45 protein-coding genes and 9 pseudogenes (1 of these 54 running past the window's edge) are annotated in these 57671 nt (G+C 60.3%); 23 read left to right on the forward strand and 31 right to left on the reverse strand.

The window, feature by feature from the left end; genetic code table 11:
* Positions 1–141: 141 nt before the first annotated feature.
* From P3T23_RS15175 to P3T23_RS15215, 9 genes and pseudogenes are all read right to left on the reverse strand, one after another.
* Positions 142–426, reverse strand: coding sequence for a site-specific integrase (locus tag P3T23_RS15175; protein ID WP_429316993.1), 285 nt, complete (start codon positions 424–426; stop codon positions 142–144).
* Positions 427–482: 56 nt separating this feature from the next.
* The gene (locus P3T23_RS15180; protein WP_429316994.1) at positions 483–725 is read right to left on the reverse strand and encodes a hypothetical protein; all 243 of its coding nucleotides are present in this window, start codon (positions 723–725) and stop codon (positions 483–485) included.
* Between the two features lie 485 nt (positions 726–1210).
* Entirely contained in the window at positions 1211–2080 is an 870-nt protein-coding gene (locus tag P3T23_RS15185; protein ID WP_429316995.1) for an SHOCT domain-containing protein, read from the reverse strand.
* Between the two features lie 177 nt (positions 2081–2257).
* Positions 2258–2482 (reverse strand): annotated as a pseudogene (locus tag P3T23_RS15190) (IS110 family transposase); the annotation flags it as partial.
* A gap of 352 nt (positions 2483–2834) precedes the next feature.
* The gene (locus tag P3T23_RS15195; RefSeq protein WP_429316996.1) at positions 2835–3311 is read right to left on the reverse strand and encodes a DUF3331 domain-containing protein; all 477 of its coding nucleotides are present in this window, start codon (positions 3309–3311) and stop codon (positions 2835–2837) included.
* A 79-nt stretch (positions 3312–3390) separates the two neighbouring features.
* Positions 3391–3927 carry an ankyrin repeat domain-containing protein gene (locus P3T23_RS15200; protein ID WP_429316997.1) on the reverse strand — a complete coding sequence of 179 codons (537 nt, stop codon included), beginning with the start codon at positions 3925–3927 and terminating at the stop codon, positions 3391–3393.
* A 53-nt stretch (positions 3928–3980) separates the two neighbouring features.
* Positions 3981–4178 (reverse strand): annotated as a pseudogene (locus P3T23_RS15205) (MOSC domain-containing protein); the annotation flags it as partial.
* Between the two features lie 51 nt (positions 4179–4229).
* Positions 4230–4406, reverse strand: a pseudogene (locus P3T23_RS15210) (polyhydroxyalkanoate depolymerase); the annotation flags it as partial.
* A gap of 1678 nt (positions 4407–6084) precedes the next feature.
* The gene (locus P3T23_RS15215; protein ID WP_429316998.1) at positions 6085–6870 is read right to left on the reverse strand and encodes an IclR family transcriptional regulator; all 786 of its coding nucleotides are present in this window, start codon (positions 6868–6870) and stop codon (positions 6085–6087) included.
* A gap of 151 nt (positions 6871–7021) precedes the next feature.
* Here P3T23_RS15215 and P3T23_RS15220 point away from each other — a divergent pair, with 151 nt between their 5' ends.
* The 5 genes from P3T23_RS15220 (at position 7022) to P3T23_RS15240 (ending at position 12681) form a co-directional block, all read left to right on the forward strand.
* On the forward strand, positions 7022–8293 hold the full coding sequence (locus tag P3T23_RS15220; protein WP_429316999.1) for a Rieske 2Fe-2S domain-containing protein: 1272 nt from the start codon (positions 7022–7024) through the stop codon (positions 8291–8293).
* An 85-nt stretch (positions 8294–8378) separates the two neighbouring features.
* Complete coding sequence (locus P3T23_RS15225) at positions 8379–9161, forward strand: SDR family NAD(P)-dependent oxidoreductase (RefSeq protein ID WP_429317000.1); 783 nt, start codon at positions 8379–8381, stop codon at positions 9159–9161.
* 12 nt (positions 9162–9173) lie between these two features.
* Entirely contained in the window at positions 9174–10139 is a 966-nt protein-coding gene (locus P3T23_RS15230; protein WP_429317001.1) for a PDR/VanB family oxidoreductase, read from the forward strand.
* 90 nt (positions 10140–10229) lie between these two features.
* Positions 10230–11480 (forward strand): MFS transporter, encoded by a 1251-nt coding sequence (locus P3T23_RS15235; protein WP_429317002.1) that lies wholly within the window; start codon positions 10230–10232, stop codon positions 11478–11480.
* A 97-nt stretch (positions 11481–11577) separates the two neighbouring features.
* Positions 11578–12681 (forward strand): porin, encoded by a 1104-nt coding sequence (locus P3T23_RS15240; RefSeq protein ID WP_429317003.1) that lies wholly within the window; start codon positions 11578–11580, stop codon positions 12679–12681.
* Between the two features lie 655 nt (positions 12682–13336).
* Here the strand turns inward: P3T23_RS15240 and P3T23_RS15245 are convergent.
* From P3T23_RS15245 to P3T23_RS15265, 5 genes and pseudogenes are all read right to left on the reverse strand, one after another.
* Positions 13337–13819 (reverse strand): annotated as a pseudogene (locus tag P3T23_RS15245) (tyrosine-type recombinase/integrase); the annotation flags it as partial.
* A gap of 278 nt (positions 13820–14097) precedes the next feature.
* Positions 14098–15111: a hypothetical protein gene (locus P3T23_RS15250; RefSeq protein WP_429317004.1), complete on the reverse strand. Its 1014-nt coding sequence runs from the start codon at positions 15109–15111 to the stop codon at positions 14098–14100.
* A gap of 305 nt (positions 15112–15416) precedes the next feature.
* Positions 15417–16871 carry a DUF2252 domain-containing protein gene (locus P3T23_RS15255; RefSeq protein WP_429317005.1) on the reverse strand — a complete coding sequence of 485 codons (1455 nt, stop codon included), beginning with the start codon at positions 16869–16871 and terminating at the stop codon, positions 15417–15419.
* Positions 16872–16927: 56 nt separating this feature from the next.
* A complete protein-coding gene (locus P3T23_RS15260) occupies positions 16928–18661 on the reverse strand; it encodes a SulP family inorganic anion transporter (protein ID WP_429317006.1) in 1734 nt (577 codons plus the stop codon).
* The gene (locus tag P3T23_RS15265) at positions 18658–19065 is read right to left on the reverse strand and encodes an NAD(P)-binding protein (protein WP_429317238.1); all 408 of its coding nucleotides are present in this window, start codon (positions 19063–19065) and stop codon (positions 18658–18660) included. The genes P3T23_RS15260 and P3T23_RS15265 overlap by 4 nt, the downstream gene beginning before the upstream one ends.
* On the opposite strand from P3T23_RS15265, the gene P3T23_RS15270 reads away from it, so the two are divergent.
* Positions 18946–19473, forward strand: coding sequence for a hypothetical protein (locus P3T23_RS15270; protein ID WP_429317248.1), 528 nt, complete (start codon positions 18946–18948; stop codon positions 19471–19473). The genes P3T23_RS15265 and P3T23_RS15270 overlap by 120 nt on opposite strands.
* A gap of 311 nt (positions 19474–19784) precedes the next feature.
* Here P3T23_RS15270 and tnpA read toward each other — a convergent pair.
* A pseudogene (tnpA, locus tag P3T23_RS15275) lies at positions 19785–20215 on the reverse strand (IS200/IS605 family transposase).
* Between the two features lie 343 nt (positions 20216–20558).
* Between tnpA and P3T23_RS15280 the strand changes: the two are divergent.
* Positions 20559–20900: pseudogene (locus P3T23_RS15280) on the forward strand (IS4 family transposase); the annotation flags it as partial.
* Positions 20901–20957: 57 nt separating this feature from the next.
* On the opposite strand, the gene P3T23_RS15285 reads toward P3T23_RS15280, so the two are convergent.
* The 7 genes and pseudogenes from P3T23_RS15285 to budA form a co-directional block, all read right to left on the reverse strand.
* Positions 20958–21860 carry a polyphosphate kinase 2 family protein gene (locus P3T23_RS15285; RefSeq protein WP_429317007.1) on the reverse strand — a complete coding sequence of 301 codons (903 nt, stop codon included), beginning with the start codon at positions 21858–21860 and terminating at the stop codon, positions 20958–20960.
* Positions 21861–21878: 18 nt separating this feature from the next.
* Positions 21879–22340, reverse strand: a pseudogene (locus tag P3T23_RS15290) (nitric oxide dioxygenase); the annotation flags it as partial.
* A gap of 34 nt (positions 22341–22374) precedes the next feature.
* Positions 22375–22575: a BON domain-containing protein gene (locus tag P3T23_RS15295; protein WP_429317008.1), complete on the reverse strand. Its 201-nt coding sequence runs from the start codon at positions 22573–22575 to the stop codon at positions 22375–22377.
* 118 nt (positions 22576–22693) lie between these two features.
* Positions 22694–23047, reverse strand: a pseudogene (locus tag P3T23_RS15300) (CBS domain-containing protein); the annotation flags it as partial.
* A 193-nt stretch (positions 23048–23240) separates the two neighbouring features.
* Entirely contained in the window at positions 23241–23594 is a 354-nt protein-coding gene (locus P3T23_RS15305) for a putative quinol monooxygenase (RefSeq protein WP_429317009.1), read from the reverse strand.
* A gap of 495 nt (positions 23595–24089) precedes the next feature.
* Positions 24090–25766, reverse strand: a complete 1677-nt coding sequence (gene alsS, locus P3T23_RS15310) for an acetolactate synthase AlsS (RefSeq protein WP_429317010.1) — start codon at positions 25764–25766, stop codon at positions 24090–24092.
* Positions 25767–25776: 10 nt separating this feature from the next.
* Positions 25777–26607 (reverse strand): acetolactate decarboxylase, encoded by an 831-nt coding sequence (gene budA, locus P3T23_RS15315; RefSeq protein ID WP_429317011.1) that lies wholly within the window; start codon positions 26605–26607, stop codon positions 25777–25779.
* Positions 26608–26999: 392 nt separating this feature from the next.
* On the opposite strand from budA, the pseudogene P3T23_RS15320 reads away from it, so the two are divergent.
* Both P3T23_RS15320 and P3T23_RS15325 read left to right on the forward strand, forming a co-directional pair.
* Positions 27000–27287, forward strand: a pseudogene (locus P3T23_RS15320) (organic hydroperoxide resistance protein); the annotation flags it as partial.
* 60 nt (positions 27288–27347) lie between these two features.
* The gene (locus tag P3T23_RS15325) at positions 27348–28046 is read left to right on the forward strand and encodes an IS6 family transposase (RefSeq protein ID WP_429317012.1); all 699 of its coding nucleotides are present in this window, start codon (positions 27348–27350) and stop codon (positions 28044–28046) included.
* Between the two features lie 62 nt (positions 28047–28108).
* Here P3T23_RS15325 and P3T23_RS15330 read toward each other — a convergent pair whose 3' ends face one another.
* Positions 28109–30124: a sigma-54-dependent Fis family transcriptional regulator gene (locus tag P3T23_RS15330; protein WP_429317013.1), complete on the reverse strand. Its 2016-nt coding sequence runs from the start codon at positions 30122–30124 to the stop codon at positions 28109–28111.
* 451 nt (positions 30125–30575) lie between these two features.
* Here P3T23_RS15330 and P3T23_RS15335 point away from each other — a divergent pair, with 451 nt between their 5' ends.
* From P3T23_RS15335 to P3T23_RS15345, 3 genes are all read left to right on the forward strand, one after another.
* Positions 30576–31217, forward strand: a complete 642-nt coding sequence (locus P3T23_RS15335) for a hypothetical protein (protein ID WP_429317014.1) — start codon at positions 30576–30578, stop codon at positions 31215–31217.
* A gap of 138 nt (positions 31218–31355) precedes the next feature.
* Positions 31356–36938, forward strand: coding sequence for an AAA family ATPase (locus P3T23_RS15340; RefSeq protein WP_429317015.1), 5583 nt, complete (start codon positions 31356–31358; stop codon positions 36936–36938).
* A 272-nt stretch (positions 36939–37210) separates the two neighbouring features.
* The gene (locus tag P3T23_RS15345) at positions 37211–37849 is read left to right on the forward strand and encodes a response regulator transcription factor (RefSeq protein WP_429317016.1); all 639 of its coding nucleotides are present in this window, start codon (positions 37211–37213) and stop codon (positions 37847–37849) included.
* 77 nt (positions 37850–37926) lie between these two features.
* Here P3T23_RS15345 and P3T23_RS15350 read toward each other — a convergent pair whose 3' ends face one another.
* A complete protein-coding gene (locus P3T23_RS15350; RefSeq protein ID WP_429317017.1) occupies positions 37927–38121 on the reverse strand; it encodes a phospholipase effector Tle1 domain-containing protein in 195 nt (64 codons plus the stop codon).
* 1558 nt (positions 38122–39679) lie between these two features.
* Here P3T23_RS15350 and P3T23_RS15355 point away from each other — a divergent pair.
* From P3T23_RS15355 to P3T23_RS15370, 4 genes are all read left to right on the forward strand, one after another.
* A complete protein-coding gene (locus P3T23_RS15355) occupies positions 39680–40690 on the forward strand; it encodes a LysR family transcriptional regulator (protein ID WP_429317018.1) in 1011 nt (336 codons plus the stop codon).
* A gap of 255 nt (positions 40691–40945) precedes the next feature.
* Positions 40946–41734, forward strand: a complete 789-nt coding sequence (locus tag P3T23_RS15360; RefSeq protein WP_429317019.1) for an SDR family NAD(P)-dependent oxidoreductase — start codon at positions 40946–40948, stop codon at positions 41732–41734.
* Positions 41735–42409: 675 nt separating this feature from the next.
* Entirely contained in the window at positions 42410–42673 is a 264-nt protein-coding gene (locus P3T23_RS15365; RefSeq protein ID WP_429317020.1) for a hypothetical protein, read from the forward strand.
* Between the two features lie 10 nt (positions 42674–42683).
* On the forward strand, positions 42684–43013 hold the full coding sequence (locus tag P3T23_RS15370; RefSeq protein ID WP_429317021.1) for a nuclear transport factor 2 family protein: 330 nt from the start codon (positions 42684–42686) through the stop codon (positions 43011–43013).
* A 222-nt stretch (positions 43014–43235) separates the two neighbouring features.
* On the opposite strand, the gene folE is transcribed toward P3T23_RS15370, so the two are convergent.
* On the reverse strand, positions 43236–43868 hold the full coding sequence (folE, locus tag P3T23_RS15375; RefSeq protein ID WP_429317022.1) for a GTP cyclohydrolase I FolE: 633 nt from the start codon (positions 43866–43868) through the stop codon (positions 43236–43238).
* Between the two features lie 251 nt (positions 43869–44119).
* Between folE and P3T23_RS15380 the strand changes: the two genes are divergently transcribed.
* Entirely contained in the window at positions 44120–45121 is a 1002-nt protein-coding gene (locus P3T23_RS15380) for an NAD(P)H-dependent flavin oxidoreductase (protein WP_429317023.1), read from the forward strand.
* A gap of 45 nt (positions 45122–45166) precedes the next feature.
* Positions 45167–45559 (forward strand): carboxymuconolactone decarboxylase family protein, encoded by a 393-nt coding sequence (locus tag P3T23_RS15385; RefSeq protein ID WP_429317024.1) that lies wholly within the window; start codon positions 45167–45169, stop codon positions 45557–45559.
* A 61-nt stretch (positions 45560–45620) separates the two neighbouring features.
* Here the strand turns inward: P3T23_RS15385 and bktB are convergent, their stop codons facing one another.
* Positions 45621–46802 carry a beta-ketothiolase BktB gene (bktB, locus tag P3T23_RS15390; protein WP_429317025.1) on the reverse strand — a complete coding sequence of 394 codons (1182 nt, stop codon included), beginning with the start codon at positions 46800–46802 and terminating at the stop codon, positions 45621–45623.
* A 361-nt stretch (positions 46803–47163) separates the two neighbouring features.
* Between bktB and P3T23_RS15395 the strand changes: the two genes are divergently transcribed.
* From P3T23_RS15395 to P3T23_RS15405, 3 genes are all read left to right on the forward strand, one after another.
* The gene (locus P3T23_RS15395) at positions 47164–49077 is read left to right on the forward strand and encodes an AMP-binding protein (RefSeq protein WP_429317026.1); all 1914 of its coding nucleotides are present in this window, start codon (positions 47164–47166) and stop codon (positions 49075–49077) included.
* A gap of 26 nt (positions 49078–49103) precedes the next feature.
* Entirely contained in the window at positions 49104–50315 is a 1212-nt protein-coding gene (locus P3T23_RS15400; protein ID WP_429317027.1) for an acyl-CoA dehydrogenase family protein, read from the forward strand.
* Positions 50316–50399: 84 nt separating this feature from the next.
* Positions 50400–51560 (forward strand): acyl-CoA dehydrogenase family protein, encoded by a 1161-nt coding sequence (locus P3T23_RS15405; protein ID WP_429317028.1) that lies wholly within the window; start codon positions 50400–50402, stop codon positions 51558–51560.
* Between the two features lie 159 nt (positions 51561–51719).
* Here the strand turns inward: P3T23_RS15405 and P3T23_RS15410 are convergent, their stop codons facing one another.
* The 5 genes from P3T23_RS15410 to P3T23_RS15430 are packed head-to-tail and all read right to left on the reverse strand — an operon-like array spanning position 51720 to position 56297.
* Positions 51720–52496, reverse strand: coding sequence for an enoyl-CoA hydratase-related protein (locus tag P3T23_RS15410; protein ID WP_429317029.1), 777 nt, complete (start codon positions 52494–52496; stop codon positions 51720–51722).
* 42 nt (positions 52497–52538) lie between these two features.
* Entirely contained in the window at positions 52539–53303 is a 765-nt protein-coding gene (locus P3T23_RS15415) for an SDR family oxidoreductase (RefSeq protein WP_429317030.1), read from the reverse strand.
* 43 nt (positions 53304–53346) lie between these two features.
* A complete protein-coding gene (locus P3T23_RS15420) occupies positions 53347–54600 on the reverse strand; it encodes a CaiB/BaiF CoA transferase family protein (RefSeq protein ID WP_429317031.1) in 1254 nt (417 codons plus the stop codon).
* Positions 54601–54602: 2 nt separating this feature from the next.
* A complete protein-coding gene (locus P3T23_RS15425) occupies positions 54603–55079 on the reverse strand; it encodes a MaoC family dehydratase (RefSeq protein WP_429317032.1) in 477 nt (158 codons plus the stop codon).
* A gap of 54 nt (positions 55080–55133) precedes the next feature.
* A complete protein-coding gene (locus P3T23_RS15430; protein ID WP_429317033.1) occupies positions 55134–56297 on the reverse strand; it encodes an acyl-CoA dehydrogenase family protein in 1164 nt (387 codons plus the stop codon).
* Between the two features lie 393 nt (positions 56298–56690).
* Between P3T23_RS15430 and P3T23_RS15435 the strand changes: the two genes are divergently transcribed.
* Positions 56691–57056, forward strand: coding sequence for a Zn-ribbon domain-containing OB-fold protein (locus tag P3T23_RS15435; protein WP_429317034.1), 366 nt, complete (start codon positions 56691–56693; stop codon positions 57054–57056).
* 60 nt (positions 57057–57116) lie between these two features.
* Positions 57117–57671, forward strand: partial view of a thiolase gene (locus tag P3T23_RS15440; RefSeq protein WP_429317035.1) — the 5' portion only. Its footprint extends 597 nt past the window's final position; 555 of the gene's 1152 nt are visible here — the first part of the coding sequence; it begins with the start codon at positions 57117–57119; its stop codon lies off the right edge, out of view.

Raw genomic sequence — 57671 nt, forward strand, 5'->3', positions numbered from 1 at the left:
GCGACGACAACTATGAACCCATGATCACGACAATTACCCCCGTCGACCGGACAACATAGTTGTCGACGACCGGACAAGACAGTTGACGCTATCCACATCCCGTTTCTACCGGCGATTGTCAGTTCCTGGCCGCTTGGTGCCTCATGCGATCTGGCGATCCTGGCTTGTGTACTCAAACAGTAACGACAATGCGGCAAGCTTGCGCTGGATCGTCGCGCTCGACAGCGCGCGGGCCTCGAGCACCTTGCGCCACGCCAGCAAGTGGGCGCGCGTGACGATGCGGAACTCGTCCGGCTGCCGGATCCCGGCGAAATCCACGCAGTCCCGCAGGTCGATCCGGTGCGCACGGCGGGTGCGCGGGTTGTCGAGATTGGCGAACCACTCCGCTTCCGCCGGCACCGCGGCGTGCTGATGGAATTCTGCCACCGTCAGGGTTCGCGACGCGCCCGCGCCTCCTGTGCTGCGACCGGCCGGAGGGGGTGTCAGGAGACATCGGCGCCCTGCGTGCGGATCGCGGCGATCAGCTCCGCCGGCGTGATTTCGTAACGGACCTCGCGGTGGAGGCCGGGCCTGCGCGAGTCGGTGTCGACCAGCAGCACGCTCCTGCCGTCGGGCGTGGCTTCGAGGCGGACGATGCGCCGGATCATCTCCGCGACCGGATCGGTCTCGGGGAGCAGCTGCAGCGCGCCCTGCGCGCCGGCGATCGGGGACAGCGGGGAAGACATCGGGCGGGTTCTCCTGAAAGGGCTCACCGGCAATACCTGCAAAAGCTCACCGTTCGAGCGTGGCACCGTACTCTTGATAACCGCTTTATCAATAGTAGTGGGGACACAAAAAGCGCGGCGAACCAGTCGACAGAAACCGGTTCGCCGCGCTTTTCTGGATGCGTCCGGCCGTTTATTGAACCAGCCTGCTCATGAGGGGGCGTCTCAGGATCCGGAAATTTACGCACGTCAAGCGTCCGCGCACTGCGGTTCGAATGGCGCTGATCGGACCCTGAGCAGCCGTTGAGACGAGAACTGTCGCGTATGGCCGTTGTTTGGCTTGAGCGGCCGCTCCCCTCGCACTGCGTGCTTCAGTAGCAAACGGCCCCCTTTGGCCGCGATATCGCCTTAGGGCCCACCAGGTGGAGAGGGCGACGGGGGAGAGGTGTGGGCGTTTCAGCCAGGTAGAAATCGTGCCCCGGCTGCGCTGCGCGATGACGGGACGCTCACAAACGGCTCAGCAGCTCCGTCTTCTTGGCGGCGAACTCCTCATCGCTGAGAATCCCCTTCGCGTGCAGTTGGGCGAGCTTCTCTATGGTGGCGAACACGTCTGCCTCGCGGGCGACAGACTGAGTGCTGACGGGCTCCTCCTGCACCGGCGGCGACGCCGGCTGCGGAACCCCACCGACCGAGGCAACCGGCAGGCTGGCGACAGCAACCAGGCCGTGCTGGCTCGCGAATGTGAGGGACGCGCCGCGGGACTGCTGCTGTGAGAAGCCGCTGATCTGGTGATCGAGCGTATCGTAAGTCGTCACCTTGCCGTTCACTTCGATCGCCAGGCGCCGGGGCTGTGCGAAGTAGGCATAGCGGACGTCGTTCTGCGCGCCGGTGCTGTTGGGCCGCCCCAGATCAGCGGGCCACCAGTCGCCAGAGGTGCCGGGCGCGGGCGGAACGAACAGACTCACCGGTTCGACCGGTCCGGCTGCAGTCTGCTGCTGGGTGCTGCCACCGTAACCAGCGCCCTGCTGTTGTTGCTGGCCACCACCGTAGTTGCCCTGCTGCTGGGTACCTTGGCTCTGCGACTGGAAGTTGCCGCTGCGAATAAGGTCGGGCTGGTTTGCCATCAGGCGGGAAAGCTCGAAACAGAGCCCATCGACCCGGCCTTTCAGGTAGTTGTTAAACATGTCGGAGACCATGGTCATTCCCCCCTGCATCCACTGGCCGGAGCCACCAAATTCGGGGTGATTGAACTGGGCCATGCTGCCGTTACCGTGGATCACAGACTCCAGCATGCTCATCACGGCATCCGTGCTGAACCCATGTCGCTGGGCTACTTCTTCGATCAATTGCTGGCCGGCTGGGGTGAGTTTTCGCATTTAATCCACTCATGTTTCTTCCGACACCGGGTTATATAAACCGCAGCGCCGCTTGTTCCGTGCCAGACGGGGTATTTCAGCGAGGATTGCGAAAATTAGGCAACGTGGCTGGGGAACAGTTCCGTGCACCGGCGCCATCGCAGCAGCGAATTTCGAAATATTCGCAGGCCACCTGGTCTGTTCATCGAGGTACTTGAAATGGGCATGCAGGCGCTCGAGGATCGCGACCAGACGCGGCGGGAGCAAATGCACGGCGAGCGTCGCCGGCAGACGCGTGATGACGGTTTTACCGCATTACCGACCGGCAGGCCGATACCGAATTCAAGCAGAAATCCGCGCACCTGGTTGACGGTCTTCGTACGATCAAGCACGAGCGATTCACGCTCGATGCAGTACAGAAAGACACCACGTCGCCTGCATCGAAGGGGAAATAGTCATCCATCTGTTGAATTCGTTAGTAAAGTTTTTCTGGCTGCGTCGTTCGCGGCGAAGCGCGAATAGCCCGGCCATATTAGACGAAAAGGCATCAAGCGCACCTGCAAACGCAGCAAGCGCTCCCATGCACGGGTGACCGGTCGGGTCCGCCGGCCTGACCTACTATTAACCGCGGTCGCGCGGGTGCGGCATTTGGAGCGTGAATGGCACGTGTGCCGGCACTCCAGTGGGACCATCCGCCCGTAGGCCGAACTACACAATTTCTACGGCCGCTCTGGAGATCCGGAAGTGTAGCGCGCAAATGAGGTCTTTCTACGGGTCAGATATATCCATCCGCAGACATCGTTTTCTTCGCTTCATCGATTTCTGTAGCAAGAATCATTGCGAGTGCGTTACCACCACTGTTCAGAGGGCGGCGCGGTCGAAAGATTGCGTCACCGCGGGCCACGGGCTTGCCACTGAGTGCGCATGTGCCCGCGGCGGTCGCGTTGGCGCGCGTCCATGTTTGTTCGCCATAGCGGCAGCCGGTCGGACTGCTCCATTCGATCAGTACGGTTCGATCGGAAAGACATTCGAGCAGGCGCACGGATGCGTCTTGCGATCCGGTTGCCGGGCGCCGTTCGCGACAGGTCGCCGGCACGCTGACGGCTTCACTGCGCGGGCAATGTAGCAGGGCGCGAGCGATGATTTGCCAACGCGTGTCCTGTCTTTGGGTTTCCGCTACTGCCAGATCTTTCGGTTCAACGGCAAGCATTATCAAACTCACACAGAAATGATCGGGGTACCGTTCGCGCATGGGCGTGTCCGGCCATCCGTAAGATTCAGCTGCGTCGGTGCGGCTCGCTGGCCGAAGCGCTCAGGATCAGCGGGCCGAGCTACGTTGACTTCAATTCCTGCAATAGCGCCAGCGCGTTAGAGGCGCCCATCCGCTGTGCCGCATCGGCCGCGCCGACGCCCGATGTATCAGTCGCGTCGAGATTGGCGCCGCGGCCGACGAGATATTGGACGATCGCGGTGCGGTCGAACATCGCCGCGATCATTAGCGCGGTACGCCCGTCGGGCGATGCGCCTTCGATATCGGCACCGTATGCGAGCAGCAGCTTGATCATCGGCAGATCGCCCTTAAACGCGGCGCCCGCGACCGGGGTCTGCCCATTGGCGTTGCGCAGATCCGGGTCGGCGCGATGCTGCAGCAGCACGCGCACCGTTTCCAGATGCCCGTGATACGCGGCGAGCATCAGCAGACTGTCGCCGCGATGATTGCGCAGATTCGGCGTCAGGCCGTTGCCCAGCAGCACATTGAGCGCTTCAAAGTCGCCGGAACGCGCGAGATCGAATACAGCGTTCGCGAATTCCATCGCTTCGTCGTCGAGCTCGGCAGCTGATGAGGCGTTGCGGACGGTGGCTTGCATATTCGTACTCCTCTATATGGTAGTGCCGGACGCGGTGGCCGTTTCGTCACCGATCAGATTAATTCAAGGCTGTCGTTCACATGCACCGTGCCCGCTTTCACCGGCTCCGAGTAGACGCCAATCGTGCCGCCGTTATTTTTGTAAATAGCCTTAAGGATAGAGAGATCCTTGGGCAGATCGCCCTGCGCAAGTGTTGTCATGACGCATCGTTGAGTCCGCTGTTTGATTTCGAGCACGACCGCGCCGATGGCCCGCCAGCGGTTTGACTACGCCGCCAGCGGTTCAGCCCGCTCCCTCACGGCTTTCCGTGCATTGTTGCCCAGCCGGTAGAGCAATTCGTAACTTGCGGAAAGACGGGTGGCGCCTGGGACATAGGCAAGAGGGCCGGCCGGATTTGCAAGGGATTTCGACGCGGCCTGGGCCCAGGCGGTCAGCGGACTGAGCAGAGCCCGCTGGAATTCGTGCAGTTGATAGAGCATGGGTGCTCCCGGATAAGTGCTTGTTCGCATGAGGGCGGCGCAAAAGCGCGTAGAGCGTGACGACGTCCCGTTTAACTTGACAGCGCTTGCGCTGCTGGACGACACGGTGAAATTGAGGGACACGGACAGTCATAGGTGCGAGATGGCCATTTTTCGATGGTCCAGTGTAAGAACCTCTGCGCAACCCTCATGTCATTCTCCTCGACTCGCATTACCCGGACGAATCCAGTCTGCCTACAGACAGACGCGACGACAATCGAAAGGATGCGTCGAAAACTGCCACGCGCACGTTGTCTACTGCCACGCAATGGCCATACGATTCATTCTCCGGACCGTCAGGCGGAGTTATGGCCGAGCGCGACGAGCGCAGTCGGAGCGCGAGGGTCCGCTGGACGGAGCTTTCGCGCGAACATGCGCCAGAACCGGCGCAATCAGCATCGATTGGCTGCATCATTCACGCGCGGTCCTTTCGAACACGGCGCTGAACAGAACCGATGCACCCATTTTCGTCCGGCAAACGTGACCTCACACTGACCCTGCGATTACGATTTTGATATCTCTCGGGAGAAGAAAAATTTCATCGCGGGCTTTAAGCATTCAAGCCTCACGTGCCCATGATGACTTTGCTACATTTACCAGACCATTTGGCACAGCCTTCCGAACGCGCGAGCGTGGCTGGTCGTTGCAGATGCGCGAGGGGCACAGCGCAGCTTTGCGGCTGTGCATCAGCTCGCGGCGCGCCCTCTCGGAACCGCTCCGCAAATCGACCGCCCAATTCTTGATTTGCAGGGCCTTCCAGGGCGCTAATCGAGCATGTTTGCGGAGCGGAAAATCGCGTAATGCTTTGATTTTATGGAATATTGGTGTGGCCTCATAATCCGCCTCCGAAAGGACATCGTGGGTTCGACTCCCACCCGGCCCACCAAGCCTGGCTTGGGTTTGCGGGTTTTTGCGTTAAGTGGAGATGCTTCCCGAGCAGCGCAGACGACGGCAGAAAAATTCCATACCGGGTTCTGAAAATGCCGCTTCACCGCATGGACTCGACTTCTCGCAGCAACGGAGGCGGATTTCACATCCCCCTCGTCGCGATGACTCAGCAGCAAAGTTGCTGGCATATCCGGTGAACATTGCCACCTGTACTGGTTACATCTGTGCCAGATTTCGATGTCGTCGGCGACAGAATGGGTTGCTGGGCGTCATGTTCGACGGTGGCCGCATACCCACCACAGGATGCGATTTGTTGCGCGCGCTGTAGCGATCGGGCAGGTAGTCCGGACGGTTGCGCATGCGCTGCGAGATCTCGTAAAACCCTTCGCTGTACAGACGCTCGATTCCGAACAACTTGAGTGTTGCGACCGTGGGGCAGAAGTCGGGCCAACCAGGGCCGTTCATTCGCGCCGTTGCGCAGATATCTGGACGTCGGCTTGACCTCTGACAGCGACCATTCTTGAGCCATGTCATCGGGCGGGTCGTCGGCCATTCTGGACGTTCGCGCCCGAGTGTTATTCGTCGACTTGCAACGTCGGCTTCGGAGAAGTCGGGATGCTTACTCTCGACACTGAACTTTCGTTGGAGGTCTCGTCGGGCGAACGTTTTGGCGGCAGCAGCCATCGCATCCCTTTGCAGCCACCGACACGTCGATCGAAGCGCTCGCGCGACATCGCACAGCGTGTCCTTATTAACGGGAACCTGCCTTTACGCGAACCTGCCTTGCCTGCTGCCCCAGGGCTCGCGACAGGTTCGCTGCTTCATGTTTGAGCAGCTCGGCAAACTGCGCGATCCGCTCATCAGTGACGCGCACGCTCGGGCCGAATATGCAGATCGAACCCGCTACCTGATCTGCTCCGTTGAAGAACGGTGCGGCGACCGCGACGGCACCGTCAATCAATTCATGGCGGCTCGTTGCAAAGCCCTGTGTGCGGATTGTTTCCAGATCGGCGAGCATGCGCTCAACATCCTGTTTCGAATCGGAGATGTAGCGGCCTAGTTCTTCAGCGGGAAGCCGCATCTGGGACAGGATCGACCGGCCACTCGCGCCGAGCACGAGCTTTTCGCGGTAGCCGACGCCGCGCCGGAAACTCAGCGGCTGCGGACTTTCCATTTCTGCGACACACAACCGGTTCACGTCGTCAGGCACGAAAAGGGCCACCGTTTCTCCCGTCGCTTCCCACAGCCTGCGCAACATGGGCTGCGCAAGCTCCGCGACGCGGTGGCTCGTCATCCAGACATGCGCCAGGTGTGCGACGGCACTGCCGAGTCGAAAACGCTGTGGCTCCCCGGACGAGAAGAGAAACCCCTGTTGCTCGAGTGTGTTGAGCAACCGGTACAACGTCGGTCGGCTCAGATCCACACGGGTAAGCAGTTCCGCCACCGACAGTTCTTCGTCTCCGGGCCGGAACGCAAGAAGAATTTCCAGCGCTCTTTCTACCGCGCGCACACTTTCATGCGATTTTTTTTCTTCCATCGGAAATTTCCTGTTCTCTCTGCCTCGGGCTGATTGCGCATTGTAGTGAAACTCCTGGGTGCCGAGTGCTTGACTCCAGTCAATCTGTCCGTACAATGAAACAATATTCTCACACAGCGGACAAAACGCAAACCTGATTCGGGAGGAAAAGATGGACAGGAACATGTCAGAAACCCTGGTGCGCACAGGCCCGGGAACCGCGATGGGCAATCTGATGCGCCGCTACTGGGTGCCGGTGCTTTTGACGAGCGAGATTGCCGAGCGGGACTGCCCGCCGGTGCGAGTGCAGATCCTCGGCGAGAAACTGCTGGCGTTTCGTGACTCCGAAGGCAACCCGGCGTTGATCGACGAGTTCTGCTCGCATCGCGGCGTATCGCTGTATTTCGGTCGTAACGAGGAAAACGGCATCCGTTGCGCGTACCACGGCCTGAAATTCGATCGCAACGGGAACTGTGTCGAGGTGCCGTCCGCGCCCCAGGCGTGCAAGCACATGGGCATCACGGCCTATCCGTGCATCGAGCGCGCGGGAATCGTCTGGGCCTACATGGGGCCGAAGGACCGTCAGCCGGCGCCCCCTGATCTCGAGTGGTGCAACCTCCCCGCAAGTCATGTGTTCGTTTCCAAGCGACTCCAGGAATCGAACTATCTGCAGGCGATGGAAGGTGGGATCGATACGAGCCACGTGTCGTATGTACATCGCTACGAGGTCGATGAAGACCCGATGCATCAGGGCACCAAAGCTCTCGACTACATCAAGGCAGATGGCAATGTGATCTTCGAAATCGAGAAGACGCAATTTGGCCTGACCCTGTTCGGCCGCCGCAATGGCGAACCGGATTCGTACTACTGGCGTGTGACGCAGTGGCTGTTCCCGTGGTACACGCTGATCCCGCCGTTCGGCGACCATTCGCTGGCGGGCCACGTGTGGGTCCCGATCGACGACCACACCTGCTGGGCCTGGAGCATCAACTTCCGTCCCGACCGTCCGTTGAGCGAGCAGGAGTTGAGCGACCTCGAGGCGGGCAAAGGGATCCACTGCGAATACGAACCGGGCACGTTCCGTCCGAAGGCCAACAAGGACAACGATTACCTCATCGACCGCCAGGCGCAGAAGGAAAAGCGGGCTTATTCGGGCGTATTCGGCTTTGCCATGCAGGATGCCTCGCTGCAGGAAAGCATGGGGCCGATCCAGGACCACAGCAAGGAAAAGCTGCTGCCGACCGACCGTGCGATCGTGATGGCGCGTCGCATGCTTTACGAGGCGGCGACGGTGCTGCTCCCCGATTCCGATCCGCCCGCGATCGACGCCGATCAGCAGCGCGTGCGCGCAGCAGGCGCCTTGTTGCCACGAGATCAGAAGCCGCAGGAATGGGCTGTGATCCACCTTGCTGACGGCAAGGGGCAGCCGATCTACTCGATCTGATTTCCCGAGCCGGGCGCGTGCCCGGCTTCCTCGGTCACCGTTTGCGTATTCCGCAACAAGGAGGCCGGCGCAACGCCGGCATGAAATGCAGCAAGGTACAAGACTTCAAGGCAAGGTCGCGTTGATCACCGGTGGCGGTGGCGGAATTGGAGCCACGACGGCTCGCGTGTTTTGTGGCGAGGGTGCGGCCGTCGTGCTGGTCGATGCGAACCAGGAGGCGCTGGCGCGTGTTGCTGACGAACTGATCGGGCTGGATCCATTCGCCCGGATCAAGACGTTCGTGGCCGATGTGTCCAGCGCAGACGATGCGGTCCGCGCGGCGCAGCTTGTTGCGGATTCGTTCGGCCGGCTCGACGTGCTGGTCAACAATGCCGCTATGCGCAACTACAGCCCGCTCGCGGAGGCGACGCCGGCCGAGTGGCAGGCCATGGTGTCGGTCAATCTGATAGGCACATCGAACTACTGCAAGGCGGCGCTTCCTTTACTGCGCAAGTCGGGTTCGGCCAGCATAGTCAATGTGTCGTCCTGCTACGCCGTAACGGGTCGAAAGGGCATGGGCCTCTACGACGCGACCAAGGCCGGCATGCTGGCGATGACACGCACACTCGCATTTGAGGAAGCGGCGCATGGAGTGCGCGTGAACGCGGTTTGTCCGGGTTCCACACTCACCGATTTTCACGTCAACCGGGCGCGCGCCGCTGGCAACAGCGTCGAGGCGCTCAAAACGCAGCGGCAGGATACGTCGTTGATCGGGCGGTGGGCAGCGCCCGAAGAGATCGCCTGGCCGATTCTTTGGCTCGCGAGCGACGAAGCATCGTTCATCACCGGTACGACGCTGATGGTCGACGGTGGTCTGTCGGTTATGTAACGGACGGTCGGCATGAATAATTCCATGTTTACCGTGCGCGTTGCGCGTCGGCGTGCCGAGGCTGAAGGCATTGTCAGCTTCGAACTCGTCAGCCTGGATGGAGGCGATCTGCCCACGTTTGAGGCGGGTGCACATATCGAGGTGCACGTGCCAGTTGGTCTGATCCGACACTACTCCCTATGCAACGCACCGTCGGAGCGTCATCGGTATCAGATCGCCGTCTTGCGCGATGCGGCATCGCGTGGCGGCTCGGCGGGCATGCACGATGCCGTGCACGAGGGTGACGAGATTCAGATCAGTGCGCCACGCAATCATTTCGCGCTCGCGAAAGGCAATGTCGAACATCTGCTGTTCGCGGGAGGCATTGGCCTGACGCCGCTGCTGTGCATGGCCGAGCATCTGGGTCGCGAGGGAGCCGCGTTCAGTCTGCACTACTGCGCCAGATCACGCGCTCGCGCGGCTTTTGCGGAACGGATCGCGGGTTCTTCGTGGGCAGACCGGGCGCAGTATCACTTCGATGATGGTGAAGAAGTCCAGCACATTGACCTCAATGCGCTGCTGGTCAATCCGCAACCCGACCGGCATCTGTATGTATGCGGTCCGCAGGGTTTCATGAACGCAGTGCTCGACACAGCGCGTTCGCTGGGTTGGCCTGCTGACCGCTTGCACTACGAGTATTTTGCCGGGGCCCCGGCAGCCACCGGCGATGAGGTTTCTTTCGATGTCCGGCTGGCACGCTCGGGTCGTGTCGTGTCGGTTCCTGCCGGTCGGACCGTTGTTCAGGCGCTCGCCGAAGCCGGCGTGGACGTGCCGGTGTCGTGTGAGCAGGGCATTTGCGGGACGTGTGTTACGCGGGTACTGGATGGGGAGCCCGATCATCGCGATCTGTACCTCTCACCCATCGAGCAGGCTCGCAACGATCAGTTCCTGCCGTGCTGTTCACGCGCGAGATCGCGGATGCTCGTGCTCGATCTGTAACAGTGGGACGTATGCCAGCTTGCCTCGACAGGCTGGATCAAGAATCAGAACAACACGGCGGCCGCGTGCACGCCTTGCATCGGAGGAGTCATGGAGAAAAATCTGACGTCGTCTGGCGACGTATCCAGCGGAGTCTGGGCTGCGGGCACCTCCGCAGGCACAGAGGCGAGCAGTTACCGGTGGGTTGCACTGTTCATCGTATGGGCGGCGTTCCTGCTCAGCTACATCGACCGGGTGGCGTGGAGCACGGTTGCCGCGCCCGTGGGCGCTTCGCTTGGGCTGGACGTCGCCTTGCTCGGCGCGTTCGTAACAGCCTTCTACGCGGGCTACGTCCTTGCCAACGTGGTCGGCGGCATTCTGACCGACCTGCTTGGCGGGCGGGCGATGCTGACGCTGGCCCTGCTGCCGCTAGGCGTCTTCACCTTCTGTTTCGGCTTTACCCATACGCTGATGACTGGGATCGTGATCCAGCTTGCCATGGGTTTTGCCGCCGGCGCCGATTATTCCGCCGGCATGAAAATCATTCCCGCCTGGTTTACGCGGGACCGTGGTCGCGCCATGGGTATTTACACGACTGCCACATCACTGGCAGTGGTCATCGCCAATGCCGTGGTGCCGTCGTTTTCCGCGCAACACGGGTGGTCCAATGCTTTCCGGATGCTCGGCGTCGTTACGTTTGCTTGGGGCATTGTCGCGCTGTTGCTGTTGAAGAACCGCCCGGCAAACGATCTGTCGCCTGCGCGAAACAGCGCGAAGGAGATGCTAGGCCTGCTGCGGAACCGCAATCTGATCATCCTTGCCATCGCCGGATGCGGGGGTCTTTGGGCGACCGTGGGTTTCGGCGCGTGGGGCAATGCGTTGATGACCAGACAGTATGGCATTCCACCGGTCGTGGCGGGCTCCATCATTGCGTCGTTTGGAATTGGGGCGGTGATCGCCAAACCGACACTTGGATGGATTTCCGACCTGCCCGGAGTCTCACGCAGGCTGATGTCGATCCTCTGTCTCCTTGCTTTCATGGTCACACTGCTGGTTTTTGGTAACTGCTCGACAACAGCACAGTTTTATCTGGTGGCTCCGATACTGGGCGCGTTCTCGTTTGGCTACCTTCCCGTTCTGATGGCACAGGTCAGCGATGCGGCAGGCAAGCGCCTCGCCGGTGCCAGCGCCGGATGGACCAATGCTATCTGGCAGATGGGAAGTGCCGTATCTCCTCTTGCGGTGGGCCATGTGTATGGTAATACCCATTCGTTCATGCTCTCGCTGCTTACACTTGCCGTCGGACCACTGGTGGGCGTCGTTGCGATGTTCTTTGTCAGCAGGCACATTGCACGTGAATGAGGGTGCACTAAAGCAGAAGTGATCAACCATCGGGTCTTCTCATTCCGGTCCGATCAATTTTTGTAAATTCGCACTACTGAGTTAAATAACGAGAAATATGAAAAAGAGACTAACGGTGAAGTCAAACAGCGCGACCCGATCATTGAAGATTCTTCTCGCCTGCGGAATCGGAGGAGGCGTGAGCGTCGGTGCGCATGCACAGTCCTCAGTTACCCTCTACGGGATCGTCGATTCCGGAATTGAATATGTGAGTCATGCGGCGAAGCAAGGGTCGGGCGACTTATTCAGGCTCAACACCGGTAACCGTATCAATTCGCGCTGGGGCATTACCGGAAAGGAAGATCTCGGCGACGGCATGCGTTCGATCTTCACGCTTGAATCAGGATTTGCCACGAATAGCGGAGCGCTACAGCAAGGTGGCCGGCTGTTCGGTCGACAGGCGTTTGTCGGTCTCGAGTCGGATCGCTTTGGCACGGTGATGGCTGGACGTCAGATGACGCCGATGTACCGCTATTTCCTTCCGCTCGATCCGCTGAACTATTCGAGTTACGGGCTTTCGGCACAGGATTCCCAGTTCGTCGGGCGGGCCGATAATGCCATTGCGTACCTTGGTCATGTGGGACCGTTCGAGGCAAATTTTCTTTACAGCTTCGGCTATGACTCCACGGTGCCCGACGGCGGACAGGTTCCGGGGGCGTTCCGAATTGGCAAGCAGTATGACGTCGGAACCCGCTATCGTCAGGGACCCATCAACCTGACGTTTGCCTTTGAACAGCGGCAGGGCCAGAGTGCCGCATCGGCGAGCGATAGCGAGCGCCGGTACATGGCGGGAGGATCCTGGCAGATCGGCGACGCAACCCTCTATGGCGGTTACGAACTGGTGCTCAACACAATCGTGGCTACGCTGCAGGCCTCACCACCACAGTACATGGCATTTGGCGGGCTACGGTATAAGGTGACGCAGCAACTTCAACTTTCGGCGGCGTCCTACTATCACTCGTATCGCATGGTATCGGCGCACGCGCTGAGTTCCGGGGTCAATGCTGATTACTGGCTCTCCAAAAGGACAGCACTGTATACCGATGTGACTTACGTGATAAACAGTGCAAGGGCTGCATTGAGTGCGACGGGGTCGACGACACCCGTGGCGACAGGTGCAAATCAGCTAGCGATCGCAATCGGGATTGTGCATACGTTCTAGGTTGCCACTGTGAGCGGCGTTTGTCGCTGCGACACACGCGGCGACGGCGCGACCAGTCGGCGAGAGAACGCGTAAAGCATCTGATCTGCGCGATTTCCTCAAGCCATTTCGGTCTGAGGAGTTGAGTAGATCCAGCAGACCCGCATAACGACGCGACGTGATACCGGAGCACGGCGCAGTGCCGCTCGAAGGTTCGAAAGCAGTGTCTTGCGTAGGCGCGTCGAAAGCAGACATTGCGAATGGCCGCACTTGCTAACGCATCAATGTCCCCTTCGGCCGTTGGCCCATCAACAATTGAACGGCCGGTATATGCCGTTCAGCTGACAACATACGGGCAGTTCGGGCGAACGGCAGCTTTGACCGTGACATAACGGCAGTGAACGACCTTTCCGCCCTGGTCGGCAAGTTCCCGGCCGAAGCGGCCATTCGCCCAATGGTGTTAGCGTGTTAGCCAGGGGCGGCGACACGTCAAACCTCATAACAACGCCAAACCGCGTGCGAGCACGTCCCGATCGGCGGGGGTACAGATGCCAAGATCAAACTGGGCCCCCTGGCCGAATTCATGGTCGCTCGCATGTAGCACGGCGAGCAGCGCCCGTTGCAGACGTTGCCGTCGCACGATGGCCGCAAAGCTCTGGTTCTCTTAAGGTTTGTTCTCGATGCGCAGCGTCATCCGCTGGCTGTCGATGTCGCTGACCTTCAGCGCCACCACCTCACTCACGCGCAATCCGGCGCCATAGGCGACTGACAGCGCGGTCTGATGCTTCAGGTTCCCGGCTGCCGCGATGAGCCGCCGCACCTCGTCCGGGCTCAGTATGACGGGCAACTTGCGCGGCACACGAACGGGCTGCATCCTGGCCATCAGCTGGGGCTGGCCGAGCGTGACTTCGAAGAAGAACTTCAGCCCGCTGATCGCGGCGTTCAGCGAAACAGGCGACGTGCCGTGATCCACCAGATGCAGCTGGTAGTCCCGAAGGTCCTCGACGGTGGCGGTATCGGGCGAGCGACCGGGAAACCGGGAAAACTCGCGCACGATGCGCAGATAGTTGGCTTGCGTCCTGGGGGAAAGCTGGCGCATGCGCATGTCGTCGATCATGCGCTGGCGCAGCGGGCTGATGCCCTGTCTGGTGTGGGTCATGACTCTGCTCCCGTTGACTGACGAGGCGGATTGCCTCGCCCTTCAACATGAAAACAGAGTCGGTTTCCCCTCCATTACCGCTATCGCGGGCCGGAGCCCTTTACCGCGCGAGCGGTTTCGTTCTGCGACCCCGGGCCGTCATTCGAACCGACATTGCGCCAATGGCCGCTTCCGAGTGCGGAGCCGCCGCTCGAATAGTCACTTGGCGGAGATGGCGAGCGGCGGCTAGTGGGAAACGGCCGCGTCCTTTGCATTCCTGGTACGTCCTTCACAGCTTCTTAACCGATACGTTGCAGCCGGGCGCCTATCTGTCCAATATCGGCTTCCCACGTCCCATACAACCCGCGCATCGCTTCCAGAACGCGAGTGGGCCGTTGTTCGACATCGGCGCGCAGTGCCTCGACGGCATCATAGAAGGCTAGACCTACTGCGAGTTGTCCGCGAAACTGCGGCAGTTGCCCTTCGTCCAACATCCGGGCACTGTGCCCAATCCGCGGGAAACAAATCAGACTTGGAATGTCCGGCTGTCGCATGATGAGCAGGTATCGCCAACGGTGGCCAGGTGCGCGTCCAGCCGGTACGAGCTCGACGCTGGATCTGATTGGATCTTCTCCAACCAGAAAGTCGTAGACCGTCGAAACCCGCTCCGGAGCATTGCCCGCAAGGAGCACATAGTGCTCGACGGTCGTCACGCGGCGCTTCGCGTCAGTCGAACGCTCACGGTGTACGGGCGTAAGCCCGAAGACTGCCATCAGACGCGACAATGCCGCGCCGGGCAAAGTCCCCTGCCCGGCAAGATAGGAATCGAGCTCAATTTTTGCCACGCCTACGCGTTTCGCAACTGCAAGCGACGGTTCCGGCCAGCAGCCAAGCAAGGCGGATATGATTTCGCGAGCGTCATCTTCGCACATGGTGACCACCTGGGGGAAAGCCAGCTTTTGACCCGAGATCTGCTGCCTGTCCGGATAGCCACGCTTCCCTGGAATGACCGCGACATCTGCCTCCTCGACGGGAGTAAGCGTGTCCGCGAAGGCGTTCCTGTCGGTAGTCATCCCCCGGAGCTGAAACCTCAGGCTCACGTCGCGCAGGAATCGCAACGCACCTTGCTCCCTCGCTGTTCTTAGGTGACGTTTTGAGGCTTCGATATTCATAACCGTATTTCCTCCGACAATTTGAACCGGTATCCAATCCCGACGAATGCAATCCACCGATTGACCGTGACGTACGTCCTGCTGCTCAACACAGGCTGGCCATAGGCCGCAATGGACGAGACCGTCGTGACGAGTGGACACAGGCTCACCGTTGCGTTCGGCTGCAGTGTCGTCCCGATATGTCAATCATCGGGACGAACGCGGTCTACGACCATCCCCGAAACGGGGGATCGAGGAAACGTCGAACGATAGAGCCACGGTCAGCATGGACCGCAATTGCAATAACAATCGGCAAGGACCCGCGAGCATTGCCGCCTTTTCACCTTCGATACGGGTCGGTTTAGTGCGCAGTGGCGGACGACGCCAGCGGTGCTTCATTTTTCCCGTAGATGCCATAGTGAATCTGCAAATGCGGGGGTGCGCACAACCGATGGGGCGCTCCAAACTCATTGACGAATGACCTGGATGCGTCCCGCCTTGACTGCCGCTTTCAAAACTGTCCAGTCAGCCTCATTCTGTTCCGCATAAGCGAGCGCGAATCGCTCGATGGCTTCGTCGAACGCACCCGACTTTCCAACATATCCGGTAAGCAATGCGGGATCGCCCGCTTTCGCCATCGAATGGGCCAGCGCGTGGGCGCAGGAAACCGCGTATTCGCCGAGATCTTCGACGTCGAAAGTGGTGAAGTCGAATGCGCCCTTCATGTCGCGCAACTGTCGAACATAGAAATCGTTGCCTGTATGGCGCATCTTGGACCAACCCAGAAATATGTCGCTGGCCGATTGCAGCAGACGCTGCCCGTTCACCACCCGCTGGCCATGATTGGTAAAACGGCTGGGCGGCAGATAACCCTCCAGTACGGAAGCCCGGGCCTCCTTGAGTTGCAGGAACAGTGGACACTGTCCGTCGGCCATGAAAAGCGCCTCGTAGCAGCGTGTCCCCACCGACCCGATGCCCACCACGCGAATCGCCACATCCACCAGCTCATAACGATCGAACAGTGCGCGCCTGTCATCGGGGAGCGTCAAACGGTAGTCGGCGAAGAAGCGCCGGACCTGCGCGTCGTATTGTTTGCGATCGTGCGGGCTCTCCAACGGGACGTGATAAACGAGCGGCGGCAGGTCCTTGATGCGCAGCTTGCCGTTGACCAGTTCGGTTTTATGACTCATCAGGGAACGTGACGACTGCTGTCTCGCCTTTTCGATGACGGCCAGCTCTCTTCTTCTTTCCTCCAATGAATCGGCAATGGCCAGCATGCCCGCCGCCTTGAACTGGGAGTACCAGACGTCGAGCGTGTCCATCCGGGTGAAGTCCGCGACCCGTTGGCGGAACGTCTCGCACAGCCGGCGCACCACGCCGCGCTGGTCACGCGTCGCAAATCCACGTTCGCGCGCGGCAATCACGAACGATGCAGCCAGCCTGCGCACATCCCAGTCGAAGGGGCCGGGCAGCGTTTCGTCGAAGTCGTTGGGTCCGAACAGAACGCGCCGCTCCGGGCTCGCGAACAGTCCGAAATTCGCCAGATGCGCGTCGCCGCCCAGTTGCACGATCACATCCGAATGCGGCAGTTTCGACAGGTCATATGCCATCAGCGGCGCGGCACCGCGATAGAACGCGAATGGACTCTCGACCATGCGTCCGTAGCGGATAGGTATCAGCTCCGTCACCCGGCCGGCGTTGGACGCCTCGAGCAGCGCGATGGGATCCCGATCCTCGATCTTGCAGTTCGCCAGCTTCGCGCGCGGTGCCTTTGCGCGCGCCGCCTTGCCCTGCTCGATGCGCGCAGCCAACGAGCCACGCCCCGCAAACAGCATGGACGGGTCTCCTTGCGCCACCAGCGTCTTCGGGTCAGAGGGTCGCGTACCAGATTCGTTGTGCTTTGCAGCAGCGGATTCAGACACGTGTCACTCCTATTTTGAGTTCTCTGTCAAAGCGACTTTGCATCATTGCGTGTGCGTCATTCCGGTCTTGCGTCCGGCGAAGGTGCGGATGCAGGCGGCGAAATATCTTGCAGTGCGTCAATTGCGATATCTATTGTTGCAAAGATCTCGTGATGGACGCCGCGCGTATGCAGTGCCTTGTACCGTTCGATCTCACGCAGCACACCCGTCGGAATCGCGATCGCGGCTATGCCCACGCCGCGCCGGTCGAGCTCCGCGCCCAACTGGAGCAGCGTCTTGGCCGCCGTGTAGTCGATATTGTTGATCTCCGTTGCGTCGATCACCACCCAGCGCAATGGCGAACTAGCCTCGTTGACGAGTTTGAGTATTTCGTCCGTAAAGCGGCCAGTGTTCGCATAGAACAGGTCCGCTTCGAACCGGTAGACGACGATGCCGGGCGCCGCGAGCACATCCGGCGCGACACGCTGCGCGACCCAACGGCCGGCGGGGCTGCGCGTCAACACGCGCGTGCGCAGCCGGTAGCTGTGACGCGCATGCGCAATCAGAGACAGCACGACGGCAGCGAGAATGCCGTGCATCACGTCGACAAACACGACCACGCCCGCCGCGAGCAATGCGACGACGAATTCGTCCTTCTGCATGCGAAAGAGCTCCTTCATGCCCTTTACATCGACCAGCTTCACGCCGATCATGAATACGACGGCCGACAGGACGGGTGCAGGCAGAAGACTGAGCGGCCTCGTGAGGAACAGCAGCACCAGCAGCACGATGACGGCCGTGGTCAGATGGGCAACCTGGGTGCGGCCGCCTGCATCGTCGACAATCTCAGTCTTGGTCGGACTGCCGTTCACGACGAAGGTGCCCGTAAATGCGGCCGCTGCGTTCGCAGCCGCGAGGCCGATGATGTCGGCATTGTCGTCGCCTTTCTCGTTGTGGCGGGTGGCGTACGCGCGCGCCGTCGCCGCGCTCTGCGCGATGATGACGATGAAGCACGAGGCTGCCGTTACCAGCACCTGGTTGATCTCGTTCACATGCAACGGCGGGAGGTATAGCGACGGCAGCCCTCCGGGTACTTCGCCTGTTACCGCAATGCCATGCGCGGCGAAATTGAACACACCGCTCGCCACGATGGAGGCGATCACCGCAATCAGCGCTCCCGGCGCACGCGGCGTCAGTCGCTTGCAGCCAACGATCACCACGAGCACGGCAATCGAAAGCGCGGTCGTCGGCATGCTCGCCTCGGCGACGCGCTGCAGCACCGAGGCCAGTTGCATGATTGGCCCATGCCCCTGTTTCGCGAGACCGATAAGCCCCGCGAGTTCGCCTGCGGCGACCTGCACGCCCACGCCCGTCAGGAAGCCGATCAGGGCGCTGCGGGAAAGAAAGTCGGCGAGAAAACCGAGGCGAAAGATCCGTGCAATCACGAGCATCACGGCGACTGTCAGCGCCACGGTGCTCGTGAGACCCACATACTCCTTGCTACCCAACGCGGCGACGGCTGTCAGCGTGCCAGCGAGGATGGCAGCCGTCGCGGAGTCTGCTGCAACCACCAGTTGACGCGAGGCACCCAGGACCGCAAACGCGATCAGCGGCAGCAGGATCGTATAGAGACCAGTGACGGTGGGCGTGCCGGAAATCTTCGTGTACCCCATCACCTCGGGGATGCCAAGGGCCGCCAGCGTGATCCCGGAGACGACGTCGTGTGGCAGTTGCGCTGGATTGAAGGGCAGTAGTCCCTGCAGGAAGGGCATGCGATTCGGATGAGACTGTGTCGAAACCGCGGGTTTCATGGTGTTGCCTCTACGTGGGTTGTGAGCTTGCCGACCAGCGCATCTGCAATGATGTCATCTGCAATGACCACGTCGGATGCTCCCGCGCTCTCGAACAGTTCCTTTCTCAACGGGTTTTCGCCGGGCACGACAATCGCGAGCGAGCCATTCAGCGTATGCGCCAGCAAGGTGATGGCCAGATTGTTATTGCTGTCGGGCGTCGTCACGACCAGCGCCTTGGCGCTGGTCAGCCGCGCATGCCTGAGCACGTCGTCGAACACGCCCGGCGAACCGAGCACGACCATATGGCCGCGATCCGCCGCGCGGTCCGCCTGCGCCTGATCACCGACGAGAACGAGCACCGTCTGCCCCGCTTTGCTCAGGCGGTTTGCGACGAGTTCACCGAGCGAATGAAATCCGACCACTACAACATGATTGGCGAGATCTTCGAGCTTGCGTTCCATGATCCTGTTCTCTCGATAAGCCATTACATCGTCGCCCGAAAGCATGCCCGTAAGCCTCGAAACCGCGAATCCGCCGATCAGCAGCGTGGTGAACATGGCCAGCAGCATGAACATCTTTTGCGGCTGATTGAAGTCGGTAAAGTCACCGAGTGTCGTGACGAGATTGACCCCGTCCCAAATCGCCTTGAACACCTTGTTAAAGAAAGAGGTATCGGACTGATCGAGCAAGACCAGCCCGGTGGCGGAGCCGCCAAGCAGCAGAACAAGAAGGCCGATTGTAAGGCGCGCGCGGTGTCGCCATTCGCGAATGCGAATGACTCCGAGACGCGGCTCATCGACACGGTAGATCCACATCTGTTCCTCGAATAGCGTTTTCGGGACAAGAGCGAACCATCAGCCAGAGGCAGCCCCGTTCGACCTGCCTCGCGCGGACCTCGACAACCGTTAGCCGGGTTGACTCACTGTGCCTCTGGCGGACAGTGATACAGATGAGCTGAGGCACTGCGCGTCATGTAGCCCTTCGACGTTGAAGAACACGAGCTGACAGGGCATCATTGCACATCGTCACCATACTGTCACACACTGCCTCTTCTGCAGTCACATACCACCGGCAAAGCCGGTGGCTTGAAATTGTGAGCGCCTCAAAGGCGCCCATAGAACCGTGAGCCGCCGATGGCGGCTTACTCCATGACCAGCTTCATCTGGTCGTACCGCTCATCCTCTTCCTCCTGATTGCGGATGTACGCTCGCATCATGTGCTCGTCCAGACCCCGCTGTGGGAACGAAGTACCCTCGAGCCCAAAAGTGCTCGCCGGTAAAATTCCGTTGCCGACCTCCGTACTTCCGGCCAATCTGAATTGCGCTCGTCCCCTTGATGTAGCCGATCACATTCGATACCGCATACTTCGCCGGAATGCTCAAACACATGTGAACGTGACCCCCATCAGGTGTCCTCCGACAATCCTTGATTCCTTGTGGGACGCCAGCTGATGAAATATTTCCCCGAGCTACCGGCGCAACGCGCCGAATATCTCTTGCGCCGCTTCGGGATGAACACTACGTGATACTTGCAGTCCCATCTCGTGTGACTCAGGCTCTGATAATCTTTCATCGTGAATGTCCTTCTCTTGGCAGAGACAGGAAATTCGCGCCGACCGTCGTAAAGGTCAAACCTTGGCGAGTCCACCGGCAGAGCCGGTGGACTCGCCTCACTGAGTTAGCTGAGTTAGAAGAGGCGAAGCGTTGGAACCCGTCCGTATCCCATGTGAACGGCCAGTCCGGCTGGCGGCAATCTCCCTTTGACGCCTTGGTGAGGTCACATCTTCAGGCGTACTGTTATGTGGAAGTCTGCTAAACGGGTCACTTCGGATCCGCTGAGAGTGAGGGGTGTATAGATACGCTGCATGAAATGTCACACTGCGTATTCGACGCGACACCACCGCCCGCGAGTACCGATGGCATCGATGGGGCGGCTTGAGCGCACGCTGGCGTTGTTCGTGGTTGTGGCATGGCGTATCGCCCGATTAATGCCGCTGAGAAGAACCTGCCACGAACTCGACGCTGCGATGCTGTTTGAGTCAGATCAGTGGCGTGCGGCGATCATTCTCCACAAGAAGGAGCCACCCGCGACGCCGCTGGGCCTCAACGAGTTGATTCGTCTGGTCGCCACGCTGGCCGGCTTCGTCGCCCTGAAGGGTGATGGCGAATCTGGAGTCAAGACGATCAGGCCAGGATTGCAGCGCGTGATGGACTTCGCCGCCGGCATTAGGTACGTCCGTGAAATCGCTCACGAATGACTAGTGTTTAATGGGGAGCATAATCGTCTCTTCTTGCTTGACTCCGAACATCGCCGCCTATTCTTTTAACAATTGCCTCTTGATCGCTGCGAGCTCAGCGAGTTTGTCTTTGTCGACTTCCGGATATTTCAAATCCAGAGAGGCTAAGGTCTCGACGATCGCCGCCGCCACGACGACACGGGTGAACCATTTGTTGTCCGCCGGCACAACGTACCACGGCGACTTTTCCGTCGCGGTGTTGCGGATCATGTCTTCGTAGACTTCCATGTACTCATCCCAATGCTCGCGCTCGACGGCATCGCTGGCGGAGAACTTCCAGTTCTTGTCCGGGATTTCGATGCGCTCGAGGAAACGCCTCTTCTGTTCGTTCTTGGAAAGGTGAAGAAAGAACTTTCGCACTACCACGCCATTGTTAGAAAGGTACTCCTCAAAATTTCGGATGTCCGCGAAGCGTTGTTCCCAGATCTTTTTCGTGATGAGTTCAACCGGAACTTTTTGCCTAGCCATAATTTCCGGATGCACTCGCACGACGACGGTTTCCTCGTAACAGCTGCGATTGAAAATACCTATATGGCCCCGGTTTGGAAGCGACTTCATGCAGCGCCAGAGATAGTCATGGTCGAGGTCATCTGCGGACGGTGATTTGAACGAGACGACCTGGCAACCCTGCGGATTGACGCCGGACATGACGTGCTTGATGGCGCCGTCCTTACCGGCGGCGTCCATGGCCTGAAAGATGAGCAGAACGGCCCACTTATCCTGGGCGTAAAGTTTGTCCTGTAACTCGGCGAGCGCCTCAATGCCCATGGTTAGCGCCTCCTGGGCACGAGGCTTGTCTTCATTCCCTAAGCCCAAGGTCTCGCCTGGCATGGCGTTCTTCAGGCGAAAGTCTTTGCCCTTGTTGACACGAAACGGCTCCGCGAACTTGCGGGCCTTTTCAATGAGTTGTTCTGTTTTCATGAGTCACTCCGGGATTTCACAGATGTAGTAATCGGCGCCCGGCAACAGGATCGAACTCTTGATCAGATTGACGTCGACGATGCCTGCGCGATCGTAGTCACGGCCCTGAGAATCCTGGGGCAGTGGCTCGTCATAAAACACCACCAGATGAAAATTGGCATGCGCCGCGGCTGTCTCGCGCAGCCGGTCACGCATGGCATGCACCGCGCCGTTGCGAGCACCGTGGACAAATACCACCTGCCGCTGCGGATCATGTATGGCCTTCTTGAACATGCTGGTCATCGGCGTCAGCCCCATGCCTCCGCTGATCAGCACGATAGGCGTCCGGGTGCTCACATCGATATGGAAACTGCCATATGGCGCGGCCAGCCTGACTTCGTCTCCGACATTGATTTGATCGTGCAACAGGCAGGAGACATAGCCTGGCGGGGTGCGTACCGCGCTCTCGCATTTGACCGAGATGCGGTAACTGCGTACGTTTGAAGAGGCACGCCGCGGGTTGGACGGCGCACGTTCAGAGCCCCGGCACGATGTGATAAGGAATCGTGTGATCTTCCACACGCTTCACGCCCGGGATGCTTTGGGACGCGATACGCATGGCATCGCGCTGATCGCTCGACCACACCGTCCCCCACAAATGGACCACGCCTTCGCGCACGACGATGTTGCGTCCCGGGAACGCCCACCCGCGTCCAGCCAGGTCGCTCATGAGCATCGCGGATCTCCGCATCAGTCGCCAACGCTTCTGGCGCGGGCTCCGCTGGGAGGGCCGATGCCATTGCCTGCACCAGATTTGAACGGCTGACGATGCCGACAAGACGCCCATCGCGCAGCACGGGCACTCGCTTGATGTGATGGCTTTCGAGCACTGCGGCGATCTCGGCAAGCGAGGTGTCTTCTTTCACGCAGACGGGTTCGCGGCTCATAATCTCGCCGACGGTGAGCGCATGCGACTTGATATAGTCGGCCGCGCCTGCATCAGAGCCGAGCATATCGAGCCACCAGGAACTGCGGTCCGGCCTATTCTCAGTGCCGATTTCCTGGCGTTGGGGCAAATCGCCCTCGCTGATCATGCCGATGACATGCTCGTCCTGATCGACGACGGGCGCAGCGCTGATACGGTGTTGCACCAGTAACCGCGCCAGTCCACGCACAGTCGTTTCGGGGGGCGGGCACAGCAACGACACTGGAAGTCATTACATGGCGTGCTTGCATAACGTGCTCCGAAAATGTCGAATGACGGGACTACGTCGCTTAGCCAAGGCTTTTGCCACCAAGGCGCGCTTCACGTTCTCCCAGCATATTCCAAAGTTCGCCGATTTCCAGGTAAGCCGCATTTGGGGGCATTCATAGCACACGCGGGCGATGCGAGTCGCCGCCTTAGCAAGCCTGCAGCACATTGATGACGCGGCTAGCCAGCAACGGCTTGGTATTCCGCCCATATTCGGCCATGTGCGCAGAGGCCGCATGCGCCTTCAACGCTTCGGCGCTTTCCCAGCGCTCGATTACGGCAAATGTGTCATTGCCGAGCGGTGTCTGAATCGTCCCGAAGTTCGGTACGTCGACTACCGCCTCGTAGCTGATGCATCCGTTTTCCGCCAGCACCGCTGGGCGGTTCTTGGCGAATAGTGCCAGCACGGCGTCGCGTTGACCGGCCTGGGCAGTGATCGTGGCAATGACGTGAATCATCCCGGCATTCTCCTTTTCTGGTTCGGCATAGATCGCCGCCTCCAATCATAGCCGCGTTCGGCCACGCATGCCGCCAGCGCTTCACAGTGCCGCTCCGCTTGTGTCTCGGAGCCGCACATACTCGCGACCGGCCGTGCACGACCCTCTCCCGCCGCTCGACCTTGCGCCGCCTCTAAGTCTGCTTCGAAGGTACTACGGTCGTTCGAGCAGTCGTTTCGGTCGGCAAGTGCTCGGCCACCCTCGTGCGCAGATGGTTCGAAATCCGTCGCCGCCAATCGCGCTCGCCCATCGGCGGGACGACTTCTTAATTTTGCATGGACGCCTTACTACTCGATATCACCCTGAGGGGGGCGGCGTCACAATGTCTTTCCCCTGCCTCACTCCCAAAACGCGCTCCAGCTACCTGACACGGCGAGCATGTGTTGGCCGACCTGATCGCCGCGAGGCAACGAATTCGCAGCAGGCACGAGAACACATCTAAATCGAACGACCGATGCGACCTGGGAGTCCGGCTTCAACGGCTTTCCCAATTTCTCCAGGTCAGTGAAATGCGTTGTCGTGCACCATTTCGAATAGCTTGTGATTGTCGCGATAGTCCACATGAACACCGACGATAACGGGGCCCGGCGTATCGAGTGCCTTTTTCATGACCGGAGCGATCTCGTCGGCCGTCCGGATCATGAGACCCACGGCGCCGAAGGCTTCCGCATACTTCACCGGGTCGACCGGGCCGAGCGCGATCCCCGACGGTCGCCCGTATTTGGCGATCTCCTGCACCGCGACCATGTTGTAGGTACCGTCGATCAAGACCATATGCACGAGGTTCGATTTGAGTCGAACTGCCGTCTCCAGCTCCATGCTCGAAAAGAGAAAGCCGCCGTCACCGGAGATCGAGATGACCTTCTCCATTGGCCGCACCAACGTCGCGGCAATGGCCCATGGCAACGCGACGCCGAGTGTCTGCTGACCGTTCGTGATCAGGACCTGACGCGACCTGAAGCTGTAGAGATGCCGGGCAAACCACAGATGAAACGACCCCATGTCGAGACAGAGCGTGACGTCGGGCTCAAGCAATTTCTGCAACTCGTACACAATCCTGAGCGGGTGGACGGGTGCCCCGCCAAGCCGCGCGGCCTCCTGGCCAAGCTGGGCGCGTTCCTCTCTGATCGTGCGCAAGATAGCCGATGAGATCGACGATTGCTCGGCGCGATTGACGAGCGGATTCAGGGCTGAAAGGCTTTGGGAGATGTCACCGACCAACTCGACGGACGGACAATAGTACGAGTCGAGATCGGCTGGGAGCACGTCCACATGAATGATCTTCCGGTCGCGGTTCTTGTTCCAGAGCGACGGCCAATACTCGACGGGGTCGTATCCAACCGTGATCACGAGATCAGCTGCCTCAAGGAGACGGTCAGCGGGTTGATTGGCGAGCTGCCCGACGCGTCCGCCAAAGTCTTCCAGCAGGTGGGCGGCGATCGCGCCCGCTGCCTGGAAAGTGCCGACCACGGGCAAATGATGCCCAGCGATCATCTCTCGAACGGCGGTTGCATTGGCAGGCTTGCTTGCCAGCAGTCCAAGCAGCACGACAGGCGTTTGTGCTGCGTTGATCAGACGAGCGGCTTCCGCGATGGCGGCGCCGTCGGCCGGACCCTGCCCCGAGAACGCCGGGGCGATTAGCAGCTTGCCTTGGGCTGGCGCCGACATGATGTCGCGCGGTAGGCTTACGAACGCGGCGCCGGGACGGCCTGACTCCGCCGCGCGGAACGCATTGCTGACGACCTCTGCGACGGCTTGTGGTGCGCCGACCGAGGCACTGTACTTGGTGACCGGCTTACAGATGGACACCGAATCCATGGTCTGATGGAGATGCTTCATTGCCTCGCCTGTCGCGACCGCGCCGCCCAGCGCGACAATCGGATCGCCTTCGGAGTTCGCTGTCGCGAGACCGGTGACGAGGTTCGAGACACCGGGTCCTGACGTCGCGATGCACACACCGGCTTTTCCCGTCATGCGGCCAATCCCGCCCGCGATGAAAGCCGCATTCTGTTCGTGCCGGCACACGACAGTCTCTATCTTCGAATCGACGAGCGCATTGAACACGGCATCGATCTTTGCTCCGGGAATGCCGAAGACGTATTTGACACCTTCATTTTCCAGTGTCTGCACAACCAGTTCGGCGCCGTTTCGGGGAGAAGGGATATTTTCGCTAGACATCATTTATCTCCTAATGAGCCTGTTCGGCGTATGCGAGTTCGCCAGCGGAGTTCTTGCTCAGGTCCGCCTTGAGGAACGATTCGTTTTCGGGCAACGCGAGATGGAAGTCCGTCAGCGCTTCAACACGAAGTCGCAAGGGCCCGGTCGAACATGCCAGCAGATGGCCGCCATGCACACGGTCTTCGGACAGGAAGTGAAAGTGATATCCAGCGATGCTGAAAGCGCTGGAGAAACCGGGAGACCATAGTCCGACAAGCGTGCCGCGAATCGCGCCGAGTTCGAACTCCGCCTGCGCCTTGGCGGCGTCAATCAGCCGGGCTCCGCTTGAGGGCGGACTTACTGCTCGCATGCGGACATGGTGGAATTCGCCGTCGAGGCGAATCGCGTAGAAAATGTTGTTCGATTGCCGATGCTCGTCGCAACGTTGCGTCAGGATATCGAGCGAGTCAGCCGGTTCGATTGAGACATCGACGTCGGGCGTGAAACGTGTCACGACTGCGAACGGCGCGCAAGCATCCACCGGCGCCTCCGAGACTGTCCCATCGCCACGGGCCCGATAAATGTGCCCGTCGAGCACAACCATTTCTCCGTCGAGATTCTCGAAGGTCCCCAAGCCGAAATCGCCGTGTTTCAGGATCACGTTTGACGAGATGGCACCCGTGTACACGCCTTCAACCAGCGCGCCCGAGGTTGAAACCTGAAAGAGCGTATGCAGGGGGGTATGAAAGTACTCCGCCAGCGCCGATGCCACGATGGACGATACGCTCGTCCCGCTTCTCGTCATTTCATTTTTTAGCGCGCGGTCCAGGAAGGCAGGAATGACCACATTGAGTTCAAGCACGTGTCATCTCCAAGTGGTAACTGCGCGATGCCGCGCAATTTGGAACCATCGACCGATGGGTGAGGCATATCCAGGAGGCGGGATGCCGTGGAGCCATCGTATTCCTCGTCGACTTGCGAAGGAATCACCCGTATGGGTGGCGGCACGGGCGACGGCGTGCCGACAGACAGGAGCATTGAACGCTCACCGAGATGGGGGTCGATTCAGGGTCCTATCTTGACACGATAGTAGTGAGCAGGAGAAAGGACCGCTATTACATAAAGCTGGTATCCGCCGCGTGTGCGCCGTGGCCCTGACTTTGGGTATGCCTGTGCACTACGCTTCACGGCTGCCTTCCCCTTGCTACGACGCTGGAACGTTGTCGACTACCCTGACACGCAAAGGAGTCTCGAATGAAAATTGAAAAAGTCCTGTACCGTGCTCACGCGCACGTCACCGGCGGGCGCGACGGACGTGCGACGGTTCCAGAGAGCAACCTTGATCTCAAGCTGACCCTGCCGACGGAACTCGGCGGCGGAGGTGGCGATGGCACGAACCCCGAACAACTCTTCGCGGCGGGATATGGCACGAGCTTTATCGGCGCGCTGAAATCCGCCAGCGCGCGCGAAAAGATCGCCTCGCCGAAGGACGTCGCCATCGACGGCGCCGTCGGGATCGGACAGATCCCCAATGGCTTCGGATCCGTCGCAATAACGCGGTCCGCTATGATGTGCGGACCAAGATGAACGACTGAAAGCTTGATGAAGACGCTGAATCCGGCGGTGGCCCGAGTGCTCAAACGGCTACATTACCCACTTGATGTAATCCTGACTTGCGTGCGTTGGTACGTGTCTTACGCGCTAAGCCTGCGAAACCTGGAAGAAATGATGGCGGAGCGAGGGATCTCGGTCGATCATTCAACCGTACATCGCTGGGCCCTCAAGCTGTTGCCTGTGCTGGAGAAAGCGTTTCGCCGTCACAAACGCCCCGTCGGCAAGAGCTGGCGCGTCGACGAAACCTACGTTAAGGTCAAGGGCCAATGGAAATACCTGTATCGTGCCGTCGACAAGACCGGCAACACTATCGATTTTCTGTTGCGTGCCCATCGGGATAAGGCTGCGGCGCGGCAGTATTTCGAGAAATCGATCGCCCATAATGGCGAACCCGAGACGGTGACGATTGACAAAAGCGGCGCCAATCTGGCTACGCTGGAAGCCATCAACGCCGAGCGCGAAACGCCCATCAAGATCCGGCAGACGAAGTACTTGAACAATATAATCGAACAGGACCACCGCGCGATCAAGCGGCGTACCCGCCCCATGCTCGGGTTCAAGAATTTCCGGTGTGCACGCATCCTGCTTGGTGGTATCGAGGTGGCTCACATGATCGCCAAGGGGCAGATGAAAGACAACGGCGCCCGACAAACTCCCGCAGAGCAGTTCTATTCGTTGGTGGCATAAGCAGTCCTCTTCATATTAGACTTTAATTATCTCGCAATCGTTATCGCGACAGAGCACCTTGCTCAAACCGATCTCCCTGAACGCCTCGTCCCAAGCTCGTGGGTCAGTTGGTACTTTTTAACTTTTTCATACAGCGTGCTTTTTGCGATGCCAAGCTGGGCGGCCACCTGGGTCAGGTTTCCTTGGCACTGCTGAATCGCGAAGCGGATCGACTCAGCTTCTGCCATTTCCAGCGAGCGGACCCTTTGAATGGACGGAGAGGGCGGATCGCAGGCCGCCTGCACAGCGCCGGGTGAGCCGGCAGCGGTGGGCGCGCCGATTTCAGGCGGCAGGTCATTCACGGTAATGATGCCGTCGCGGGCCGTCAACAACGCACCTTCGATTGCATTGCGCAGCTCGCGTACATTGCCGGGCCACGGATAGTTCAGCAGACGGTCGTACGCCTCATTGTCGAAGACTATCCCGCCCAGACCGTAGCGTTCGCACAAGGCGCGCAACCAGTGGTCGATCAGGTCCGGCAAGTCATCCTTACGTTCGCGCAGCGACGGGATGGCGACGAGGGTGACGGCCAGCCGGTAGTACAGGTCAATGCGGAATCTGCCTTCGGCAACTTCGGCGCGCAGGTCGCGATGCGTCGCGGCAATCAGACGGAAGCTGACCTTGCGGGGATGGTTCTCCCCCAACCGGTATAGCTCGCCTTCTTCCAGAACGCGCAGCAGATGCGGCTGGATGTCGAGCGGCATTTCACCGATCTCGTCGAGGAACAGTGTGCCGCGATTGGCGGCTTCGATTTTTCCGATCATGCCGGATTTGCGTGCGCCGGTGAAGGCGCCCTCGACGTAACCAAACAGCTCGCTGGCCAGCAGGTCGCGCGACAGACCACCGCAATTCAGCGCGATGAACGGCCCGTTAGCCGTTGCACCGGCCTGGTGAATACCTTGCGCGAACAACTCCTTGCCCACACCGGTTTCGCCCAGAAGCAGCACCGGGACCCGTGCTTGCGCAAGCTGCTGCGCCTTTTGCAGCGCGGCACGCAGCACTGGGCTATTGCCGACGATGCGCGAGAATGCCGGTGCACGCTTGTACTGGGCATCGGGCAGCGAGGCGGGATGCCGGCTCGCTGCCGGCACCACCAACAAATAGCCCAGCGTGTCCCCGCCCTCCCTGATGGTTTCAATCTGAACCCGGTGCAGCCAGTCTGGTGCGTGCGGTGACAGAGCACCTTGCGCAATGGCCGCAATGTCGGGGATTGGAAAGGCCTGGTCCAGTCCTCCGGATACGCCCAGCCTGACAAATGCGGCCGCCGCCTGCGAGTTAGCTCTGACCAGGCGGCCGCGCTCGTCCGCCACCGCCATGCCGTCTGTCCGGCCGGGATAAATCATGCAACGTTCGATCAGGCACAGGCGGCGTTCCAGCGCACGTTTTTCGAGTCGGCTCTCGATGCGCCCGGCTATCGAGACGATCAATGCAAGACTCTGCTCGCTGTATCTCTGCGTCAATCCAGAGAGGTCAACGACGCCGAGCACCGTACCGTCCACCGGATCGCGGATCACCGTCGCGGAACACGTCCAGCGTTTGATCCCTGCGCAGAAATGCTCAGCCCCATGAATCTGAACCGGATGCTGCAGTGCCAGCGCAGTACCGATCGCATTGGTGCCACAGGTGAGTTCGGTCCAATTGCAACCCGGAATCAGGTGGACTTCAGCGGCCGGCTCGAAGGTGCGGCTATCGCCGGCCAGTTCGAGGATCATGCCGCCGGGGTCAGTGAGCAACATGATGGTGCCGCTCTGCGACAGGAACTCGCGCGTCTGCTCGATCAGCGGCAAGCTGGCATCAACCAGCCGTGCGTTTTTTGCGCGGAACTCGAACAGGCGACTCTCTTCCAACGGCGGTGGCGCACGGTCGGCGCCGGGATCCACGCGGCCGTCCAGGCAGCGGTGCCACGAATCGCCAACGACGCGACGAACTATCGGCGACCGCGATTCGCCGTCACGGATCAGACGCTCCCACGCGGACATGACGCTCGCATTGCGATCCGGACTGGAAAACCAGTCCATCGGCTTTCCCGAATCTTTCATGCTGCCCCCATTTCCGCGAGCAGTCGATTACCCCGCGTACGGACGGCCCGGTCTCGTGCGCGTCTTCCTTTTCCGCCCGGTGCGTCTTTCCTACTGACCATGCTACTCGCATTGAGACCATCCGCTTCACGGCAAGCGTTCGAATTCCGGACGTTCGAATTCCGGACTCTAGAGCCCGGCCGTTCCGGAAATCGGCCGCAACGCCACTGCGGAGATCCCGCTGCGCGGCCCGGAAAATGTCAAAAACACCCGCATTTTCAATGCTCGTGTCGTGGACAGGCAGTCGTCCCGCAGCCACTGGCACAATGCATGCAGTGTCTAAGGTGAACGGGACGCATGCTCTTCGCCGTAAGCCTTCCTGGCGGGAGCGTGGAGGAAATGGTCCAGTACGGTTCGCAACTGCCAGGCGCTTACTCTCGTGTGGCCCGTGCGCGGGCTGCCGAGCACGGACATGCCGCTATTCATCGACGGCATGCTGGATTCCTTCTCGATGGACGCAGGTTCACCGATCAACTCGGGTACTTGGGATGCAGTCTGCTCCAGTGCCAACACTGCTCTGACGGGCATGGACGCCATATGCAATCGTGCGCGCGCCGCATTCGCGCTGTGCGGCCCGCCCGGATATCATGCCGGGCGCGAGTACATGGGCGGACATTGCTATCTGAACAACGCCGCGATCGCTGCGCAGCATTGCATCAAGCGCGGTGCCAGACGCGTCGCAATTCTCGACATTGACTTCCATCATGGCAACAGCACGCAGGACATTTTCTACGACCGATCCGACGCGCTGTTCTTATCGATTCGTGGCGAACCAAGCGTTTCGTATCCGTATTTCTCGGGGTATGCCGGCGAGCTGGGGGTGCGAGCCGGAGAGAGATTCAGTCTGAATTTGCCACTGCCGAAGGCAACGGCCATGAACGAATTTGAGGCAGCGCTGGACCACGCCGGCGCAGTGGTCGGGCGACATGCCCCGGATGTGCTGGTCATTTCGCTGGGTGTCGACACGTTCGAACACGACCCCATCGGTCACCATCCGCCTGCGCACGCCGGACTATCCGCGTATCGCGCGAGATCAATGCAGGTTCCAAAGTGATGGAGGGCGGGTACATGGTCGATGAAATTGGGATCAATGCGGTCAACGTTGTGCCGGGCTTCGATGGACGTGCGTGACACGTGGTTTTGATGTGTGATGGCGCAAACCGGCGGTCGCTTGAAGAGAGGAGCAAGAGTTATGGCCCGACAACTTGATGTCAACGACGTTTCAAAACTGGTTCGAAAAGCGGGCACTCCACGAGTGCTGGTTTCGATGGCGAGTTATATCAAGCGGGATTATGTGGACAGCAGCTCCGAGGTCCTGGCGAAGGGTGGCGACCGCGCCATCTGTAGGACGTGGCGTGTAAATGCCGACAGCACACAAACTTCCGTGCTGACCGTGCGGCCCCTCGGCGAGCCCCCGACGGCGGCCAGCCTGGATCGTCTGTCTCACGAATATGATCTGAAGGATCAACTGGACAGTGCATGGGCGGTGCGCCCGTTGGCGCTTCTGCGTCAAGGCGATCGGCCCGTGCTGGAATTCGAGGACCCGGGCGGCGAGCCGCTTGAGCGGCTGCTGGGCGCGCCGCTCGAATCCGGGCGCTTCCTGCGGCTGGCGATCGGCATTGCAGCGGCTCTTGGGAAGGCCCATCAGCGTGGCTTTGTCCATAAGGATCTCAAGCCGGCCAACATCCTCGTCGACGAGTCAACCGGATCGGTGCGGCTCACGGGGTTTGGCCTCGCCACCTTATTGCCGCGTGAGCGTCAATCGCCCGCGCCGCCCGAGACCATGGCGGGAACGCTCGCCTACATGGCGCCGGAGCAGACTGGCCGAATGAATCGATCGATCGATGCGCGCAGCGACCTTTACTCGCTCGGCGTCACCTTCTACCAGATGCTGACGGGTTCGCTGCCCTTTACCGCGTCAGAGCCGATGGAGTGGGTCCATTGCCATATTGCGCGTAAGCCCGTTCCGCCGGGCGAGCGGACTGAACGCGTTGCGGCCCAGGTTTCGCATATCGTGATGAAGCTGATGGCCAAGACGGCCGAGGAGCGCTATCAAACGGCGGTTGGCCTCGAGCGTGATCTTCACCGTTGCTTGATTGAATGGGAGGCGGTTGGCAGGATTGATCCGTTTCCGCTCGGCGAACGCGACTTTCCGGATCGACTGCTGATCCCTGAAAAACTGTACGGAAGAGAGCGGGAAATCTCGGCTTTGCTCACCGCCTTCGATCGTGTAGCCAACGAAGGCAGTCCGGGTCTGGTGCTGGTTTCTGGCTATTCCGGGATCGGCAAGTCCTCCATTGTCAATGAGTTGCATAAGGCGCTCGTGCCGTCACGGGGGTTATTCGCATCAGGCAAATTTGACCAGTACAAACGAAATATCCCTTATGCAACGGTCGCTCAGGCTTTCCAGAGTCTCATTTCCCAGATTCTCGGCAAGAGCGACCAAGAGATGGGCGAATGGCGCGCCGCATTGCAGGAGGCGTTGGGTCCGAATGGCCAGCTCATCGTCAACCTCGTCCCGGAGCTCGCTCTCATCATCGGTGAGCCGCCGCCACCACCTGATGTTCCACTACAGGACCAGCAGGCCAGGTTCCAGATGGTATTCCGGCGTTTCCTCAGCGTTTTTGCCCGCGCGGAGCACCCTCTGACGCTGTTCCTCGATGACCTTCAGTGGCTGGATTCGGCAACCCTCGATTTGATCGAGCATCTGATTGTGCATCCAGATGTGCGCCACTTGCTGCTGGTCGGGGCTTACCGTGACAACGAGGTCGGTCGCGCGCACCCGCTGGCGCGAACCCTGGCGAGACTCAACGGCGCCGATGGGCGGGTGCGGGAAATCGTGCTGGTGCCCCTTTGCCCGAAGGACGTGGGGTGGCTCCTGGCGGATGCCCTGCACACGGACCAGGGGCGCGTGCGGCCACTGGCTGACCTGGTGTTCGAGAAGACGGCTGGCAATCCGTTCTTCACGATCCAGTTCCTGCTCGCGCTGGCCGAACAGGGGCTGCTGGTATTCGAGCCTGGCATGGCGGTCTGGACCTGGGACCTGCATCGCATTCGCCTCAAGGGATTCACCGAAAACGTCGCGGATCTCATGGCGGTGAAGCTGAGCGGCCTGCCTGAAGCGACCCAGGAAGCTTTAGGACAGCTGGCATGTCTCGGGAGCGTCGCGACGTCGGGTGCGCTTTCTGCAGTGCATGGAGGGGCCGAGGAGGCGGTGCATGTGGCGCTCTGGGACGCCGTGCGGTCCGGCATCGTCCTGCGTTCAGGTAGCAACTACACCTTCCTTCACGACCGTATCCGGGAGGCCGCGTATGCGCTCATCCCCGAAGAGGCGCGGACGATGACGCATCTTCGCATCGGCCGCGCTCTCGCGGCCGCGACACCCGAGCAGGACCTCGAGGAGAACATCTTCGATATCATCAACCAGTTTGGTCGTGGCGCGGCTCTGATCAGCACGGCGGGGGAATGCGAACAGGTTGCCCAGCTGAACCTCATTGCGGGCAAGCGTGCGAAGGCGGCAACCGCTTATGATTCGGCACTGCGGTACTTCATCGCCGGCCGTACATTGCTGGGGGACGACGGATGGGACCGATGCTACCGGCTCATCTTCGACCTTGAGCTTCATCGCGCCGAGTGTGAATACCTGATGGGGGAGCTGGCTTCAGCGGACGAAGGGCTCACCATGCTGTCGACCCGGGCACAGACGACGATTGACGCTGCAGCCGTTACCTGCGTGCGCCTCAATCTCTACACGACTCTGGACCAGAGCGAGAGCGCGGTCCGGGTCGGCCTGGAATATCTCCGCCGTGTTGACGGCCCATGGTCGGCGCACGCAACGGAGGAAGACGTGCATCGGGCCTATGATCGATTGTGGCAACAGCAGGGTGCGAGCTCCATCGAGGCACTGCTTGATCTGCCGTCGATGCAAGACCCGGATCGGTGCGCAACCATAGACGTGCTGACGGTGCTCACGTCACCGGCCTTTTTCACCGACATGAACCTGTTCCGCCTCGTCGTGAGTCGGATGGCATCCCTGAGTCTGGAGTATGGCAACACCGACGGATCATGCCTTGCCTATGAATGGCTGGGCGGAGTCCTCGGGACGTATTTCGGCGAATACGAGGCGGGGCTACGCTTTGGCAGGCTTGGCCTGGATCTGGTAGAGAAGCGCGGGTTCAACCGTTTCAGGGCTCGCGTTTATCTGGTGTTCGCCGTCCACGTGGCGCACTGGACGCAGCCCCTGCAAACGTCTCGCGCCTTCCTGAGGCGCGCCTACGAGGCGGCGCTGAACGCTGGCGACCTGTCTTACGCGGCCTACAGCTGCATCGATGTGATCACAAACCGTCTCGCCAGCGGAGACCCGCTCAGTGACATCGAACGAGAGGCCGAGCATGGGCTTGAATTCGCGCGGAAGCTAAAATTCGGTCTCGCCAGCGACTGCATCATCGGGCAGCTCAAGCTTATTCGAATGCTGCGTGGGCTGACACCGGATTTCACCTCTGTCAATGACGCGGCGTTTGACGAGGCCCGCTTTGAGCGACGGCTGGAGGATCCGCAACTGGCCAATCCCGCGTCCTATTACTGGATTCGCCGGCTGCAGGCGAGCGTCTACGCCGGCGACGACGCGTCTGCCATCGCGGCCCTATCGAAAGCTGCGAGGCTTCTTTGGGCGACTCCGACCCAAGGTGAGTTGGCCGAATACCACTTCTATGGGGCCCTGGCTCGGGCAGCACGCTGCGATGGCAGTCCAGTTGAAGAGCGGCCCGAGCATCTGCAAGCGCTGACGGCCCATCACGAGCAGCTCGCGATCTGGGCAGAAAGCTGCCCGGCAACTTTCGCGAACCGCGTGGCATTGGTAGGTGCCGAAATTGCACGCCTCGAAGGCCGGGACCTCGACACCATACGCCTTTACGAAGACGCCATCAGGCTGGCGCGTGAGGGTGAATTTATCCAGAACGAGGCCTTGGCCCACGAACGCGCCGCAAAATTTTGTGTAACGCGCGGTTTTTCGACAATGGCTGACGCGTATCTGCGAAATGCGCGGCATTGCTACCAGAGTTGGGGCGCCGATGGGAAGGTGGGGCAACTCGATCAGCGCTATCCCCAGCTGAGTGGGAAGGAGCCTGCACCGGGAGCAACGAGCACGATCCGGGCGCCGGTCGAACATCTGGATCTCGCGACCGTTCTCAAGGTGTCGCAAGCCGTTTCGGGCGAGATCATGCTGGACAAGCTGCTCAACACGCTCATGCGCACAGCGATCGAGAATGCGGGGGCCGAGCGGGGCCTGCTGATTTTCTCCCGCGGCAGTGAACAGCGGATCGAGGCCGAAGCCATGACGTGCGGCGATACGATCGACGTGCGGCTGTGCGACGAGCCCTTGACCGCACTGGCGCTATCCGAGGCGACTGTCCAGACGGTAGTTCGCACGCAGGAGGCCACGATTTTCGACGACGCCGCAGCGGAACCCGCACTTGCCACGGATCCGTACATTCGGCAACGCCAGTCCCGGTCCATTCTCTGCCTGCCCCTTATCAACCAGAACAAGCTCAACGGCGTGCTCTACCTCGAGAACAACCTGGCTCCACGCGTTTTTACGCCGCTCCGCATTTCGGTGCTGCGGCTTATTGCCTCTCAGGCGGCGATCGCGTTGGAGAATACGCGTTTGTATGACGAGCTCGCTGAGCGCGAAGCGAAATTTCGCCGCCTGGTCGACGCCAATATCATCGGGATTTCCTTCTGGGACCTTGAAGGTCCCATTCTCGGGGCCAATGATGCGTTTCTCCGGATCGTGGGATACGATCGCGAGGATCTCGTCGCGGGGCGACTGCGCTGGACTGAGCTGACTCCCCCGGAGTGGCGCGATAGTCACGAACGCTGGTGGACTCCAGAACTCAAGATGACCGGGAGCGTGCAACCCTACGAGAAAGAGTACTTCCGGAAAGACGGCAGTCGTGTGCCCGTGCTTGTCGGCTCGACGTGCATTGATGACGCCCGGAACCAGGGTGTCTCCTTCGTACTTGATCTGAGCGAGCGTAAGCGCGCGGAGGAGGTATTGCGGTGCAGCCGCGAGCAGCTTGCGCAGGCGTCGAGGATTGCGACGGTGGCCGAGCTGTCCGCTTCCATCGCCCACGAACTCAATCAGCCGCTGCAGGCAGTTGTGGCCAACGGGCACGCGTGCATGCGATGGCTTGCTGCAGCGCCGTCCAACGTCGACGAAGCCAGGCGCATTGCCAAACAGATCGTCAGCGACGCCCATGCCGCGTCGGACGTGATAAGGCGCATTCGGGCATTGTTTAAACAGGCAGCTCCTGCAAAGACCAATCTCGATGTCAACAGGTTAATACTTCGAGTCTGCGCTCTGATGTCTGACGAAATCCACGTGGATGGGATCTCCCTCAAAACCGAGCTGGCCGAGGACGTCCCGATGATCAATGCCGACGCGGTGCAAGTTCAGCAGGTAATGGTCAACCTTTTGCGCAACGCCATCGAGGCGTCGGCGGTGACGGCAGAGCGATCGAAGCCGCTATTGATCCGCTCCCGGCGTGACGGGGACGAATTAGTGGTTGACGTTCAGGATCACGGCATCGGGCTGGCGGACTGCAAGACCATATTCGAGCCGTTTGTCACCACAAAGGAAACGGGCATGGGCATGGGACTGGCGATCTGTGAGTCGATCATCGAAGCACATGGTGGCCGCATTTGGGTCGTGCGCAATGAGGTACAGGGCGTGACCTTCAGCTTCAGCCTTCCGATTGATATTCCGGATGTGGCGTGAATCCGGCGATGCCTCCCTCGGGTATTGTCAACTAGTTGGGTAAAGCGCTTCTGAATGCGCAGTGCGTAAGGATATCTAATTTAATCGGAAAGGCGATCAAAAATCGGCGTACCCGTCACGCCTTCCAATGCTTAGAAGGCCCGGGTGCGTAGCGCCCGCTTTTGCCTTGCGTCGGTATGGTACCCGCAATGCATGAAGAGATTGGTAACATGATCGTGGACCGACTGTACCGACGTTACGAAGGGGCTTTCACCTAACAACGGAGGGGTTCCATGGAATCCGCAAGCGAACTGGTGTATGTGGTCGACGACGACAGTCGGGTGCGAGAAGCACTCTCTGCGCTGCTGCGTGCAAACGGAAGAGACGTCCACGCATTCAACTCCGGCAGAGAGTTTCTGGACACACCGCGTCAAAATGTCGTTGCATGTCTAGTCCTGGACATGAGAATGCCCGGCATGAGTGGACTCGAAGTCCAGAAGCTTGTCAGCAGGGATGCTCAGGTTCCCGTCATTTTCATTACCGGAAGGGGAGATGTGCCGTCCACGGTCCTGGCCATGAAGGGCGGGGCGGTTGACTTCCTCACAAAGCCCCTCGATGAAGATGTTTTGATGCGCGCGGTTGATGCGGCACTCGCCAGGGCGCACGCTCTTCGCAAGGAGGCGGACGATACAGCGGCGCTCCAGGCTCTCTATCAATCGCTGACGCCTCGCGAGCAGGAGCTTTTGCCGTTACTCGCAGGCGGCCTGCTCAACAAGCAGGCGGCGGCATTACTTGGTATCACCGAATACACCGTGCAGGTTCATCGCGGCCACATCATGAGAAAAATGCGAGCGGATTCATTCGCTACTCTAGTGAAGCAGGCAAGCAAGCTGCAACTCGAAACCTCGCCTACAAGCACGTTCGATGCCTGACGCTAACTGGGCGGCGACAATGACTACGTCCGGTCGTGCCAAGATGTTTGTCGGTAAACCGGACTTCCTGCTTGACGCTATCCAGGTAGATAGTAGGTGACTTGCGGTGCGGGGCCGAGTTCAGTATGCGCGGTAAGGTCAAATAGCGTTCTTACGTTCGTCTGGTGATCTTCCTCGGGAGAATTCCAGGTACCGTCGATGAATAGCACGATGTTTTTTGCTACCGCGTTCATTGCTTGCTCTTCAAAAAATAGCGGGTCGGCGTACCGCATTTTCGATCTGCTACGAGGATTTTCTGTGGTGGCCGCATCGGCGGTTATTGCTCGATCGACCCGATCTCCTGGTCAGCATGTCGAACAGCTGGTTCAACGCCGGTCTGTCCCTCGCGCACATTCAGCAGCAGAGCGTGCAGTCGATCGCACAACTCGCCGGCGTGCCGCTGCTACGAGCGGTGAATCGACGACTCCACATTTAACGAAAACAATCGAGTGCAGTCAGTTGGGACCTGGAGCGCTGTGATTGCGTTGGGCCGCCGTTGTTCTCGACCAGGATTTTGGGGCATTGAACAGTGAAATGCCTTTCACCCCTTCAAGCGCAATGGGTGGTCGCGCCGCCGGGATGTAGACGATGTTGTTCGCCGTGCCGCGGTCTCACCAAACGAAGACGATCGTCGAGTCAAAGATCTAGCGCGACTTGATGCTCTACACCTCCCGACGTCGAAGGCGTTCGCGTCTCCGAGTAACATCCCTCTGAAGAGCTCAGGCCTCGCCATGGCATCACAGGAGTTCGTCTCGCCGAGATCATGGCAGCATACGAACCCCTCCCCCAGTCAACGCACCCATACTAATGCAACTACCTTGATAGTATACGCAAGGCGCTTCGGAGAGTCGCTCGTCGAATGCTTCACTGGCGCGCAATATGAGGCCAGTGGAAATCACGATACCCACGGCACCGAGCACTTTGATAAGGTATGCGTATCGTCTCATCACAGTCTGCTCCTTCACGGTTCCCCGGCGTGCAACGCTATCTGTGTACGCTCGCACGCATTAGGGAACGTGTTGATGCAATTTATTCAAATAGCTCGCGAGTGAGGCCACGGCTTGTATGAAAAACCAGAATGTTATTAGATTGTTGCGGTTGACCAACCAGCGCTACCAATATCGCCGCGAGGAGGAGAGCCGCTTAAACCGCGAGCTGGTAAGCACGCATCGCCGGCATGTCCGTGTTTGGTGGGAAAACGTTCCACGATCCGTCATCGTGTTGGAAGAAAACGATAGCCCGATATCCTTCCGGCCAGAACGCACCAACGCGAACATAGCGCCTTCGACTCGAAGGCGTGCGACTGGACTTCATCACACGTACCTTCATCGCTGGACCAGGCCAAAGCCACTTGTCGACCAATGCGCGCAGGGACCTCTCGCCGGTATGCATTTCCTTCTCCTTCAACCACATTCGCCGTTCGCTTCACGTGTCATCAGCTCGGCCATACTTTCCAAGCAACGATCGATCAGACTCGTGCGTCCGCCGGGAAATCGCGGCGATTCCTCGAAGGCAAACAGTAGGGAGTCGTTGACTAGGACGATTGCCGCTCTGTCTCACAATCGGGTTCAATGAGCCCCAGAAATTCGTCGAAGCAGGCCGATCACGTCTCCTGTTTGTGCTGTTCTTTGTCTCCGCGTGCTGCCAACTTGCGTTACACCAGGTCAGGCAGATCCGAGAACGACATCTATTGATGTTCATCCTAGTTCATAGGCCGCAATAATGCAACTATAAGTTGCATTATGAGAATGCGGCTTACTGCATGGGGCGACATCGGCGCGGCAACTGGTCGTGCTGTTCGAGCGCGGCGATTGTCAGGGCACCGATACAATCGCAACTCGCCTCAAAACTGCAAAAGCGATATTCTGTCGACAACTCACCATACCGAACCGATATTGCGCCATGGAATTGCGTCACCTCCGGCATTTCGTTGCGGTCGCCGAGACCCAGCATTTTGGTCGCGCCGCAGCCCGGCTCGGCATGGCTCAGCCACCGTTGAGCCAGTCCATCATGCGCCTCGAGGAATCGCTCGGTATCAAGTTACTCGAGCGTACTCCGCGTGGAGTCTCGCTGACCCCTGCTGGCGCGGCACTGATGGCGGAGGCGAAGCCACTGCTGGCCCAAGCCGATCTGGCGGAGCGCCGGGTACGTCAGGCGGCAGACGAGCAGGCCAGCCTCAGCATCGCGTTCGTGCCGATGTGTGCGATGCACATTCTCCCAATCGCCATGCATGCGCTCAGGAAGCAATGGCCGGGCGTCGACGTGCGTTTGATCGAGCGCGGTAGCGCGCTGACCGTAGCCAGCGTGAAGAACGGCAGCATTGATCTTGGCGTTGTTGTCACCAGCGTCGCAGACGTGGCGGAACTGGAAAGCGTCGTGATCGAACGTATGAGCATAGTGGCAGCGGTTCCGGCGAGCTGGCCGCTTGCCCAGCGGACCCGTATCTGCATGGCGGATCTTGCGACGTACCCGCTGATCATGTTTCCGCAGCAAGTCGCCCAACCAGTGTTCGCTGCATTCGAGGCCGCCCGGCGCAATGCTGGGGTGTCCCCAAAAGTTACGCAGCAAGCCCGTCATCCTTACACGATGCTCAATCTGGTCGCGAACGAACTCGGCGTCGGGTTGATGCTGGATTCGGCGAGGCATCTCCCGGTGAAGGGCGTGGCGTTAATCGATATCGAAGATCTAACTTCATCGTTCGATACGGAGGTTTCTCTGATCTGGACCGATCGTCCGCATAAACCATATCATCGCGCGATGCTCGATATCATTCGCGATCTGTCGGACACGGCGCAAGAGTGACCTGCCTCCGGCAGAGCCAAGTGAACTGCCGCCTTAGCCGCGGTAGCTGGCGTCGTGCATAGCGCGGTCACATCGTTGCGCCCTCCATTGCGGACTGGCGACATATCTTAGGCAAGCGCATCCTGGCGAGACTCACTGACGCATTTCGTGCGCCCACCGGGCTTCTCTCTGTCTTGACAACGTCAGTAGCAGCGTTTATGTTTGTGAATGATGTTCACAAAATAATCGTTCGCGTTGCGAGCAATTGGAGGAGTAGTGAGTACATTGAATGTGGCGAGCCTGTTTAACCTCGACGGACGGGTTGCGCTGGTGACTGGCGCAGGTTCAGGTATCGGCCGGGAAACGGCGCTATTGCTGGCGTCGGCCGGAGCGACCGTCGTCGCCGCCGATCTGAATGAAGATGGGGCGCAGCAAACGGTCGAGCAGATTGAAAAGACATCGGGTAAGGCGATCGCGGTGAGCGTTGACATCGGCGACGAAGAGTCGATCGTCGCGATGTTCGAGACAGTGCAAGGCAGACTCGGCCGTCTCGATGTACTGGTGAATAACGCGGGAATCTATCCGAAGACGAATTTCGTCGACACGTCGGCGGAGAAATGGGATTGGGTATTGCGGGTGAATCTGCGTGGAACGTTCTTGTGCATGCGCGAGGCAGTTAAGCGGATGCAGGCAGGCAAGACAGGTGGATCGATCATCAATATTTCGTCCGTGGCATCGCTGCAACCGGTGATTTTCGACAATGGAGATTACGGCGCGTCAAAGGCAGGCGTGAACAATCTGACGAAGGTCGCCGCGCTCGAATTCGCGGCAGACCGGATCCGCGTCAATGCCGTACTTCCAGGGGGTGTCGCGACCGAGGGCGCAGCGGCATCGACGAAAGTGCATCAGGCACACGGGCCGATCACGCAACCGGGGCGCATGCCGTTGGGTCGCATTGGCGTAGCCGCCGATATCGCAAGTGCCGTGTTGTTCTTTGCGTCTCCCGCTGCCGACTATGTCACCGGCCAGTTGCTTGCCGTCGATGGGGGATTCCAGGTTTCCTGACGGTTGCCGGAGTAACCGGTCACGCCCGCCGCGATTGGTCGGGCGGCTTTATTCGTGTTGTGAACAGCATGCGAAGCCTATGTATGGTGTCCGTTCATCCCCGGTGCCGGTAGTACGGTGCCGGGGATTTTTTTATGTGTCGACGGTTCGTAAACGTCGCTCCGCCTGTTTGGCGCCGTGGCATCGGGTAACCAGTGCACGGGGTGCCCCGGGCCGCACTGCAACAGGATCTGGGGTGGTTCTGCGCGCGCGGCGCTGCGCAAACAGGTAGTGAAAACACTGATCCGAATAATTGAACGGATAGTTGCATATCTGAACTTCCTCGCCTACGATGAACGTCAAGAGGTGCCTCATGAGCATCCGCCAAGCCCCGCCCGATTGGAGACAAACGATGTATCTCCTGTATAGCGATTTATGCGGTTCACTTGCCGACTACTCGCTTCATTCTGAAGCCCAGCGTGTCGGCGCGGGGTTACCGTGCGAAGACGTTCACGCGGCGGGTTCCGCCGCCGCGGTCGCCGCACCTTCGCGATTGTCCTCGTTGCTTCGCCAGGTCAGCGCGGTTCGCTTTCGAAACAGGCGGTTCAACGGCGGCACGCCGAGTCCAGCGGATACGTTCGGAGGAGAACGCTCATGACTCGCCTTACACACAAACTTTCCGCTGACGAGCGGCGTATGATGCTCCCGCTCTTACTCCTGTCCATAGTTGCGGCGGCCGTCTATCTGCTGATACGCGACTGGCGGATGGAGGAACTCGGCCGCTCGGCGATCTTCGACGTTGCCATGGTTTTCGTCGTGCTGGGCGGTGCGGCGTTTTTCGGTGTGGTCAGTTGCCTCGCGCGACATGGAGAGCGCGCCGAAGACAGTCCGAACGAGGGGTATTGCTTTCTCGGTGCGCTGATCGGCGCAGCCGTATTCTTCATCGCGGTGCTCAGTTAAGCGCGAGACTATGACTCCGGAACTGGAGAAGGGGCTGCAAGAACTGCTGGAACGACAGGCGATTCTCGACTGTATTCATCGTTACTGCCGTGGTGTCGACCGGATGGATCGGCAGTTGACGCTGTCGGCATATCATCCGGACGCGATCGATGATCACGGCGCATTTATTGGGAATCCAGATGAATTTGTCTACTGGGCCTTCGGATACCATTTTATGGCGACAATCGCACCAAACCCGACACGCTCGCGGTTGGCCGCAATATCGACCGCTTCGAGAAACGCGCAGGCGTGTGGGCGATTGCCGCTCGGGTGTGTATATCGGAAGCGATCAACGAACTGACGCCGGCCAGTCAACCCGCTGACTGGCGCGAGCTGTTGATGAGTAACGGAAACAGTACGCGTGATAGCAGCGATGTTTCGTTCGATCGGCCGTTGAAGGCGCGGGAACCGGGTATCTGCGCAGGGAATGCAGTGAGGAGGAAGAGAGTTCCTGGCAGGCGCGATTCAGTTTGCAGACAACCGCGCCAGGAGCGAAGTCGACCCCTCGGGTCGACTTCGTCATTCAGGTGTTGGGTAGCGGCGCCATCGTGCCGTTGCCAATGATCGACAGAAACTCTCGGCGAGTCGAGGGGTCTTCGCGAAATGCGCCGAGCATCCGGCTTGTCACCAGCGAGGTTCCGGGCTTGTGTACGCCGCGCGTGCTCATGCACTGATGCGCAGCTTCCAGAATCACGCCGACGCCTTTGGGCTGCAGTACCGTGTTCAGCGCATCTGCGATCTGCACGGTCATCTTCTCCTGAATCTGTAACCGTTTCGCATACGTATCGACGAGCCGTGCCAGCTTCGAGATACCCACCACCCGATGGTCTGGCAAATACGCGACATGGGCGCGTCCAATGATCGGCACCATGTGATGCTCACAATAGCTTTCGAAACGGATGTCCTTCAACACGACCATCTCGTCGTAGCCATCGACCTCGGAAAACGTCGTGGCCAGGATATCCATGGGGTCCGAAAGATAACCCGAAAAAAACTCCGTATATGCACGCACAACTCGCCCCGGCGTTTGCACGAGTCCTTCCCGCAACGGATCGTCCCCGGCCCATCTGATGAGTGTTCGAACTGCGGCTTCCGCCTCTGCCTGCGATGGCCGGGCAGAGACTGGCCTGTTGCCGATGTCGTCTCGCTTGTTCACTAAGCCTCCCTGAATCCGTGCGTTACGTTACGTTTCCCGGCTCGAGCCACGCCCCGGAGAGCAACAGCCCGGTTGAATCGTCATGTGGCGGCTGGTCGCGACATGGTGAGTGTTGGCGGGGTGATGGAAAGTGTATATAATTGCACGATGTTCGTAAATAAGAACGCGTTGGCGTATGTCTCCTCGACAGGTTTCCTGTGCCCGATTGCAGTTGCATTGCGAGGAATACATCGCTTCACGGAGGCTAGAGCATGAAGACACGCATCACTGAGCTACTGGGAATTCGCTATCCGATAGTGCAGGGCGGCATGATGTGGGTGGGGCGTGCCGAACTGGCATCGGCGGTATCGAATGCCGGCGCGCTTGGCACCATCACCGCGCTGACACAGCCGACTTCCGACGCCTTACGGGCCGAGATCAAGCGCGTCAGGTCGATGACAAGCGAACCGTTTGCCGTAAACCTGACTATCCTGCCGACGATCAAGCCGGTTCCGTATGATGAGTATGTGCAGGCCATTGTCGAGAGCGGGGTAAAGATAGTCGAGACGGCTGGACGGAATCCTGAGCCCTATATGCCTGCTTTCAAGGCCGCCGGTATCAAGGTGATCCACAAGTGCACATCAGTGCGTCACGCGTTGAAGGCGGAAGCGATTGGCTGCGACGCGGTCAGCGTCGATGGCTTTGAATGTGCGGGACACCCTGGCGAGGACGACGTGCCGAACTTTGTCTTACTGCCGGCTGCGGCGGCGCAGCTTCGCATTCCGATGCTCGCGTCGGGCGGCATTGCCGATGCGCGCGGTATGGTCGCGGCGCTGGCGCTTGGCGCGGATGGCATCAATATGGGCACGCGCTTCATGGCGACGCGTGAAGCCCCGATTCACGACAACGTCAAGCGACAGTTGATGGAGCATGATGAACGCAAGACCGCGTTGATTTTCCGGTCGCTTAAGAATACTTCGCGCATTTTTCGTAACGCCGTGGCGGAGCAGGTGCTTGAGCTGGAGCGCCAGGACGGCACGACATTCGCGGATCTGAAGCCGCTCGTGAGCGGCGAGCGCGGCAAACGCGTCTACGAAACCGGCGACACCGACGATGGAACGTTTCCCGCGAGCCTCGCCATGGGCCTGATTCACGATATTCCGACCTGCGACGAACTCGTGACCCGCATGGTCGCGCAGGCGCGCGATCTGATTCACTCGCGGCTCGCCGCGATGATGGACAAGACCGGTAGCGAAGCGGCGTTTCCAGCTTGAAGGGAGAGTTGAGTACAACTTTTGGTGACGAACAAGGAGCAGATCGTGTCAGAAAGTCGTGAGAAGGGACGTCAGGTGGTTCGTGAAATGTTGGGGGAGGAGTTTCTGGGTGCAATGGATGCCGCCGCCGCGTCCGGCGGGTTCGGTGCCGACGCAGCGTCGCTCGCCCTTGAAAATGCGTTTGGCGATGCATGGGCGCGGCCGGGCCTCGATCGCCGCTCGCGAAGCCTCGTCACGCTGGGCATGCTGATCGCACAACGTACGCCTTGGGAGTTCAGCAATCATGTGCGCATCGGGCTGGCGAACGGTTTGACGGAGAAGGAACTGGAAGAGGTGGTCCTGCATGCCATTCCGTACGTCGGCTTTCCTGCAGTGAGCATCGCGCTTAAGGCTTGCAAGGATGTGCTGGGTGAATGGGTCGCAACCGTTCAGGAGTAGCGGACGCGAGGGTAGGCGCAACGGCGGGGCGGCAAGCGCCGCTCCTCGCTATCCGTTGCGTTCAGACGCGCTCGAAGATGGCCGCGATACCCTGACCACCGCCGATACACATGGTCACGAGTGCATAGCGGCCGCCAATCCGCCGCAGTTCATGGAGCGCTTTTACGGTAATCATCGCACCCGTCGCGCCGATCGGATGACCGAGCGAAATACCGGAGCCGTTCGGGTTGACGCGGGCAGGGTCGAACTGAAGTTCCTTTGCCACGGCGCAGGCTTGCGCGGCGAACGCTTCGTTGGCTTCGATGACGTCGAGGTCCGCTTCGGTCAGTCCGGCGCGTTGGAGTGCCTTGCGGGTCGCAGGCACAGGGCCCATGCCCATGTATTGCGGATCGACACCGGCGTGAGCGTATGCCACCAGTCTCGCCAGTGGGCGGATGCCGCGCGCTTCAGCCGTGCCTTGCTCCATCAGCAGCACGGCCGCGGCGCCGTCGTTGAGGCCGGACGCGTTGCCGGCTGTCACGGTGCCGTCCTTCTGAAACGCGGGCCGAAGCTTCGCCAGTTCGTCAACTGTGGTGGTAGGGCGAACATGTTCATCGAGCTCGAACATTGTCGCGCCTTTCTTGGTGTGCACCGCGACAGGCACAATCTGCTCCCTGAAATACCCGGCTTCGACCGCCCGTCCGGCTCGACGGTGCGACTCGACGGCCAGTGCGTCCTGATCGTCACGGGTGATGCCGTATTTCGCCGCAACGTTCTCCGCAGTCACGCCCATGTGGCACGCGCTAAAGGGGTCGGTCAGCGCACCGACCATCATGTCGATCAAGCGGATGTCGCCCATGCGCGCACCCCAGCGCGCGCCAGTCGCGAGGTACGCCGCTCGCGTCATGTTTTCCGCGCCGCCGCCGATCGCCATATCTGTGTCGCCAAGCCAGATCGCCTGCGCAGCCGAAATGATGGCCTGCAGACCCGAGCCACACAGGCGGTTCAACGTCAGTGCCGGCGCGTCCGAACTGACCCCGCCTTCGAGTGCCGCGACCCGCGCGAGATACATGTCTTTCGGTTCAGTATGGATCACGTTGCCGAACACGACGTGGCCGACTGCGTCGCCCTCGACGCCCGCTCGCGAGAGGACTTCACGAACGACAGTCGCACCCAGTTGCGTCGGCCCGACGGAGGCCAGCGCGCCCCCGAAATCGCCGATCGCAGTGCGAACGCTGCTTGCAATTATGACTTCTCTCCGCATTCCGCTCTCCCGGACAGGTGGGGTAACAGCACACATCAAGCGTTTGAAAATACGAACGATGTTCATAAATTAGTCTAGTTTTGACCAAATGTCCATGGGCCGTTTGTGGCCGAAGCGTTAGAAGCTCGCGAGACTGGGGCGCGCACGTCCGCCTATCGGCGGACACAGCAAGCGCGGCTCTGGCAGCCGCTTACGCCGGGTGAGGCCGGATAGACGCCGGCACGATTTCGCGATATTCTTGTTCTTAAACGTGATCATTGTTCATATATTGGTTCGTATGTTTGTTGCAGAGAAGAGTTCGGAAAAGGCGCGGAGAGTGGTGAGCATACGAGCAGGACAAGCTGACGACAGGATGACGGAGATGAATGCAGGACTGCTTTCACACGACGCTTTGATGGATGTGCCATTTCGACCGCTGCGCCTTGGCGGTACGAAGGCCACCGTTGAACGGCGTCCTGACGGGAGCGTGGTCTATGAACTGGAGGAAGCGCTTGAGCCCTACCCGGCGCGGCTGACTGAGCGGCTTGTGCATTGGGCCAGGGTCGCGCCTGAGCGGCCATTGCTTGCGCGGCGATCAGCCGATGGCGCCAGTTGGGAGCATCTGACGTACCGGCAGGCGCTCGACGGCGCACGTTCGCTCGGGGAGGCGCTGCTTGCTCGAGGCCTGTCGCCCGGCAAGCCGCTGATGATCCTCTCGGATCGCAGTTTCGAACATGCGCTGCTCGCGCTGGCGGCGCTGCACGTCGGCGTGCCCTATGTGCCGGTTACGTCAGCTTATTCGTTGCTGTCCGAGGACTTCTCCAAGCTGAAACATCTCGCCGCAGTGTGCGCGCCGGGTCTGGTGTTTGCGGACGATGGCGCGCTTTACGGCCGCGCGTTGCGCGAAGTGTTCGGCGAGGTTGAATGCCTCGTGAGCGGCACGCTGCCAGAAGGACGCGCGGCCTCGCTCTTTTCCGACTGGCTTGCGACGCCCGTTAGCTCTGCTGTCGATGAAGCGTTTGCTAACGTCGGCCCCGATACGGTCGGCAAGATCATGTTCACGTCCGGTACGACCGGAGCGCCGAAGGGCGTGATTTACTCGCAGCGCATGTTGTGCAGCAACCGGCAGCAGGTCGCCCAGACCTTCGCGTTTCTTCAGGATGCGCCGCCCGTGCTGGTGGACTGGCTTCCGTGGCATCACACTTTTGGCGGCACGCATAACTTCGGCATGGTGCTTTACGGCGGCGGGACGTACTACATGGATCCCGGCAAGCCCACTCCGGAGCAGATTGGTCCGACGGTTGAAGCGTTGCGGGAGATTGCGCCGGTCATCTACCTGAATACACCTCAAGGACTGGCGGCGCTGATTCCGCACCTGCGCGCCGACGATGCGCTGCGGAGCAACTTCTTCAGCAAGCTGGTGTTGATCTACTACGGCGGCGCCAGTCTGCCGGAATACATCTGGGCCGCACTCGACGAGCTTGCCGTCAAGACGATCGGCCAGCGCGTGCTGATCATGTCCGGGCTTGGCGGCACCGAAGCCGGGCCCACGCCGATGTCGGCGGCTTGGGATCCGCGCCGGGAAGCGATTGCCGGGCTTCCGGTGCCAGGCGTCAAGGTCAAGGTGGTGCCGGTGGGGGCGAAGCTGGAGATCCGCTATGCGGGCGACTGCGTGACGCCGGGCTACTGGAAGGATCCCAAGCGGACTGCCGCGTCGTTCGACGAAGACGGCTATTTCTGTTCAGGCGATGCCGGCGCGTTCATCGATCCGCAGCATCCGGAGAGGGGGTTGCGCTTCGATGGTCGCCTCGCCGAAAACTTCAAGCTGTCCTCGGGCACCTGGGTGAACGTGGCCGAACTGCGCCTCGTCGCATTGAACGTGTTTTCACCTTACGCGCGGGACGTTGTGATTGCCGGCCATGATCGGGACTTTCTCACTGCGCTGGTTTTTCCTGACCTGGAAGCGTGCCGGGCATTGTGCGACGACCTGCTCGAGCCCATGCCGGACGCGGACCAGATCGTCAGCAGCGCCGGCGTGCGTGAGCACTTCCAGCGCGGGCTCGACACGCTGGCGACACGTCCCGGCGGTAGTTCGAGCCGGATTGTGCGGATCGCGCTCGAAAGCGAGACAGCCACGCTCGACAACGGCGAATTGAGCGCAAAAGGCGCCATCAGTCAGGCCAACGTCCTCGCGCGAAGACGCGACGTGGTGACTGAACTGTATGAAGCGGTCCCCACGCCCCGCACGCTGGTGGGCCGGAGCGGCAGTTCTGCGAGCGCGGCTCGCCAGATCTGACGAATTGAATCATAGGAAACCACACGATGGACTTTCACGTCGATCCCGCTGACAAAGCCTTCCGCAAAGGGGTGCAGGATTTTCTGCAGGCGCATTTGCCTCCTGATCTTGCCTGGCGTGGCCAGCAGGGCTTTCTCGCTGGCGACGACGACGCGCTGCGCTGGACCCGCATCCTGCACGAAACGCGTGGCTGGTCGGTGCCGCCCTGGCCGGCGAACCTCGGCGGCACGGGGTGGAGCGCGGCGCAACGCTATATCTTCGAGGAAGAGTGCTATCTGGCGGGCGCGCCTGCGCAGAATCAGGCGGGCGTATCGCTGGTTGGGCCAGTGATCTGCGAGTTCGGTAACGAAGAGCAGAAGCGCCGCTTCCTGCCGCCGATCCAGCGTGGCGAAGTGTTCTGGACCCAGGGCTTTTCCGAGCCTGGATCGGGTTCTGACCTCGCATCGCTGCGGACGACGGCCGTTCGCGACGGCGATCACTACGTCGTCAACGGCCAGAAAATCTGGACCAGTTTTGGCAGCTACGGTCAGTGGAATTTCGTGCTGGTCCGGACCGATTCTGAAGCCAAGCCGCAGAGGGGCATTTCCTTTCTGCTGCTCGACATGAAGTCACCAGGCGTGACCGTCCGTCCGATTGTGACCCTCGACGGTTGCAACCATCTCGCCGAAGTGTTTTACGACAACGTGCGCGTGCCGGTGGAGAATCTGATCGGCGAAGAAAACAAGGGCTGGAGTTACACCAAGTTCCTGCTGTTCAATGAGCGCGCTTTCCTTGGCGCCGAAGCGCCGGCACTGAAGCGCTATCTGCGCAAGATCCGCCACTACGCGATGCGTGAGCGTGCGGGCGGCGCGCCCCTGATCGAAGATCCGACGTTCGCGGTACGACTCGCTCAATACGAACTCGAAGTGCTCGCCATCGACATGGCGGTGCAGAAAATCCTGCATCAGCGTCTCGACGAGCGCAGCGGCGGCATGGCGATCGGTTCGATGCTCAAGGTGCGGGGCTCCGAGTTGCATCAGAAGCTGACCGAGATGCTGCTTGAAGTGATCGGCGATTACGGCGCGGTGTTCTATGCCGATCCGAACGAAGAACGCGCGCTGCGAGAACAAAGCTTCGTGGGACCGGATTACGCGCCGGGTCTCGCGGCTGAGGTGTTCTACCGGCGCGCCTGCACGATCTACGGCGGCACGGCTGAAATCCAGCGGAACATCATCGCCAAGGCGCTGTTCGGGCTGTGACGTCTGACGGGACGCAATAGCGCGAGTCACTTGATTGATACGACATCACTGCTCTGGCCTCCGGCGGGCAGGAAAGGACGCAGCATGAACTTTGATCTGAGCGACGAACAGCAGATGTTGCAGGACAGCGCACAGCGCTTCGTGCAAAAGAACTACACGTTCGAGCATCGTCGCAAACTGGCGGCTCGTGGAAACGGCTTTTCGCGCGACATGTGGCGCACGTTCGGCGAGATGGGGTGGCTCGGCGTGGCGGTACCCGAAGCATTCGGTGGCCTCGGCTTTACGCCGGTGGAAGGCGCGCTCATCGCGGAGCAACTCGGGCGCGCGCTGGTACTGGAACCCTATGTGATGTGCGGCGTGTTCCCAGCCGCGCTCGTTAGCCGTTGCGCGAACGGCCAACAGCGCGACGCGTTGCTGGCAGAGATCATCTCCGGCGAAACGGTGATTGCCGTCGCGCACAGCGAGCGTGAAGCGAGAGGCGTCGTGTCGCACGCGGCCACTACAGCGCGGCTCGTGCCGGATGGTGCATGGCGCCTCGATGGCCACAAGACGCTGGTAGTCGGCGCGCCGTTGGCGGATCGCCTGATCGTCGTTGCACGTGTCGCCGGCGGCGTGCGCGATGACGCCGGCCTTGGGCTCTTTGTAGTCGATCCGCATGCGGCCGGCGTGACGCTCGAGCCATACCATTTGCTAGACGGCACGCCTGCCGCCGACCTGGTCCTCGGCGGCGTGACGGTTGACGCGGCAGCCGCGCTTGGCACACCCGGTGAGGCTATCGAGGGCCTGCAGGCGGCGGTCGACGAAGCCGTCGTCGCGACGTGTGCCGAGTTGGTGGGCGATATCGACGACACGGTCGAACTGACGTCCGAATACCTGAAGACGCGCAAGCAGTTCGGGGTTCCCATTGGCAGCTTTCAGGCACTGCAGCACCGGATTGCCGATATGGCGATTGATGCCATGCAGGGGAGGGCGACGCTGCATCGGGCGCTACGCGCACTGACCGAAGACGGCGGGACGCGCAGCGTGGAGGTGTCGGGTTGCAAGGCCCAGACTATCAGGAGCGGCAAATTCGTCACCCAGCAGGGCATTCAGTTGCACGGCGGCTACGGCATCACCGATGAGTACAAGGTCGGCCATCACTACCGGCGGATGCTGATCGTCGATGTGCTGTTCGGCAACATGGAGTATCACCTGAATCGCTATGCCCGCCAGATTCAGGTGGAAGCGCGCGCCCTGGTTGCATAGCGGGAAAGCGGGGGGCGCGTGCTAGTGTCTTTGACCGGCTTCGACGCCGTTCAAGAACTACGGTGCTCACGGCTGCCTGCCGCGTAGCCGTTCGATGCCGTATCGGCAAGGCATGAAGGCGGCGTTGCCGACAACCGCCCTCAATACGTCGAACAACCCTTACTTCACATATTTGCGGAACTCCGGCTTGCGCTTCTCACGGAACGCATTGCCGCCTTCCTTCGATTCGTCGGTGTCGTAGTAAAGTGCCAGCGCCTGCATTGCGAAAGCGCCGATACCGCGGATGTTTTCGCTATCGATATTGAATGACCGCTTGGCAAGCGCGATGGCGGTCGGACTCATCTGCAGGATCTCGTCACACCATTTCTTCGTTTCGGAATCGAGCTGGTCCGGCGGCACAGCGGCATTGATCAAGCCCCATTCGAGCGCTTCTTTCGCGCTGTATTTGCGGCACAGATACCAGATCTCGCGCGCCCGCTTTTCGCCGATGATGCGTGCAAGGTACGCCGTACCGAATCCCGGGTCGACCGATCCCACCTTGGGGCCGACCTGACCGAAGATCGCCGTTTCCGATGCGATGGCGAGGTCGCAGATCGTGACGAGCACATTGCCCCCGCCGATCGCATAGCCGTTCACACGTGCGATAACCGGTTTGGGAATGTCGCGAATAATGCTTTGCAGTTCTTCGATGGGCAGCCCGACCGTGCCGCGGCCGCCGTAACCATCGCCGGACTGGTCGCCACCCGTGCAGAAGGCTTTTTCACCCGCGCCGGTCAGCACGACGACGCCAATATCCTTGTTCCATCCCGCCTTGCCGAATGCCTTGATCAGTTCCTCGCAGGTATTGGCGTTAAACGCGTTGTAGACCTTCGGGCGGTTGATGGTGATCGTCGCGACGCCGTCGGCTTCGCGATAGAGAATGTCCTGAAATTCCATGGGGATGTTCCGGTTGCTGGTTGAATAAGCGGAAAGCGGCGTTCAGCCTGCCATCGTCAGGCCGCCGGAGATGCTGATCACCTGACCGGTGATGAACGCGGCATCGTCGCTGGAGAGGAAGGCGACCGTTCCGGCGATATCGCCCGGTTCGCCCATGCGCCCGAACGGCACGGCCTTTACCAGCGCGGCCTTGATACGATCGCCTTTTTCGCCCTGTGCCAGGTTGTCGAGCAACGCGGTGGCAGTGGGACCGGGACATACGACGTTGATGGGAATCTGCTGCCTCGCCATTTCACGCGCCATGGTCTTCGAAAAGGCGATGATGCCGCCCTTGCAGAACGAGTACACCGCCTCCATCGACGAACCGACGCGGCCGGCGTCCGAGGAAATATTCACGACCTTCCCGCGGCCGCGTTCGGCCATGCGCTTGAGGACGGCGTGATGCATATTGAGCGGGCCGTACAGATTGATGGCGACCACCTTGTCCCAGAACGGCTTCTCGGTCTGGAGGAAAAAGGCGCCCATGTCCCAGCCCGCGTTGTTGACGAGCATCTCGATCGGACCGAGTTCTGCTTCGACTTGCGCGACAGCCGCATTCACCCCTTCGTGGTCGGTGATGTCGACACGATACGCGCGAGCCTTGCCGCCGGCAGATTCGATTTCAGCCACTATTCGCCCGGCACTTTCGGTGTTGAGGTCGAACAGCGCGACGATGGAGCCTTCTTCGCCGAAGCGTTTGCAGATGGCGGTGCCGATGCCTCCCGCACCGCCAGTGACTACCACGACCTTGTTCTTCAGACCTTTCATTTTCGGATTCCTCGCATGATGTAGCGGGGCGCCTCGGCGCCCGTCAAGCCTTGGTGATAGTTTCGGGGGCGGCCGTCGTCTCGACCGGCACGCGGCCACTGAGCCTCGCGGCCTCGCTTGCGGTATATCCGGCCTCAAGGAGGACTTCGATGCTGTGCTCGCCCAGATTCGGCGGCAGGTAGCGCACGTTGCCCGGCGACTCGGAGAAGTGCACAGGGATCGAAGTCATGACCATGTCGCCTTCCGTCGGGTGCTCGTAGTGCTGGAAGAACCCCGTCTCCTTGATGTACTCGTCCTGCATCAGGTCGTTCAGCTCGCGCACCGGACCGTGTGGCACGTCGGCTGCCGCGAAGATGGCGTTCCACTCGGCCGTGGTACGGGTCTGGATTGCCTCGCTGACGACGCGGTATAGCTCGTTGATATTGCGCATGCGGTCAGCCATGTGGCAAAAGCGCGGGTCTTCGAGCAGATGGGCTGCGTCGATCGCGCATAGCACGCGCCGCCATTGATCGTTGTTGACCGCCAGCAGGCAGAGATGGCCGTCCTTGGTCGCATAGGGCCGCCGGTGAGGCGAGAACATCCGCGTATAACCGATGCCCTTGCCGTCGGCCGAGCCCAGCGCGCCTTCCCACAGATGTTCGAACAGATTGAACTGCAGCATGGTTTCGAACATCGGCACCTGCACGCACTGCCCGAGACCGGTGCGTTCGCGGTGGTACAGCGCCATGCTCACTGATGAGGCCAGCACGTAACCGCAGAACTTGTCGACGATCACGGTGGGGAAATAGCGCGGCGAGCCGTTGGCATCGCGATTCATGGCGGCAATGCCGGTTTCGCCCTGGATGACGTCGTCGAAAGCGGGGCGGTCCTTGTAGGGGCCGTCAGGACGATAGCCCGGTCCCGACGCATAAATGATCCGCGGATTGCGTGCCTTGATGCTTTCGTAGTCGATTCCGAGACGCTTCGCCGCGCTGGGCCGCATGCTGTGAATGAAGACATCCGCGGTCTCTGCGAGGCGTAGCACCGCTTCTCGACATTCGGCCAGCTTCAGGTTCAGCGACACGCTCCGCTTGTTACGGTTCATGATCGTGTAGAACACCGCCATATCCGGGTTGCGGCCAGGGCCGTTCTTGCGGTTCTGGTCGCCCTCCGGCGGCTCGATCTTGATGACGTCCGCGCCCATGTCGCCCAGCAGCTGCGTGGCGACGGGCCCCAGCACATTAATTGTCAGATCGATGACGCGCACACCGCTCAGCGGGCCAGTTGGCAGATCCAGAGGTTGCTGTGGGGTGTGCATGGTCAGCCCTTGTAATTTTTTCCCTTTACCAGCCGCAGGGGGGTATAGACCATGACTTCCGAGCCGTCCTGCTTGAACACCCGGTTGCGCGTGCGCACCAGTCCCAGCCCCGGACGCCCATTGCTGGCCCTGCATTCGATCACTTCGCATTCGGCATGAACCGTGTCGCCCACGAAGGTCGGACCCTTGATATCGAGTTCCATGTTCAGGAATGCAAAGCCCACGCCTTGCATCGTCGCCTGTGTTAGCAGTCCTTCGATAAACGTAAACACCAGTGCGCCCGGTGCGACCCGGCCTTTGATGGCGGATGTCTCTTTCAGAAATTCAGTGTTGGTGAACAGCACTTCGAGCATGCCCGTGACCGAAACGAAATTGACGACATCCGCTTCGGTCACCGTACGACCAACGGTCTTGAATCTGCGACCGACGGGCAGATCTTCCCAATGAATCCCCAATCCAACTGTTTCGATTTCTTCCATTTGCCTGTCCTTTTTCTGTCGTTGTCGCGTGCCGTTAGGGTCAGGACGCGTTGCTCAGTTTTTCTTGACGCGTCCGAGGACGCTGTCCGCGACTATGTTTCGCTGGATCTGGTTGGTCCCCTCGATGATCTGTACCACCTTGGCGTCACGGAAATAGCGGTTGATCGGGTATTCGTTCGAGATACCCGCTGCACCGAACAACTGCACGGCGTCGGTGGCGACTTTCATCGCGACGTCGGAGGCGAACAGCTTCGCCATCGCCGCCATCGGCGCCAGCTCGCGTCCGGTCATGCCAGCGTCCACCAGAGATGCCGTGTGATAAACGAGCTGGCGCGCGGCTTCGGTCTGTGTGACCATGTCGGCCACCATCCAGCGCACGCCCTGGAAGTTGCTGATGGTTTGCCCGAACGCGACGCGGTCCTGAATGAAACGGATGGTGTGATCGATCGCGCCCTGCGCGATACCCACCGCGCGTGCCGCCACGATCGGACGGCTGGTATTGAGCGCTTCCATCGCCACCTTGAAGCCTTGCCCGCCTTCGGGGCCGAGCCGGTTGTCGGTGCTGATCAAAGCGTCGTCGAAGAAGAGCGGGCAGGAAGCGACACCGCGCGCGCCCATCTTGTCTTCCTCGCGGCCGATCGTGAGGCCGGGTGTCTTGCGATCGACGATGAACAGGTTGATGCCGAGCGGATTGCCCTCTTCATCGAGCGTTTTCGCCGCTACCAGCATGAAGTCGGCGATATGCGAATTGGTGCACCAGATCTTCGAGCCGTTCAGCACGTAGCCGTCTTTGTGGCGGCGTGCCGTGGTGCGGATACCCGAGACGTCCGAACCGCTCTGCGATTCGGTGATGGAAAGCGCGCCACGCAGTTCGCCTGAGGCAAGCCCAGGCAGCAGGCGCGCCTTCTGCTCTTCTGTGCCGCCTTCCAGAATCGCGCCGAACGGCGTCCATTGCACGACCAGCAGATAACCCGTGTTGTAGCAAACGCGCCCGAATTCCTCGACGGCGATGCAGGCGGACATCACGCTGCCGGCGCCGCCGTACGCCTCGGGAAACGGCAGCGTGAACAGGCCCAGTTCCTTAAGCAACGCGTACATGTCGTGCGGATACTCGGCGCTGCGGTCAATTGCGTCCGCGCGCGGCGCTACCCGTTCCGTTGCGACGCGCCGTATCAGATCGCGGATCTGAATCTGATCGTCTGTCAGTTGATAAGTCACGTTGTAAGTCTCTTGCGAATGGTGCGAGGCCCGATACGTAAGCAGCATTCGAAGGCGCGTATTGATGCAACGCACGCTCAAGCTGTTTCCTTGATCCCAGGCTCTTCAAAATACTGAACGATGTTCGATAAAGTAAACGATGACTTGGGGCTCGTCAAGCGCGATGTCGCGTGGACAGGGGTTTGCCCGTAGTGCGCTCCGGGCCTTGTTCAGATGTAGTGAGAGCCTTGTCGGGCGGCGCGCGACGGCCGTTAGCGGAGGTTGACATGGCAGTTTCTGCGCGTTTATGATGTGGAACAGTGTTCGGGTATTTGATTGTTTTTGGTTGGAGGCTGGTGTAACGGCTGGGTTCGGCATCAAGGCCCGTGGCGGAATTCATTGGAGGAGCGGGAAATGGAGTCTGTTTGTCCCGAAGTCGACTATCAGAAGTTTCTGGCCGAAGGCCGCCTGATGATCCAGCGCAGCCGCAGCAGCGGCCGCCACGTGTTCTACCCACGGGTGGCCGAGCCGGTCACGGGTGCGCGCGATCTCGAATGGGTAGAAGCGTGCGGGCGGGGCACGGTTTACTCCACCACGGTGGTGAGGCAGAAGGCACCCACGCCGAGTTACAACGTCGCGTTGATCGACCTCGACGAAGGGGTGCGGATGATCAGTTGTGTCGAAGGGGTTGAACCGGATGCGGTGCGCATTGGCATGCCCGTTCAGGCGAAGATCGTATATAGGGACGACGCGCCGCTGGTCGTCTTCGAGCCAGTCTGAGGCCGGCTAACCGGCAGCATGCGCGGAAGGCAGCCGCTGCATCGACGAGAGACAGATCGCATGGAATTCAACTTACGTGGACGTACCGCGCTGGTGGCAGGCACGACATACGGAATCGGCGAGGCGCCGGGGATGTCGTCGCTGGATCTGGCGGCGCGGGCATCGGTCGATGCACTGGCGCAGGTCGGGCTGTCGCCAGGCGATGTCGACGGCCTGTTTGTCTGCACGCCCGACGACATGTTGTCGGGCCTGACATTCGCGGAGTATCTCGGCATCCACCCCACGTTCACCGACAACAACCGCAGCGGCGGCTCGGCGTTCGAGATCTACGCGCACACGGCAGCCATGGCGCTGGTCACCGGCCAGATCGACGTCGCGCTGATTGCTTATGGCAGCAATCAGCGCAGCGCGTCGGGCAAGCTGGTGCAATCATCGCGCCCTTCGCCGTGGGAAACCCCGTATAAGCCGATGAACCCCGTGTCGTCGTATGCGCTGGCCGCGGCCCGGCATATGCACCAATACGGCACAACCCGCAGGGATCTTGCCGAAGTGGCAGTCGCGGCGCGCAAGTGGGCCCAGCTCAATCCCGAAGCCTTCGTGCATACCCCGTTGTCG

The organism is Paraburkholderia sp. GAS448 (genome assembly GCF_050435685.1).
Classification (GTDB): Bacteria; Pseudomonadota; Gammaproteobacteria; order Burkholderiales; family Burkholderiaceae; genus Paraburkholderia.

What these genes read in the sequence shown, in the direction of transcription:
- P3T23_RS15180 (WP_429316994.1), bottom strand. Translation starts at nt 725, where the DNA reads ATGTCTTCCCCGCTGTCCCCGATCGCCGGCGCGCAGGGCGCGCTGCAG.
- P3T23_RS15185 (WP_429316995.1), bottom strand. Translation starts at nt 2,080, where the DNA reads ATGCGAAAACTCACCCCAGCCGGCCAGCAATTGATCGAAGAAGTAGCC.
- P3T23_RS15195 (WP_429316996.1), bottom strand. Translation starts at nt 3,311, where the DNA reads ATGCGCGAACGGTACCCCGATCATTTCTGTGTGAGTTTGATAATGCTT.
- P3T23_RS15200 (WP_429316997.1), bottom strand. Translation starts at nt 3,927, where the DNA reads ATGCAAGCCACCGTCCGCAACGCCTCATCAGCTGCCGAGCTCGACGAC.
- P3T23_RS15215 (WP_429316998.1), bottom strand. Translation starts at nt 6,870, where the DNA reads ATGGAAGAAAAAAAATCGCATGAAAGTGTGCGCGCGGTAGAAAGAGCG.
- P3T23_RS15220 (WP_429316999.1), top strand. Translation starts at nt 7,022, where the DNA reads ATGGACAGGAACATGTCAGAAACCCTGGTGCGCACAGGCCCGGGAACC.
- P3T23_RS15225 (WP_429317000.1), top strand. Translation starts at nt 8,379, where the DNA reads ATGCAGCAAGGTACAAGACTTCAAGGCAAGGTCGCGTTGATCACCGGT.
- P3T23_RS15230 (WP_429317001.1), top strand. Translation starts at nt 9,174, where the DNA reads ATGAATAATTCCATGTTTACCGTGCGCGTTGCGCGTCGGCGTGCCGAG.
- P3T23_RS15235 (WP_429317002.1), top strand. Translation starts at nt 10,230, where the DNA reads ATGGAGAAAAATCTGACGTCGTCTGGCGACGTATCCAGCGGAGTCTGG.
- P3T23_RS15240 (WP_429317003.1), top strand. Translation starts at nt 11,578, where the DNA reads ATGAAAAAGAGACTAACGGTGAAGTCAAACAGCGCGACCCGATCATTG.
- P3T23_RS15260 (WP_429317006.1), bottom strand. Translation starts at nt 18,661, where the DNA reads ATGAAACCCGCGGTTTCGACACAGTCTCATCCGAATCGCATGCCCTTC.
- P3T23_RS15270 (WP_429317248.1), top strand. Translation starts at nt 18,946, where the DNA reads ATGGCCGCGATCCGCCGCGCGGTCCGCCTGCGCCTGATCACCGACGAG.
- P3T23_RS15285 (WP_429317007.1), bottom strand. Translation starts at nt 21,860, where the DNA reads ATGAAAACAGAACAACTCATTGAAAAGGCCCGCAAGTTCGCGGAGCCG.
- P3T23_RS15295 (WP_429317008.1), bottom strand. Translation starts at nt 22,575, where the DNA reads ATGCTCATGAGCGACCTGGCTGGACGCGGGTGGGCGTTCCCGGGACGC.
- alsS (WP_429317010.1), bottom strand. Translation starts at nt 25,766, where the DNA reads ATGTCTAGCGAAAATATCCCTTCTCCCCGAAACGGCGCCGAACTGGTT.
- P3T23_RS15325 (WP_429317012.1), top strand. Translation starts at nt 27,348, where the DNA reads ATGAAGACGCTGAATCCGGCGGTGGCCCGAGTGCTCAAACGGCTACAT.
- P3T23_RS15330 (WP_429317013.1), bottom strand. Translation starts at nt 30,124, where the DNA reads ATGAAAGATTCGGGAAAGCCGATGGACTGGTTTTCCAGTCCGGATCGC.
- P3T23_RS15335 (WP_429317014.1), top strand. Translation starts at nt 30,576, where the DNA reads ATGCCGCTATTCATCGACGGCATGCTGGATTCCTTCTCGATGGACGCA.
- P3T23_RS15340 (WP_429317015.1), top strand. Translation starts at nt 31,356, where the DNA reads ATGGCCCGACAACTTGATGTCAACGACGTTTCAAAACTGGTTCGAAAA.
- P3T23_RS15345 (WP_429317016.1), top strand. Translation starts at nt 37,211, where the DNA reads ATGGAATCCGCAAGCGAACTGGTGTATGTGGTCGACGACGACAGTCGG.
- P3T23_RS15350 (WP_429317017.1), bottom strand. Translation starts at nt 38,121, where the DNA reads ATGCGGTACGCCGACCCGCTATTTTTTGAAGAGCAAGCAATGAACGCG.
- P3T23_RS15365 (WP_429317020.1), top strand. Translation starts at nt 42,410, where the DNA reads ATGATGCTCCCGCTCTTACTCCTGTCCATAGTTGCGGCGGCCGTCTAT.
- P3T23_RS15370 (WP_429317021.1), top strand. Translation starts at nt 42,684, where the DNA reads ATGACTCCGGAACTGGAGAAGGGGCTGCAAGAACTGCTGGAACGACAG.
- P3T23_RS15380 (WP_429317023.1), top strand. Translation starts at nt 44,120, where the DNA reads ATGAAGACACGCATCACTGAGCTACTGGGAATTCGCTATCCGATAGTG.
- bktB (WP_429317025.1), bottom strand. Translation starts at nt 46,802, where the DNA reads ATGCGGAGAGAAGTCATAATTGCAAGCAGCGTTCGCACTGCGATCGGC.
- P3T23_RS15395 (WP_429317026.1), top strand. Translation starts at nt 47,164, where the DNA reads ATGAATGCAGGACTGCTTTCACACGACGCTTTGATGGATGTGCCATTT.
- P3T23_RS15400 (WP_429317027.1), top strand. Translation starts at nt 49,104, where the DNA reads ATGGACTTTCACGTCGATCCCGCTGACAAAGCCTTCCGCAAAGGGGTG.
- P3T23_RS15405 (WP_429317028.1), top strand. Translation starts at nt 50,400, where the DNA reads ATGAACTTTGATCTGAGCGACGAACAGCAGATGTTGCAGGACAGCGCA.
- P3T23_RS15410 (WP_429317029.1), bottom strand. Translation starts at nt 52,496, where the DNA reads ATGGAATTTCAGGACATTCTCTATCGCGAAGCCGACGGCGTCGCGACG.
- P3T23_RS15415 (WP_429317030.1), bottom strand. Translation starts at nt 53,303, where the DNA reads ATGAAAGGTCTGAAGAACAAGGTCGTGGTAGTCACTGGCGGTGCGGGA.
- P3T23_RS15420 (WP_429317031.1), bottom strand. Translation starts at nt 54,600, where the DNA reads ATGCACACCCCACAGCAACCTCTGGATCTGCCAACTGGCCCGCTGAGC.
- P3T23_RS15425 (WP_429317032.1), bottom strand. Translation starts at nt 55,079, where the DNA reads ATGGAAGAAATCGAAACAGTTGGATTGGGGATTCATTGGGAAGATCTG.
- P3T23_RS15435 (WP_429317034.1), top strand. Translation starts at nt 56,691, where the DNA reads ATGGAGTCTGTTTGTCCCGAAGTCGACTATCAGAAGTTTCTGGCCGAA.